51 protein-coding genes and 2 pseudogenes (1 of these 53 running past the window's edge) are annotated in these 55,733 nt (G+C 67.9%); 28 read left to right on the top strand and 25 right to left on the bottom strand.

What is annotated here, in order from left to right; genetic code table 11:
- Positions 1 to 3 precede the first annotated feature (3 nt).
- Genes DBZ45_RS19425 through DBZ45_RS19435 form a run of 3 tightly spaced genes read left to right on the top strand, consistent with a single transcriptional unit; the run spans position 4 to position 2,411 of the window.
- The gene (locus tag DBZ45_RS19425) at positions 4 to 774 is read left to right on the top strand and encodes an SDR family oxidoreductase (protein ID WP_111904666.1); all 771 of its coding nucleotides are present in this window, start codon (positions 4 to 6) and stop codon (positions 772 to 774) included.
- Positions 774 to 1,877: an L-idonate 5-dehydrogenase gene (locus DBZ45_RS19430; protein WP_111905476.1), complete on the top strand. Its 1,104-nt coding sequence runs from the start codon at positions 774 to 776 to the stop codon at positions 1,875 to 1,877. Before DBZ45_RS19425 ends, DBZ45_RS19430 begins: the two co-directional genes overlap by 1 nt.
- 21 nt (positions 1,878 to 1,898) lie before the next feature.
- The gene (locus tag DBZ45_RS19435; RefSeq protein WP_111905477.1) at positions 1,899 to 2,411 is read left to right on the top strand and encodes a gluconokinase; all 513 of its coding nucleotides are present in this window, start codon (positions 1,899 to 1,901) and stop codon (positions 2,409 to 2,411) included.
- A 2-nt stretch (positions 2,412 to 2,413) separates the two neighbouring features.
- On the opposite strand, the gene DBZ45_RS19440 is transcribed toward DBZ45_RS19435, so the two are convergent.
- The 3 genes and pseudogenes from DBZ45_RS19440 to DBZ45_RS19450 all read right to left on the bottom strand — a co-directional run.
- Positions 2,414 to 2,866: a hypothetical protein gene (locus tag DBZ45_RS19440; RefSeq protein WP_111905478.1), complete on the bottom strand. Its 453-nt coding sequence runs from the start codon at positions 2,864 to 2,866 to the stop codon at positions 2,414 to 2,416.
- A 303-nt stretch (positions 2,867 to 3,169) separates the two neighbouring features.
- Positions 3,170 to 3,469 (bottom strand): annotated as a pseudogene (locus DBZ45_RS19445) (DUF3100 domain-containing protein); the annotation flags it as partial.
- Between the two features lie 126 nt (positions 3,470 to 3,595).
- Positions 3,596 to 3,922 (bottom strand): annotated as a pseudogene (locus DBZ45_RS19450) (aldehyde dehydrogenase family protein); the annotation flags it as partial.
- A 104-nt stretch (positions 3,923 to 4,026) separates the two neighbouring features.
- Between DBZ45_RS19450 and DBZ45_RS19455 the strand changes: the two are divergent.
- The 3 genes from DBZ45_RS19455 (at position 4,027) to DBZ45_RS19465 (ending at position 7,967) form a co-directional block, all read left to right on the top strand.
- Positions 4,027 to 4,665 (top strand): GOLPH3/VPS74 family protein, encoded by a 639-nt coding sequence (locus tag DBZ45_RS19455; protein ID WP_111905479.1) that lies wholly within the window; start codon positions 4,027 to 4,029, stop codon positions 4,663 to 4,665.
- 122 nt (positions 4,666 to 4,787) lie between these two features.
- Complete coding sequence (locus DBZ45_RS19460) at positions 4,788 to 7,298, top strand: sensor domain-containing protein (protein WP_111905480.1); 2,511 nt, start codon at positions 4,788 to 4,790, stop codon at positions 7,296 to 7,298.
- 108 nt (positions 7,299 to 7,406) lie between these two features.
- Entirely contained in the window at positions 7,407 to 7,967 is a 561-nt protein-coding gene (locus DBZ45_RS19465) for a DM13 domain-containing protein (RefSeq protein WP_111905481.1), read from the top strand.
- 44 nt (positions 7,968 to 8,011) lie between these two features.
- Here the strand turns inward: DBZ45_RS19465 and DBZ45_RS19470 are convergent, their stop codons facing one another.
- The 13 genes from DBZ45_RS19470 to DBZ45_RS19530 form a co-directional block, all read right to left on the bottom strand.
- A complete protein-coding gene (locus DBZ45_RS19470; protein ID WP_223257174.1) occupies positions 8,012 to 8,974 on the bottom strand; it encodes a sugar kinase in 963 nt (320 codons plus the stop codon).
- Entirely contained in the window at positions 8,971 to 9,657 is a 687-nt protein-coding gene (locus DBZ45_RS19475; protein ID WP_111905482.1) for a bifunctional 4-hydroxy-2-oxoglutarate aldolase/2-dehydro-3-deoxy-phosphogluconate aldolase, read from the bottom strand. The genes DBZ45_RS19470 and DBZ45_RS19475 overlap by 4 nt, the downstream gene beginning before the upstream one ends.
- A 110-nt stretch (positions 9,658 to 9,767) precedes the next feature.
- Positions 9,768 to 11,159, bottom strand: coding sequence for an MFS transporter (locus tag DBZ45_RS19480; RefSeq protein ID WP_111905483.1), 1,392 nt, complete (start codon positions 11,157 to 11,159; stop codon positions 9,768 to 9,770).
- 51 nt (positions 11,160 to 11,210) lie between these two features.
- On the bottom strand, positions 11,211 to 12,263 hold the full coding sequence (locus DBZ45_RS19485; RefSeq protein ID WP_111905484.1) for an alcohol dehydrogenase catalytic domain-containing protein: 1,053 nt from the start codon (positions 12,261 to 12,263) through the stop codon (positions 11,211 to 11,213).
- Positions 12,260 to 13,795, bottom strand: coding sequence for a mannitol dehydrogenase family protein (locus tag DBZ45_RS19490; RefSeq protein ID WP_111905485.1), 1,536 nt, complete (start codon positions 13,793 to 13,795; stop codon positions 12,260 to 12,262). Before DBZ45_RS19490 ends, DBZ45_RS19485 begins: the two co-directional genes overlap by 4 nt.
- Positions 13,796 to 13,797: 2 nt before the next feature.
- Positions 13,798 to 15,015, bottom strand: coding sequence for a D-mannonate dehydratase ManD (gene manD / locus DBZ45_RS19495; protein ID WP_111905486.1), 1,218 nt, complete (start codon positions 15,013 to 15,015; stop codon positions 13,798 to 13,800).
- Positions 15,012 to 15,992: a 2-hydroxyacid dehydrogenase gene (locus tag DBZ45_RS19500; RefSeq protein ID WP_111905487.1), complete on the bottom strand. Its 981-nt coding sequence runs from the start codon at positions 15,990 to 15,992 to the stop codon at positions 15,012 to 15,014. The genes manD and DBZ45_RS19500 overlap by 4 nt, the downstream gene beginning before the upstream one ends.
- 2 nt (positions 15,993 to 15,994) lie before the next feature.
- On the bottom strand, positions 15,995 to 16,984 hold the full coding sequence (locus DBZ45_RS19505) for a LacI family DNA-binding transcriptional regulator (RefSeq protein ID WP_111905488.1): 990 nt from the start codon (positions 16,982 to 16,984) through the stop codon (positions 15,995 to 15,997).
- 227 nt (positions 16,985 to 17,211) lie between these two features.
- Positions 17,212 to 18,861, bottom strand: a complete 1,650-nt coding sequence (locus tag DBZ45_RS19510; RefSeq protein ID WP_223257175.1) for an FAD-dependent oxidoreductase — start codon at positions 18,859 to 18,861, stop codon at positions 17,212 to 17,214.
- Entirely contained in the window at positions 18,858 to 19,943 is a 1,086-nt protein-coding gene (locus tag DBZ45_RS19515) for an alcohol dehydrogenase catalytic domain-containing protein (protein WP_111905489.1), read from the bottom strand. Before DBZ45_RS19515 ends, DBZ45_RS19510 begins: the two co-directional genes overlap by 4 nt.
- A gap of 9 nt (positions 19,944 to 19,952) precedes the next feature.
- Positions 19,953 to 20,261, bottom strand: a complete 309-nt coding sequence (locus DBZ45_RS19520; RefSeq protein WP_111905549.1) for a YciI family protein — start codon at positions 20,259 to 20,261, stop codon at positions 19,953 to 19,955.
- Between the two features lie 179 nt (positions 20,262 to 20,440).
- Positions 20,441 to 21,337, bottom strand: coding sequence for a LysR family transcriptional regulator (locus tag DBZ45_RS19525; RefSeq protein WP_111905490.1), 897 nt, complete (start codon positions 21,335 to 21,337; stop codon positions 20,441 to 20,443).
- Positions 21,338 to 21,444: 107 nt separating this feature from the next.
- Positions 21,445 to 22,773: an MFS transporter gene (locus tag DBZ45_RS19530; RefSeq protein ID WP_111905491.1), complete on the bottom strand. Its 1,329-nt coding sequence runs from the start codon at positions 22,771 to 22,773 to the stop codon at positions 21,445 to 21,447.
- A 207-nt stretch (positions 22,774 to 22,980) separates the two neighbouring features.
- On the opposite strand from DBZ45_RS19530, the gene DBZ45_RS19535 reads away from it, so the two are divergent.
- The 10 genes from DBZ45_RS19535 to DBZ45_RS19580 all read left to right on the top strand — a co-directional run bounded on the left by DBZ45_RS19535 (position 22,981) and on the right by DBZ45_RS19580 (position 33,910).
- Positions 22,981 to 23,766: an IclR family transcriptional regulator domain-containing protein gene (locus DBZ45_RS19535; protein ID WP_111905492.1), complete on the top strand. Its 786-nt coding sequence runs from the start codon at positions 22,981 to 22,983 to the stop codon at positions 23,764 to 23,766.
- Positions 23,766 to 24,563 carry an IclR family transcriptional regulator gene (locus DBZ45_RS19540; protein ID WP_111905493.1) on the top strand — a complete coding sequence of 266 codons (798 nt, stop codon included), beginning with the start codon at positions 23,766 to 23,768 and terminating at the stop codon, positions 24,561 to 24,563. Before DBZ45_RS19535 ends, DBZ45_RS19540 begins: the two co-directional genes overlap by 1 nt.
- 176 nt (positions 24,564 to 24,739) lie before the next feature.
- The gene (locus DBZ45_RS19545) at positions 24,740 to 26,110 is read left to right on the top strand and encodes an MFS transporter (protein ID WP_111905494.1); all 1,371 of its coding nucleotides are present in this window, start codon (positions 24,740 to 24,742) and stop codon (positions 26,108 to 26,110) included.
- A gap of 87 nt (positions 26,111 to 26,197) precedes the next feature.
- A complete protein-coding gene (locus DBZ45_RS19550) occupies positions 26,198 to 27,361 on the top strand; it encodes a Gfo/Idh/MocA family protein (RefSeq protein WP_111905495.1) in 1,164 nt (387 codons plus the stop codon).
- A gap of 2 nt (positions 27,362 to 27,363) precedes the next feature.
- Positions 27,364 to 29,472 (top strand): oxidoreductase, encoded by a 2,109-nt coding sequence (locus tag DBZ45_RS19555; RefSeq protein WP_111905496.1) that lies wholly within the window; start codon positions 27,364 to 27,366, stop codon positions 29,470 to 29,472.
- Positions 29,469 to 30,317: a sugar phosphate isomerase/epimerase family protein gene (locus DBZ45_RS19560; protein ID WP_111905497.1), complete on the top strand. Its 849-nt coding sequence runs from the start codon at positions 29,469 to 29,471 to the stop codon at positions 30,315 to 30,317. Before DBZ45_RS19555 ends, DBZ45_RS19560 begins: the two co-directional genes overlap by 4 nt.
- A complete protein-coding gene (locus tag DBZ45_RS19565) occupies positions 30,314 to 31,153 on the top strand; it encodes an aldo/keto reductase (RefSeq protein WP_111905498.1) in 840 nt (279 codons plus the stop codon). Before DBZ45_RS19560 ends, DBZ45_RS19565 begins: the two co-directional genes overlap by 4 nt.
- A 20-nt stretch (positions 31,154 to 31,173) precedes the next feature.
- Positions 31,174 to 33,021, top strand: coding sequence for an FAD-dependent oxidoreductase (locus DBZ45_RS19570; protein ID WP_223257176.1), 1,848 nt, complete (start codon positions 31,174 to 31,176; stop codon positions 33,019 to 33,021).
- A gap of 45 nt (positions 33,022 to 33,066) precedes the next feature.
- Positions 33,067 to 33,399, top strand: a complete 333-nt coding sequence (locus DBZ45_RS19575) for an ArsR/SmtB family transcription factor (protein ID WP_111905499.1) — start codon at positions 33,067 to 33,069, stop codon at positions 33,397 to 33,399.
- Positions 33,400 to 33,412: 13 nt separating this feature from the next.
- The gene (locus DBZ45_RS19580; protein WP_111905500.1) at positions 33,413 to 33,910 is read left to right on the top strand and encodes an SRPBCC family protein; all 498 of its coding nucleotides are present in this window, start codon (positions 33,413 to 33,415) and stop codon (positions 33,908 to 33,910) included.
- Positions 33,911 to 34,019: 109 nt separating this feature from the next.
- On the opposite strand, the gene DBZ45_RS19585 is transcribed toward DBZ45_RS19580, so the two are convergent.
- Both DBZ45_RS19585 and DBZ45_RS19590 read right to left on the bottom strand, forming a co-directional pair.
- Entirely contained in the window at positions 34,020 to 34,202 is a 183-nt protein-coding gene (locus DBZ45_RS19585; RefSeq protein WP_111905501.1) for a hypothetical protein, read from the bottom strand.
- Positions 34,203 to 34,474: 272 nt separating this feature from the next.
- Positions 34,475 to 35,143: a GntR family transcriptional regulator gene (locus DBZ45_RS19590; protein ID WP_111905550.1), complete on the bottom strand. Its 669-nt coding sequence runs from the start codon at positions 35,141 to 35,143 to the stop codon at positions 34,475 to 34,477.
- Positions 35,144 to 35,222: 79 nt separating this feature from the next.
- Between DBZ45_RS19590 and acnA the strand changes: the two genes are divergently transcribed.
- Entirely contained in the window at positions 35,223 to 37,874 is a 2,652-nt protein-coding gene (gene acnA / locus DBZ45_RS19595; RefSeq protein WP_111905502.1) for an aconitate hydratase AcnA, read from the top strand.
- 86 nt (positions 37,875 to 37,960) lie between these two features.
- On the opposite strand, the gene DBZ45_RS19600 is transcribed toward acnA, so the two are convergent.
- The 3 genes from DBZ45_RS19600 to DBZ45_RS19610 form a co-directional block, all read right to left on the bottom strand.
- Complete coding sequence (locus DBZ45_RS19600; protein ID WP_111905503.1) at positions 37,961 to 39,724, bottom strand: acetyl/propionyl/methylcrotonyl-CoA carboxylase subunit alpha; 1,764 nt, start codon at positions 39,722 to 39,724, stop codon at positions 37,961 to 37,963.
- Positions 39,724 to 41,343, bottom strand: a complete 1,620-nt coding sequence (locus DBZ45_RS19605; RefSeq protein WP_262982876.1) for a 5-oxoprolinase/urea amidolyase family protein — start codon at positions 41,341 to 41,343, stop codon at positions 39,724 to 39,726. Before DBZ45_RS19605 ends, DBZ45_RS19600 begins: the two co-directional genes overlap by 1 nt.
- Before the next feature lie 157 nt (positions 41,344 to 41,500).
- A complete protein-coding gene (locus DBZ45_RS19610) occupies positions 41,501 to 42,259 on the bottom strand; it encodes a LamB/YcsF family protein (protein WP_111905504.1) in 759 nt (252 codons plus the stop codon).
- A 104-nt stretch (positions 42,260 to 42,363) separates the two neighbouring features.
- On the opposite strand from DBZ45_RS19610, the gene DBZ45_RS19615 reads away from it, so the two are divergent.
- The 3 genes from DBZ45_RS19615 to DBZ45_RS19625 all read left to right on the top strand — a co-directional run bounded on the left by DBZ45_RS19615 (position 42,364) and on the right by DBZ45_RS19625 (position 45,545).
- Positions 42,364 to 43,038 (top strand): GntR family transcriptional regulator, encoded by a 675-nt coding sequence (locus tag DBZ45_RS19615; RefSeq protein ID WP_111905505.1) that lies wholly within the window; start codon positions 42,364 to 42,366, stop codon positions 43,036 to 43,038.
- A gap of 333 nt (positions 43,039 to 43,371) precedes the next feature.
- The gene (locus DBZ45_RS19620; RefSeq protein WP_111905506.1) at positions 43,372 to 44,733 is read left to right on the top strand and encodes an MFS transporter; all 1,362 of its coding nucleotides are present in this window, start codon (positions 43,372 to 43,374) and stop codon (positions 44,731 to 44,733) included.
- A 14-nt stretch (positions 44,734 to 44,747) separates the two neighbouring features.
- Entirely contained in the window at positions 44,748 to 45,545 is a 798-nt protein-coding gene (locus DBZ45_RS19625; RefSeq protein WP_111905507.1) for a putative hydro-lyase, read from the top strand.
- 74 nt (positions 45,546 to 45,619) lie between these two features.
- Here the strand turns inward: DBZ45_RS19625 and DBZ45_RS19630 are convergent, their stop codons facing one another.
- Positions 45,620 to 46,414 (bottom strand): carbon-nitrogen hydrolase family protein, encoded by a 795-nt coding sequence (locus DBZ45_RS19630; RefSeq protein ID WP_111905508.1) that lies wholly within the window; start codon positions 46,412 to 46,414, stop codon positions 45,620 to 45,622.
- Between the two features lie 32 nt (positions 46,415 to 46,446).
- Between DBZ45_RS19630 and DBZ45_RS19635 the strand changes: the two genes are divergently transcribed.
- On the top strand, positions 46,447 to 47,103 hold the full coding sequence (locus DBZ45_RS19635; RefSeq protein WP_111905509.1) for a GntR family transcriptional regulator: 657 nt from the start codon (positions 46,447 to 46,449) through the stop codon (positions 47,101 to 47,103).
- Between the two features lie 22 nt (positions 47,104 to 47,125).
- Here the strand turns inward: DBZ45_RS19635 and DBZ45_RS19640 are convergent, their stop codons facing one another.
- Complete coding sequence (locus tag DBZ45_RS19640; protein ID WP_111905552.1) at positions 47,126 to 48,505, bottom strand: MFS transporter; 1,380 nt, start codon at positions 48,503 to 48,505, stop codon at positions 47,126 to 47,128.
- A gap of 148 nt (positions 48,506 to 48,653) precedes the next feature.
- On the opposite strand from DBZ45_RS19640, the gene DBZ45_RS19645 reads away from it, so the two are divergent.
- Positions 48,654 to 49,340, top strand: coding sequence for a DUF2848 domain-containing protein (locus tag DBZ45_RS19645; RefSeq protein WP_111905510.1), 687 nt, complete (start codon positions 48,654 to 48,656; stop codon positions 49,338 to 49,340).
- A 75-nt stretch (positions 49,341 to 49,415) separates the two neighbouring features.
- On the opposite strand, the gene DBZ45_RS19650 is transcribed toward DBZ45_RS19645, so the two are convergent.
- Together DBZ45_RS19650 and DBZ45_RS19655 are read right to left on the bottom strand one after the other, a co-directional pair.
- Positions 49,416 to 50,288, bottom strand: coding sequence for a phosphatase PAP2 family protein (locus tag DBZ45_RS19650; RefSeq protein WP_223257177.1), 873 nt, complete (start codon positions 50,286 to 50,288; stop codon positions 49,416 to 49,418).
- A gap of 206 nt (positions 50,289 to 50,494) precedes the next feature.
- Positions 50,495 to 51,772: a pyridoxal phosphate-dependent aminotransferase gene (locus tag DBZ45_RS19655; protein WP_111905512.1), complete on the bottom strand. Its 1,278-nt coding sequence runs from the start codon at positions 51,770 to 51,772 to the stop codon at positions 50,495 to 50,497.
- Positions 51,773 to 51,903: 131 nt separating this feature from the next.
- On the opposite strand from DBZ45_RS19655, the gene DBZ45_RS19660 reads away from it, so the two are divergent.
- The 6 genes from DBZ45_RS19660 to DBZ45_RS19685 all read left to right on the top strand — a co-directional run.
- Entirely contained in the window at positions 51,904 to 52,371 is a 468-nt protein-coding gene (locus DBZ45_RS19660) for a hypothetical protein (RefSeq protein WP_111905513.1), read from the top strand.
- A complete protein-coding gene (locus DBZ45_RS19665) occupies positions 52,372 to 53,259 on the top strand; it encodes an LssY C-terminal domain-containing protein (protein ID WP_111905514.1) in 888 nt (295 codons plus the stop codon).
- 172 nt (positions 53,260 to 53,431) lie between these two features.
- Positions 53,432 to 53,575 carry a hypothetical protein gene (locus DBZ45_RS23500; protein ID WP_317616970.1) on the top strand — a complete coding sequence of 48 codons (144 nt, stop codon included), beginning with the start codon at positions 53,432 to 53,434 and terminating at the stop codon, positions 53,573 to 53,575.
- Positions 53,576 to 53,899: 324 nt separating this feature from the next.
- A complete protein-coding gene (locus DBZ45_RS19675; RefSeq protein ID WP_111905515.1) occupies positions 53,900 to 54,151 on the top strand; it encodes a hypothetical protein in 252 nt (83 codons plus the stop codon).
- A gap of 189 nt (positions 54,152 to 54,340) precedes the next feature.
- Entirely contained in the window at positions 54,341 to 54,943 is a 603-nt protein-coding gene (locus DBZ45_RS19680) for a J-domain-containing protein (protein WP_111905516.1), read from the top strand.
- A gap of 28 nt (positions 54,944 to 54,971) precedes the next feature.
- Positions 54,972 to 55,733: the 5' portion of an HNH endonuclease gene (locus DBZ45_RS19685; protein WP_111905517.1), read on the top strand. 81 nt of this gene lie beyond the right edge of the window; 762 of the gene's 843 nt are visible here — the first part of the coding sequence; the start codon lies at positions 54,972 to 54,974; its stop codon lies off the right edge, out of view.

Raw genomic sequence — 55,733 nt, forward strand, 5'->3', positions numbered from 1 at the left:
TTCATGACTTCACTTTTTGATTTGACCGGGCGGGTTGCTTTGGTGACTGGTTCGAGCCGGGGGATTGGTAATGCGTTGGCTCGGGCGTTGGCTGATGCGGGTGCGACGGTGGTGTTGAACGGGGTGAATCCGGAGCGGTTGAAGGCTGCGGAGGCGGTGATGGCGGCTGAGTACGCGCCGGGCCGGGTGCACGGTGTGGCGTTTGATGTCACGGACGATTCGGCGGCCGCGGCCGGGGTGGCCTGGGTCGAGGAGCATGTGGGGCCGCTGGAGGTCCTGGTGAACAACGCCGGGATCCAGCACCGGGTGCCGATGCTGGAGCTGGACGTGAAGGACTGGGAGCGGGTGATCTCCACGGACCTGACCAGCGCCTTCCTGGTGGGCCGGGAGGCGGCCCGGCACATGATTCCGAGGGGTCACGGGAAGATCATTAACATCTGTTCGGTGCAGACGGACCTGGCCCGGCCCACGATCGCCCCGTATGTGGCGGCGAAGGGCGGGTTGCGGAACCTGACCCGGGCGATGACCGCGGAGTGGGCTGGTGCGGGGCTGCAGATCAACGGGATCGCGCCGGGGTATATCCATACCGAGATGACGCAGAACCTGGTGGACGATGAGCAGTTCAATGCCTGGATCCTGGGCCGGACCCCGGCGGCGCGGTGGGGCACGGTGCAGGATTTGGCCGGCCCGGCGGTGTGGCTGGCCTCCAGCGGGTCTGATTTCGTGAACGGGCAGACAATCTTTATCGACGGCGGAATGACGGTGGTGGTCTGATGACACACACAACAGAATCTTCAGCAGAAACAACGGCAGCAGCGGCAACGGAACTGCCGGTGTCGGGTCCGGCGGTGGTCGCGCATGCGAAGGGGGATCTGCGGATCGATGATGTCCCGCTGACGGCCCCGGCCCCGGACGAGGCCGTGATCGAGGTGCTGTATGGGGGGATTTGCGGGTCGGACCTGCATTACTGGCTGCACGGCGCGGCGGGGGAGTCGATCCTGAAGGCGCCTTTGGTGCTGGGCCATGAGATCAGCGGCCGGGTGGTCAGGGCTGCCGCGGACGGTTCCGGCCCGGCCGCCGGGACCCCGGTGGCGGTGCACCCGGCCACCCCGGGCCCCGGGACGGGCCCGGACGCGCCAAGGTACCCGGCGGACCGGCCGAACCTGTCACCGGGGTGCACGTACCTGGGCTCTGCGGCGCGGTTCCCGCACACTGACGGGGCGTTCAGCCGGTACGTGAACCTGCCGGTGAGGATGCTCCGGGCCCTGCCCGAAACCCTGGACCTGCGCACCGCGGCCCTGATCGAACCGGCCAGTGTGGCCTGGCACGCGGTCGCACGGGCGGGGGACGTGGCCGGCAAGACCGCGCTCGTGATCGGGTCTGGCCCGATCGGGGCGTTGGTGGTCGCGGTCCTCAAACGTGCCGGCGCTGCCCGGATCGTCGCGGTGGACATGCACGCCAAACCCCTGGAGATCGCCACGGCGGTGGGCGCGGACGAGACCCTGAACGCCGCCGATGGTGAGGCGATCGCCAGGGTGCAGGCCGACGTCGTGATCGAATCCTCCGGGAACCACCACGGCCTGGCCTCCGCGATCCAGGGCGCCGCCCGGGGCGGGACCGTGGTCATGGTCGGGCTGCTGCCCACCGGCCCGCAGCCGGTCCTGATCTCCCTGGCCATCACCCGCGAACTGGACCTCAAAGGCTCCTTCCGGTTCAACGACGAAATCGACGAGGTCATCACCGCCCTCGCCGACGGCACCCTCACCATCGGGCCCGTCATCACCCACGACTACCCCGTCACCGACGCCCTCAACGCCTTCGACATCGCCCGCAACTCCGCCCAATCCGGCAAAGTCCTCCTCAACTTCGCCGGCTAAACCTGGCAAGAAAGTACAACAATGATCACGAACCTGCCGCCCCTGGTTGTCATGGGCGTCTCCGGCTGCGGAAAGTCGACCGTGGGTGCGCTGCTGGGCCAGCGCCTCGGCGTGCCCTTCTTCGACGGGGATGACTTTCACCCGCCGGCCAACAAGGCCAAGATGGCAAGCGGCACGCCGCTAACCGACGAGGACAGGGCACCGTGGCTCGCCGAGATTGGCGCCGCCCTGGCAACGCCCGGCGACGGAGCGGGCAAGCGCATTATCGCCTGCTCGGCGCTGAAGCGGCGCTATCGGGACCTGCTGCGGAGCTACGCACCCGACCTGGTGTTCGTCCACCTTTCCGGCGAGGCCGCCACCATTTCGGGCCGGATCAGCGGCCGGGCGCACGAATACATGCCCAGCAGCCTCCTGGCTTCGCAGCTTGCCACGCTGGAGCCGCTGGGAAACGATGAGGCGCATATTGCCGTGGATATCCTCGGCGATCCGGCATCGCTGGTGGACGGCATCGTCCGCGAGCTGGAACTTTCCTAGCCCTACCTCTGGGGCAGGATCCCGGAGGCCGTGCCCTTGGCGAGTTTCACCTCGGTGTTATGAACCTCTGCGGAGCACTGGAACTGCGCGTTGCAGCTTTGCAGAACGACGGTGGCCGCGGCCGTGCCTTCGTTGAACGCCATCAGGTTGGGAACCACCCGGATGGTGACGGTCTGGGCCTGCCTGGTGCAGCTGAGCTGTGCGTTTCCGAAGCCGGCGGCCAGCCGTCCGTCGCTGACTCGTTGGGTGAGCTGGATGACGGGTACCGCGATGAGCAGGGTGGGATCGGTGTCGCAGACAAAGGTCACCGGAATATCGACGGCGGCGCCGTCGGCGACGAGGATTCCGGGTCCCGCGCTAACGAGCGTCGCGGGGGCGGCGTGGGCGGGGGCGGCGATGCCCATCAGGCCGGCGGCGAGAGCGACGGCGGCGAGGCGGCTTGTGGTGCCTAACATCAGGTTCTCCCTTTAATCGGAAGCGGGGCGTCCTGCGTCGCCCGTGGCCGTGCCACCGCGGTGAGCGGGCGCCTGGAAGTACGGAGCCATGATTGCGCGCGTCATGTCCCCTGACGGCGGCGCCGTTTGGGGCGCCGCGCTGTACTGCCAGACTTCCGGACTGCCGATCATCCGGCGCGGCCGAAAGCCCGGCTGGCCGCACCATACTCACGTACCGGTTGCCCTGACAAGAGCCAAAAACAAAGGAAGCGGACGACGGCGGGAGGGCCCGCCGTCGTCCGCTTCCTTTTAAGCGTTAGGGCGCTAGTGCCACAGCCCGAGGGCGAACTCCGCGATGACTGTGGACAGCAGGAACGACGCGGTGACGGCCACCAGGCCCACGGGGATAATCTTCCAGCCGATGTTTTTCAACAGCGGAATGTCCTTGCCCAGGGACAGGCCGGCGAGGGTCAGCATGACCGTGGCGATGGACAGGAAGTCGACCGACTTGATGGGCCCGGCGAGTGCTGCGGCGCCGAAGAACCACGGGCTTGAGATGTAGGCGCCGATGGTGGTGATGTAGACGATCGCCGAGATCTTCTTGGTGAGCTTGGCCAGGGCAATAGGGCAGGCTTGTTCATGGAACTGACAGAACCAGCACCCGGCCAGCCAAACCTGCGCTCGGCACTTGCCGAGGGAGCAAGCAGGTGGAAACCGCGGGTGCAGGAGTTGGCGCACCAGGTCCACACATTAGGAGAGGGACGGGAAGGGGGCGCCTGCTGCACGGGTGGGCACCCAGATGGCCTTGGTCTGCGTGTACTCGTCCAGGACGCCCAGGCCGGAGGAGCGGCCGTGGCCGGAGTCCCCGAAGCCGCCGAACGGAACAGCGACGTGGATGGTCTTGTAGGAGTTGATCCAGAACGTGCCGGCCTGCCGTGCCACGTGGTGGGCGCGGGACGCATCCGAGGTCCACGCCGCGCCGGCCAGGCCGAAGTTGGTGTTGTTGGCGCGGGCAATCGCCTCGGCCTCCGTGTCGAAGGCATCGGCCCCGACGACGGGCCCGAAGACCTCCACGGTACTCTGCAATGCCGTTTGCGAAAAGGGTCTTTTGGTTTCCCGCCTGTAGATCCCGTTCCACATCGTCCGTTGCAGCGGTGGGGTGACCGCGCCACCATGAAGGTATGACCAGCGAAAATCCGGGCCCAGGGGAGCTGAACCTGCCGCAGGCGTTCCTTCTTCTGGCGACGAATGAGAAGGACGGCGAGCCGGAAGTGCCGCAGAGCGTACTCAAAGCAGGCCTGGCCGGTGCGATCCTGGCCGAGCTGGACCTGCTGGGCGCAATCCAGCTGCAAGGGAAGCACGTGAGAGCCACCGGCGCCCCGCCGGAATCTGACTTCCAGCACCAGTGGGAGCTGATCCACGACAAGTCGCGGCCGCACAGTCCGCGGCGGTGGATCGCCATGCTGGAAAGCCGCGCCGAACTGCACCGTGTCTATGAGGGGATGGCAGCTCTCGGCGTCGTGAACCATGTGGGCGAGAAGCATCTTGGCGTCTTCAGGACCACCCGCTACCCGGAGAAGGACCACGCTCCGGAGGCCGCACTTCTGGCGAGGATCGAAAGCGTACTCAACGGATCGGCGTCGGACGCCAGAACCGTTGCGCTGATTGGACTGCTGCACGCGGCAGGGCTCATGGACAAGCTTTCCCCGGGGGCTGGTCCCGCCCGGCTCAGGGATTTGACCGGAGACCATTGGCCGTCCCGTGCGGTGCGGGATGAGCTTCGCATGATCCGGCTCGCGGAGGCGGAGGCCGCCACGTAGCCCATACCCTTGCGGGAAAGACAGCCTCCTGATTTACTTCCAGCACGGTTCCTAAGCAAACGGGCCCGCCTCTTAGCGTGTCTTAGCGCGCTGCCATCGGGGGAGCACCTGTCGGAGGGGTTATGGCTGGGGAACATCGCGACGACTTGGTGATGCAGTCGTTGCTGCTGGACGAGATCGGCCAGTCGGTGATCGGCATGGACGGCGACTGGCGCATAACGTACTGGAACCGCGCGTCGGAGCGGTTGTACGGTCTGGGCGCGGACAAAGCGCTGGGGCTGAAGATCATGGACTTGGGCATCGTGGACGGTGCCAAGGAGCGGGGCCAAGCTGCCACGGACTTGGAAATCGCGCACAGGGTGGCCCGCGGCGGGGACTGGGCCGGTGAACTGTGGGTGCGCCACAGCACAGGCCGGGAGTTTCCGGTGCACGCGACAGTCAGCCGGATCAGGGGCCGGCACACCGTGCCCGTGGCGGTCGTGGCGATTTCGAAAGACATCACGGACCGCAAGCACACGGAGGCGATCCTGCGCAGGCTCTCGGCCATGGTCGAATCGTCCGGCGATGCCATCATCGGTGCTGACCTTACCGGCAAGATCACCAGCTGGAATGCGGGGGCGGCGAGGATGCTCGGCTGGAGCTCCTGGGAGGCTGTGGGGCAAACTCATGGGCTGGTGACGGCCGACGACGGCGCCTACTTCGGTACGGAAGTCACCTCCCGTTCGGGGAACGGGGCGTTTGTCACCGGTGTGGAGGCCCGCTGGCGCTGCAAGAACGGGTCAGTGATCGACGTCGAACTGACGGTGTCCCCCGTCTACGATCAGGACGGCATCCGGGTGGGGGCGTCCGCCATTGCCAGGGACATCACGGAGATCCAGCGCCTGAAAGCCGCGGCCGAAGCCGAACGCGAGCGGCTGCTGGCTGCCCAGGAGATGGCCCACGTTGGCAGCGTTGAGCACACGGTGGCCACCGGCGAGACGTGGCATTCTGAGGAGTTCGACCGGATCCTGGGAATGCCCGCAGATGGCCCGAGGGACAGGGAAACCATCCTTGCCCGGGCGCACCCCGAGGACCGGGACCGTGTCCGCGAAGTGTGGACACGCCTGGACCACGGACTTGGCTTCGCCGACTTCGAGTACCGGATCGTCCGGCCCACCGGCGAACAGCGGTGGCTTCACTCACGCATCAGGAGCATGAAGAGCGCCGACGGCAAACCGATCCGGTTCCTCGATACCGTCCTGGACATCACAGACCGGAAGAACGCGGAACAGATCCTGGAGTGGCAGGCGCGCCATGATGCCCTGACCGGCCTGCCGAACAGGTACATGGTCACGGAGGTCCTGCAGGGGTTCCTCGACCGAACCGCCCGCCCGGTGGTGATGTTCGTCGACGTCGACCGGTTCAAGCTGATCAATGACGGCATCGGCCACGGCGCCGGCGACACGATTTTGGTGCAGCTGGGGGAGAGGCTGAAGACTGCCGTCCGGAGTAGCGATACGGTGGGCCGGTTCGGCGGCGACGAATTCGTGGTGATTTGCGAGAACCTGCAGATGAGCGGGGCCCAGGCCGTGGCCGAAAGGATCCGCGATGCGACCCGGCAGCCGTTCGATGTGGATGGCCGGCAGATTTACCTTAATGTCAGCGTGGGCATCGCGTTGGCGGACGAGGAGGACACCGCAGAATCGATGCTGCAGGGGGCCGACGCCGCCATGTACCGGGCCAAATCCGCTGGCGGGGATTCATCGGCGATCTACGACGTGCGCATGACCGGACGGGCCACCGGGCGCCTGGACCTCGAGTCCGACCTGCGGCTGGCGCTGGAACGCAATGAGCTTTCACTGAACTACCAGCCGATCATCGACGTTTCCACTGAGGAAGCTGTTGGGTTTGAGGCGTTGCTGCGCTGGCACCACCACGAGCACGGCCCGATCATGCCGGATGCCTTCATCCCCATCGCCGAGGAAACGGGCCTGATCCTGCCAATCGGCGCCTGGGTGCTCCGCGAATCGCTGCGCCAGGTGCAGCAGTGGCGCACGCAGGTTCCCGGGGCGGAGAACTTCACGGCGGCGGTGAACATCTCCGGCCGCCAGCTCGTGGCCGGGGACTTTCCCGATATCGTGGAATCGGCGATCCGCGACACCGGCATTGACCCGGCCGCCGTCCACCTGGAGATCACCGAGACCGTCCTCATGGACCAGCCGGACCTGCCCAAGGAAACTCTGCAGCGGCTGGCCCGCCTTGGGGTGGGCCTGTCCATTGATGACTTCGGCACGGGCTACTCGTCGCTGAGCTACCTCAAGTGGCTCTCGGCCCGCACCCTCAAGATCGACCGCACCTTCGTCGAGGAGCTGGGAACGGATCCGCATGGGGCCACGATCATCGAACTCGTGCTCGGCATGGCGGAGAGCCTGCGGCTTGACGTGGTGGCCGAAGGCGTGGAGACCGCCGTACAGCTGGCCGAACTCCGCCGGCTGGGTGTGCGCCTCGCGCAGGGCTACCTGTGGAGCAAGCCGTTGCCGGCAGAGGGGATCCCGGCCTGGCTGCAGTCCCATCCGGCCAAGCTTCCCGCGGCGATTTCCGCCCCGATGCCGTCCGGGATGTCAGCAGGGGAACGGATGCCCCGCGTCGGGTAGCCTCATTTTCGGTTGCGAGTTTTCGCCCACATATTGGCCTCATAACGCACGTTAGGTGGCGACAAGTGAACGAAAACTCGCCTCCGAGGGCGGGTGTAGATTTGCAGCATGGAGGCCCGCACTCGCAAGCGCCGCTGGTTGATCGCCGCCGCTGTGGGTGTTGCCGTGCTGGCGTTGGGACTCGCCTTGTTCAAGCCGTGGCTTTTGTTTGTCGACGTGCGGGTCGATGAGCAACTGCCCACAGTTGTGGCGTCGCCGGCGGCCCCTTCCGCCACCGCTAAGCCGCCCTCCGAAACCCCCGCCACGGAACCTGCAGGGCCGGTTCAACTTGCCGAAGGCTCGCTCATCAGCCACGAACATGCCACCACAGGAACAGTCCGGATAATTCAGCAGCCCGGCGGGAAGCGCGTGTTGACTTTGGAGAACCTCGATACGTCCAACGGCCCGGATGTGCACGTCTGGCTCAGCGCCGCGGATGTGGTGGAGGGAACAGCGGGCTGGTTCACGGCCGGTTCCGCCGAACACTTCGACTTGGGGGTGATCAAGGGGAACCAGGGCAACCAGGTCTACGCGCTCCCCGACGGGCTTGACCTGGCCAGGTTCAAGTCGGTGGATCTGTGGTGCGTCCAGTTCAGTGTTTCCTTCGGAGCGGCCCAGCTCGCCAAGTGAGCCAGCGCTGCCGATTAAACTTCAGGGGAAGGGGGAGGGGCCCGCTAGCGGGAGACTGGCTCCTTTGCCTCCAGGAGCGCGAGTTCGTGGCGGCGGGGGAAGCCTTCCCAGTCGCCGGGGACCAGGCAGGCAAAGGCGCCGGTTGCCGTGGCGGTGCGGAGGCGTTCCTCGGGGCTGCGGTCTTCCATGAGTTCGGCAAGATAGCCCGCCACGAAGGCGTCGCCGGCGCCGACCGTGTCCACCACTGAAACGGGAACAGCCGCCTGCCGGAACACCTCGCCGTCAATCAGCGCGAGGGCTCCGGCGGCACCGAGCTTGATCACGGCCTGGCTGGGCCCGAAGGCGGCAATTCTTTGGGCGAGCTCCTCCGGTTCACCGGGACCGACGGCGATGGCAGCCTCGTCCTCCCCGGCGAACACGAGGTCCGCGAGCGGGATGAGGTCGCGGTAGACACTGCCGGCGCCCTCTGTGGACCAGAGGTTGCCGCGGAAGTTCAGGTCGAAGGACACGGGAACGTCCGCCGCCCGGGCCACTTCGATGGCGTGCCGGACAGTCGCTGCCGCCTGGGCCGACAGGGCGGGCGTGATGCCGCTGACGTGCAGCAGCCCGGCGCCGGCGATGAGCTCCTGGGAAATGTCCGCCGGCAAAATCCGGGAGCCGGCGCTCCCGGCACGGTAGTAGCTCACGCGCTGCGCGTCAGGAGTCCGGCGTTCCTTGATCATCAGTCCGGTCGGGGCGGAAGGGTCGACGGTGATACGGACGTCCACGCCCTCGGCGCGGATCTCGCGCTCTACAAGCTGGCCAAGGCTGTCCGCACCGACCCGGCCGCACCACACGGACTGCACGCCGAGGCGGCGGAGGCCGATGGCGACGTTGGACTCGGAGCCGCCGGTGCCCAGGCTCATGGTCGAGGCGTGCGCGAGAGGCCCTACCTGGTCGGCGCGCATCAGCGCCATGGTTTCGCCGAACGTGAGGACGTACGGTGCCGGGCTCGTGCGATCGCTCACTTACCGGCCCCCAGCTGCTCGGCGGTCTCGTCGATCAGCTCGCGGACCCGCCTCGCCCTGGCCGTGAGGTCCTGCAGGTCACCGCCCTTGAAGGCATCACCCAGCAGCGGGCCGCCGAGGCTTACGGCAAGCGCGCCGGCCCCGATCCAGGCCGGGACGTCCTCGATGTTGACGCCGCCGGACGGGATCACCTCGATGTCCGGGAACGGGCCGCGCAGCTGCGAAACGTAGCCGGCACCAACCGTGGAGGCCGGGAAGACCTTGACGGCGGTGGCACCTAGTTTCCAGCCGGCGTGCAGCTCCGTGGGGGTCAGGCCGCCCGGGTAGACCGGAACACCGCGGCGAACGCACGCTTCGATGACGCCGGGATCGGTGACAGGTGTGACGATATAGGCCGCACCCAGGTCGAGGGCCGTCTCGGCCTCGTCCGCTTCCGTCACGGTGCCGACACCGATCTCGAGCGAGTCCCCGAACCGCTCCTGCAGGAGGGGCAGTTCGTCCCAGGCGCCGGGCGTGCTGAGTGTGAGTTCGATGCTGAGCACACCGCCCCGCTGCAGCGCCTCGATCACCGGCGCGTAGTCCGAGGCGTGCCGGGCACGGAGGACGGCCACGGCTCGGGTTTCGCGGAGGGTTGCGGAGGGTGCCGGCCGGGACGCAGTGCCGGGATTTTCGAGGCGGAGCATGGGATTCCTTTTGGGGGTGGCGGGCTTGCGGTGGTGAGTGAAGGAGAACTGGAAGTGCACGACGGCGGCGCGTGCCGCCGTCGTGCACTATCAGCTATGGATGGGGTGAGTTACTTGGCGGTGCGGGCGGCGGCCAGGTCAGCCGTCACCATAGGGTTGGCGACCACGCCGCCGTTCGGGCGGGCGTCCTCCGGGTCCGTCAGGTCGCGGTTCACGGTCTCCGGGGAGAGCCGCGTGGCGACGAAGCTGACGAGCATGGTCAGAGACATGTAGATGGCCACCGGGATCCAGGAGTTGCTGAAGAGGCCGAGCAGTCCGGCGCAGACCATCGGTGCGATGCCGCCGCCGATGATCGAGGAGAATTCGCGGCCCAGAGTGACGCCGGCGTAGCGGTAGCGGCTGCCGAAGATCTCCGGGAAGTAGCTCATGTGCACACCCACCACGCCCTGGCAGGCCAGCATGAAGCCCACGATGATTACCAGCACGATGGCCACGGGAGAGCCGGTGGTCAGGAGCATGAACGCCGGTGCCGGGAAGAGGATCAGCGCCCCGGTGATCAGCGAGACAACGCGGCGGCGGCCGATCTTGTCGGACAGGATTCCGAAGGAGACTGCCGCAACACCGCCGCAGAGCGCACCGATGAGAAGTACCGGCGGGATGAACTTGGGATCGGTTCCGACGACGGTGATCAGGTAGGAGGCCATGAACACCTGGATGGTGTAGGACTGCGTGCTGACGCCGAAGTTCATGAGGATGACGCGCAGGACGTTGGCCTTGCCGTGCTTGGCGACCTCCTTGAGCGGTGCGGGCGGTTCGGTGCGGGCCTGCTTGATCTCTTCAAACACGGGGGACTCATCGAGCTTGCGCCGGATGACCAGCGCAGCGATAGTGACGAAGATGCTGGAGAGGAAGACGAGGCGCCAGCCCCAGGTGAGCATGTCGTTGGGAGCCAGGGACTGGGCGGCGATCCACACCAGCGCACCGAGCGCAGTGCCGGCTGCGGCGCCGACCATGATCAGGGAAGCCAGCTTGCCGCGGGTGCCGGGGGCTGCTGATTCGGTGAGCAGCGTGGCGCCGCCGGATTGTTCGGCACCGGCGCCGAAGCCCTGGGCTGCGCGGCACACGCACAGCAGGACCGGGGCGAGAAGGCCGATCTGGTCGAAGGTGGGCAGCAGACCGATGGCCAGGGTGGCGCCGCCCATCAGGAGCAGCGTGACCACGAGGATCCACTTCCGGCCGAGGCGGTCGCCGAAGTGGGAGAAGAAGATGCCGCCGAGCGGACGGAACAGGAAGCCGACGGCGAAGGTGGTGAAGCTGGCAATCAGCGCGGCAGCGGGGGAAACGTTGGGGAAGAACAGTTTGCTGAAAACAAGCGCCGAGGCGGTGCCGTAGATGACGAAGTCATACAGTTCGAGGGTGGTGCCGATGAGGCCGGCGACGGCGGCCTTCCGGACTTTGCTCTGGTCCACTTCCCCTGGGGGAAGGTGTGCTGCTGTGGTCATTTCCAAACTCCTTTGAATGGATGTCCTGGTTTCGACAAGCTCAACCAGCGGTCAGTAGGTGATGAGTACTTTGAGGTTCGTGGGGTCGGCCACCGGGGCTGTGAGGGCGGCCGCGGCGTCGTCGAGCGGGAACGTGCTGGTGATGATGGACGGCAGGTCAACGACGCCGGAGGAGGCGAGTTCGATCGCCGTCGGGAAGGCGTTGGCGTAGCGGAACGCGGTGACGAGGTCGATCTCGTAGCGTTGGAGTAACCCGAGCGGGATGCCGTCCACGGTGGGCTTGGCCTGGCCGACGACGGTGGCGCGGGTGGCCGGCGCCAGAGTCTGGATGCCGTCCGCGAGGGCCTTCGTGTTGCCGGAGCATTCGATCAGGCGGTCCATGTCCGCCAGGTCCAGTGGCGTGGTTGCGGTGTTGATGGTGCGGGTGGCACCGAATTTGGTGGCGACGGCGAGGCGGTCGTCGTTCACGTCCGTCACCACGATTTCGGCGGCGCCCCGGGCGGCGGCTACCTGGGCGACCAGCAGGCCGATGGGCCCGGCGCCGGTGATCAGCACGCGGTGGCCTTTCTCGACCTGCGCCCGTTCGACGGCCCAGACAGCGACGGCGAGCGGTTCGATCGCCGCTCCGATGTCGGCCGGGATGGTGTCCGGCAGCCGGTGGACGGCGGCTTCGGGCACCACCACGTGGCGGGCGAACAGCCCGTCGGTGGGAGGGGAGCCGAAGCAGCTTCCGGCCGGGCAGAGATTGTAGCGTCCCGACAGGCAGGTGGGGCATTCGCGGCAGGGCAGGGCCGGTTCAATGACGACGGCGGTGCCCGCAGCGACGGTGGCCTGCGGTCCGGCGGCGATGACGACGCCGGCGCCCTCGTGGCCCAGGACGGTGGGCTGGCGCAGCACGTTGGTGCCGTTGCGGCCGTCGGCGAAGTAGTGCATGTCCGAGCCGCAGATCCCGCCGGACCTCATTTCGACCAGCAGGTCCTGCGGTCCGAGGGCGGGCAGGGGTTTATGCTCGATCCGCAGGTCGCGGGCGCCGTGCAGCACGGCGGCCTGCGTGCCGGTGGGAAGCCCGGCTTTGGCGGTTGACGGGATGGCGTGGGTGGTCATGGCGTGCTCCGTGTGGTTTGGAGGGACGGGGCGGGAGTGAGGGAAGCGGCAGTGCGGGCTTCGGCGAGGGCGCTCAGCGGCCCCGCCGAGTGGATGATGTCGATGAACTCGCCGGTGCGCAGGATGAAGTCGTCACGTTCGGCCAGTTCCTCGCCAAGGAGATGGTGGTCGCCAAGGACCTTGCTTGCGAGGTCCCCGCCCGAGCGGGACCCTGATGCCAGTCCTGCCAGCAGCCCGCGGGCCGGGTCCTCCACGGCGTGCGCCTGGGGCCCCGGGTCGAACCCGGGCAGCGGGGCGATGCATGCGAGATACGCGGCGGTGGTGAGGGCCAACAGCTGCGGCATCCGGCCGTCGCCGAGCATTTGCAGCGCCGGCAGCGGGATCCGCTGGCGGAGTTTGACGGACCCGTCGGAGCCTACCTGGCTGGTGCGGTGGCCCAGTGCCGTGTTCCGCCAGCGGGAGAAGAGCTGTTCCTCGTAGGCGTCCACGTCCACGCCGGACGGTACCGAGACGCTGGGCAGGTACTCGTTGCGCAGCACGGACCGGGCGGCCAGTTCGATGGCCGGGTGCGAGACGGATTCGGGGATGGTGACGGCGCCGGTGAGGGCTCCGAGGTAGGCGATGAGGGAGTGGGTGCCATTAAGCAGGCGGACTTTCAGTTGCTCGTAGCCGCCCACTTCGCTGGAGAACACCGCTCCGCCGGCTTCCCACGTGGGGCGTCCGGCGATGAAGTTGTCTTCCACGATCCACATGGTGAACGGCTCGGCCGGGACCGGAATCCGGTCCTTGTAGCCGCGCTGCGAGGCGACCAGGCGGCGATAGTGCTCCGTGGTGGCTGGCACGATCCGGTCCACCATGGAGGAGGGGAAGCTGGTGAGCGTGTCGACGAAGGCCAGGGCCTCGGCGGCTTCGGCGGGCGGCAACAGGGAGGCGAATTCCCGGACCAGCCGCTTCGTGTGGTGGCCGTTCTCCGCAAGGTTGTCGCAGCTGAGGACGGTCACCGGTTCGGCGTGGGTCCGGGAACGGTGCTGCAGGCCGCGAACGATCTGCCCGATCGGCGTCTGCGGTGACCCCGGGTGGGCGAGATCGTGCCGGATGGCAGGGTCCTGCAGGTTCAGCGAGCCGGTGGCGGGAGTGTAGTTGTAGCCGTTCTCCGTGACGGTAAGGGACACGATCCGGGTGCCCGCGTTCCCGATGGCCTTGACCACGCGTACAGGGTCAGCGGCGGCGGTGAAGGCGTCGGTGTGGACCCGCGGAACGGAGAATTGCGAGCCTTCAGGCGAAATTTCCACCACGGTGTAGAGCATGTCCTGGGCGTGCATGGCGTCCGGGATGGCGGAGGAGCGGCTGGCAACCCCGATGATGCCCCAGTCTCCGCCGTGGGCGGCGATGGCGGCGTCGGTGTAGACGGCCTGGTGGGCCCGGTGGAAGTTTCCCAAGCCCAGGTGCACGATGCCGGCAGCCGGTGCAGCCGGCCGCCGCAGAATTCCGGGAGTGGCCGCGGACAGCGGGGGAATGGACGCGGAGGTCATGGTTACCAGTCCTTCATGGAGCCGTCGAGCTCACGGGCGATGGGCAGGTACGCCTGCTTGTAGGGGAAGCGGGCGGCCGCGTCCTCGTCCACGTGCACGCCGAGGCCGGGCTCGTCGCCGGGGTGGAGGTAGCCGTCCTCGAAGCGGAAGCTGGACTGGAACACCTCGGACACCAGGGGGTCGTAGCCCATGTATTCCTGGATGGCGAAGTTGCTGGTGGCCAGACCCAGGTGCAGTGAGGCCGAGAGGTTGATCGGCGAGACGTCGGAGGGGCCGTGCGGGGCACCCTTGATTTGGTAGACCTCCGCCAGGGCGAGGATCTTGCGGACGTGGGAGATGCCTCCGGCGTGGACGACGGCGGTGCGGATGAAGTCGATGAGGCGTTCGGTGATGAGGTGCTCGCAGTCCCAGATGGTGTTGAAGACCTCGCCGATGGCCAGCGGGATGGTGGTCTGCTGGCGCAGCGTGCGGAGGAGCCGCTGGTTTTCCGCTGGCGTGACGTCCTCGAGCCAGAACAGGTCCACGTCTTCCAAGGACCTGGCCAGCCGGGCGGCTTCGGTGGGATTGAGCCGGTGGTGGACGTCGTGCAGGAGCTTGAGGTCCGGGCCGACATGCTCGCGGACCGCTGCCAGGACCTTCGGGGCATGGCGGAGGTAGGCCGAGGTATCCCAGTCCTCTTCCACCGGTCCGGCGCCGCGGCCGGCGGGCTCGTAGCTGGCAGCGCCCTTAGTTACGCCATAGACCTTGTCCAGCCCGGGTACGCCCGACTGGGCGCGGACGGCGCGGAAGCCCTGTTCCCGGCGGCGGTCCACGGAGTCGAGGAGCTCGGGCACATCCCAGCCCGTCGCGTGGGTGTAGGTGAGGATTTTGTCCCGGGCGGCGCCGCCCAGCAGCTGGTAGACCGGGACGTCCAGGGCCTTGCCCTTGATGTCCCACAGTGCCAGGTCAATGGCGCCGATGGCGGCCATGGTCACCGGTCCGCGCCGCCAGTAGGCGCCACGGTAGAAGTACTGCCAGGTGTCTTCGATGCGGTCGGCGTCCCGGCCGAGCAGGGCGGGGGCGAGGTGGTCACGGAGGTAGCTGGCGACGGACAGTTCACGGCCGTTGAGGGTGGCGTCGCCCCAGCCGATCAACCCGTCGTCGGTGGTGATCTTCAGGGTGACGAAGTTGCGGCTGGGGCTGGTGACGAGGACGTCGACGTCGACGATTTTTCGGGTCATCGGGAAATCACTACATTCTTCAGTGGCTGGTTTGCGGACAGACGGGTGATGTTTTCGGCGATCTCGCGGGCGCGGCCGCGGAAGGTTTCGGCGGTGACACCGGAGGAGTGCGGGGTCATGACGACGTTGTCGAGCCGGCCGAACGGCAGGGCGGAGGGTTCGCCGCGGCCGTCGGAGCCCGGGTACTGGTACCAGACGTCGATGGCGGCGCCGGCGATCCGGCGGTCCTTCAGGGCCTCGTACAGCGCGGTTTCGTCGACGACGGGCCCGCGGGCGACGTTGACGATCTGCCCGTCGGGGCCGAGGTCGTCCAGTTCGGCCGCGCCGATCAGGGAGGTGGTTCCGGCGTCGAGCGGGATGCTGACCACCAGCACATCGGATTCGCTGAGGGCCTCGCCCAGGCGGTCCGTGGCGCCGGTCCAGCGCAGCGAGTTTTCCTCCGCGTCGACGGATCCGCTGCGGGTGATGGCAATGCCTTCCGCGCCGAACGCCTGCAGCAGTTTCCAGGCGGCGCTGCCGATGTGGCCGAAGCCGAGGAAGGTCACCACGGCGCCGCGCAGCGTTTCCGGCTGGCGGATGTCGGGGGAGTAGACCGAGGAGGACCAGACGCCGGTGCGCAGGGCGGCGTCCTGCCCCAGCAGGTTGCGGCGGAGGGCGACGAGCACGGTAGCGATGTGCTCGGCGATGGAGCCTTCGTGGTGGAAGGTGTTGGCGCAGACAGATCCGGCGGGGAGGGCATCAGCGTCGATGCCGTCGTAGCCGGCTCCGGCCACGTGCACCAGCCGGAGGTTCCGTGCTTCGGCGCCCATGGCGGCGGTGAACTTGGGTCCCACATAGACGTCGGCGTCCTTGAGGTCCGTCAGGACGGAGTGTTCGTTCCAGCTGTCGTGCCAGGAGGTGACGGTGCCTTCCGGCAGTGCCGCCTCGAAGGTGGCGCGCTGGGGCATCAGGTTGGAGTCTGCGATGACGATTCTCATGGTTACTTTCCCTGGAGGGTTTGGTCGGCGGTGCGTGCGGCGAACGTGGAGCCGCGCACGATGAGCTGCGAGTTGAGGTGGACCGCCTCGGTGGCGGTGGGCTTGCCGGCGATCTGTTCCAGGAGGAGTTCGAGGGCGAGGGCGCCGCTGCGATTGATGGGGACGCGGACGGAGGTGAGTCCGGGTTCGGCGGCCGCGGCGATGTCGAGGTCGTCGATGCCCACCACGCTGATGTCCTCGGGGCAGTGGTAGCCGAGCGTCCGGGCGCCGGCGAGCATGCCGATGGCGACGAGGTCGTTGTAGGCGATGACGGCGGTGGCGCCGCTGGCGACGACCGAAGCGGCGGCGGCCAGGCCGCCGTCGACCGTGGCGTTCTGGTTGCCCACGGTGACCAGTTCGATGCCCCATTCCCCGCAGAGGCGGGTGATGGCCGCGAGCCGCTGGCCGTTGGCCCAGGAGGATGCCGGGCCGGGAATGTAGGCAAGCTTGCGGTGGCCGAGGGCGTAAAGGTGCTCGACGGCCTGCCGGATCCCTTCGCCGGCCTCCATCAGTACGCGGGCGGCCTGGTCAGCCTCGCCGTTGATCACGACGAGCGGTGCGTTGCCGGCCAGGTTATGGATCTGTTCCGACGGGAGGCGCGGGGAACAGAGGATGATGCCGTCCACTCCGGTGGCGAATGCCGCGAGGTGGTCGCGCTCGCGGGCGGAGGATTCGCCGGTGTCGGCCAGGACCATGCGGTGCCGGCCGTGCCAGGCCTGGTCCTGGATGGCCTTGATCAGTGCCGCGAACACGGCGTTTGAGATGTCCGGAACGACGACGCCGAACGTGCGGCTGCCGTTCAGCCCGGGGACGTCGTACCCAAGCTGGGCGGCCGCGTCCATGACCTTCTGCCGGGTTTCAGCGGCCAAGCGGCCGGGGTCGCCGAACGCCCGTGACGCCGTGGCGAGCGAGACGCCCGCGAGCTTTGCGACGTCCGTGAGTTTTGCCGCCATCGGTCCTCCAGTTGCTTCGTTGAAACCCTTCCCATCAAGTATGGAAAGAGTTGTACAAGCTTGTCAAGACTTTTCCATGAGTTGCATCACAGGAGTTAACGGAAGAAGGACGACGGCGGGAGGTCCCGCCGTCGTCCTTCATTGCTTTGGAGTTTTTGTGCAGAAGTTGGCCGCTAAGCGCCCTTGAAGTCGCGACGAATGGACAAAAACACCATCAGTCGGCGCGGTTAGAGGTTGGCGGCCAGGTGCTCGCCTACCGCGAAGGCACGGGTGATGGCCGAGCCCAGGGTGGCTCCGCCGCCGGGGTAGTTGTTGCGGAACACGCCCGCGGAGACGTTGCCTGCCGCATAGAGTCCGGGGATCGGCTGCCGGCGCCGGTCGAGGACGCGGCCGTTGAAGTCGGTGTCCAGGCCGCCGGAGGTTCCCAGCACTCCGGCGGAAATTCGGACGGCGTAGAACGGGGCCGTCGTCAACGGGGCCAGGCACGGGTTGGGCGTGTTGGCGGCGTCGCCCAGGAAGCGGTCCTGCGGTGTGGCGCCGCGGTGGAACTCCGTGTCCACTCCCTTCGAGGCGTCGGCGTTGAAGCGGGCCACCGTGGCAGCCAGGCCGGAAGGATCCATCCCGACCTTGCTGGCCAGCTCCTCCAGCGAGTCCGCGGCCGTCATCCAATCGGCCGGGGAACCGGCGGGCGAACCTGCCACCGGGTACTTCGCCAGGTACGCCGCGTCGAACACGAGCCACGCCGGGTTGTTCTGCTGGCGGCCGGTCAGCGGGTCAACGGAGGCGAAGACACGGCTGGCGTCGTGGTAGTTCAGCGCCTCATTCACGAACCGATTTCCGGCGGCGTTCACGGTGATCGAGCCCGGGAGGGTCATTTCCACGTTCCCCATCCGGCCGGACCGCACGCCGTCGTACTCGTGGGCGGACTCGGAAATCACCGGCACGCCCCAGATTGCGGTCATGTCCGCCACGGCGGCGCCGGCCTTCAGCCCCAGCTCCAGGCCGTCGCCCTCGTTGGACGGCGCGCTGATGGGCGTCACCGGAAACGGCAGGAACGCCTGGCGGAGCCGCGGGTTCCATTCGAAGCCGCCGGAAGCGAGCACGACGGCGGCCGCTGAGGTGGTCTTGCCCGCTGCCGCGCCGCCGAGGGTGACGGTCCACCTGTCCTCATCGCGGGCCAGATCCTCGACGGGGGCGGAGACCGTAACCACCACGCCGCGGTCCAACGCGCTCGCCAGCAGCGACCCCACCAGGGCTCCGCCCATGGTCCGCACGCCTGTGGCGGCACGCCGGGCCAGCAGCTCCGGATCCGCCGCCCGGCCGTTCAACTGGTCGCGCTCGGTCATGGTCAGCAGCGGAAAATACGACGACGGCCGGATCGCCTCCGCGAGGCCCGGGTACCCCGACGGGTCGAAAGCGCCGTTGTCCAGGCCGCGTCCGCCGTCGGCCGCACCGCGCCATTCCATGTGGTAATCCGGGCGGGCGATCGGTGTCAGGGACAGCCGGGTTTCGCCGTCGAGATAGGCGACGGCGCGCGGTGCTGTCCTGACGTACCACTCCACTTCCTCGCGGGTCAGCACGTGCCCGGCGGCCTCGGTGAGGTACGCGACCCCGTCCTCGTGGCTGTCCCGGTAACCGGCCTGGAGGGCGAGGTGGTTGTTCGGTGCCCACATCACGCCGCCTCCGGCCGCTGTGGTGCCGCCCAGCAACTGCGCCTTCTCGGCCACCAGCACCATCAGGCCGGCGTCGGCCGCCCGGATCGCGGCGACCAGGCCGGCCGCGCCGCTGCCCGCGACCACCACGTCGTAGGTGCCCGAGATGTTCCCGGCGGGGGTGAGCAAAGGGGCCGCACCGTCCGAGCCTCCGCTCCCGCTCACGCCTGAGCCTCCGTGAGGGCAGTGGTCCCCGCCCCGTGGGCCGCCTGCGCGACCGGCATGTCCACCACGATCTTGCCTACCGGCTCGGTGCGGCTGCGCATCAATTCGAAGGCCTGCTGCAGGTCCTCGAAGCGGAAGCGGTGCGTCAACAGGGCACGGGCCTGGTCCCGGTGCCCGGCCAGCAGCTCCAGCCCTGCCGGGATGAGGTTCAGGCTGTTCCGGCTGCCCAGCAGGTCGATCTCCTTGAAGGGGATGGCGTTCATGGGAACGGACGCGGTCCGCGCCGAAATCCCCACCTGCACGATCCGTCCCGCGCTGGCCACGAGGCGGATGGCGTTCTCCAATGAGGACGGAACACCTGTGGCCTCGATGACCAGCTCCGGGCCAGACGAGTCCGTGAGCGCATCCAGCCGGGCGGCCTGGTCGGCAGCGGGAAAACCGGCGCGGGGATTCACCAGCAGTGTGTCCACAGCGCCAAACGCAGCGGCCAGCTCCAGCCGGTCCGGCTCCGTGTCGGCGCAGACCACGGCGACGCCCAGGTCCGTCAGGTACAGCGTGGCAAGCAATCCGATCGGTCCGCTGCCCAGCACCAGGGCCGTTTCCCCGGACGACGGCCGCCCCCGGCTAACCGCCTGCATGGCGATGGAGGCGGGTTCGGCCATGGCCGCGAGATCGAGTTCCAGGCCGTCCGGCACGGGGCACAGTTTCTCCACCGGCACGCTGAGCAGCTCCACGAGGGCGCCGTCCGAATAGCAGCCGATGCAGCCGATGTTCTCGCAGACGTTGAACCGGCCAAGGCGGCACGGCCGGCACTGCCCGCAGTAGACCATCGGGCTGACGGCAACGCGGTCACCGGCGCGGATGCCGGCGTCGTTGTCTTCGATGGCCTCGACGATGCCAGCGAATTCATGGCCCTGGATGACGGGCAGCCCGGCCGGGTAGTCGTCCTCCCAGATGTGCAGGTCGGTGCCGCAGAGGGTGACGTTGTGGACGCGGACCACGGCATGACCCGGCTCGATTGCAGGCTCCGGAACGTCCTCGTACCGGATGGTCTCCTTGGCGACGGTGCGCGCGATCAGCATGACGCGCTCCTAGTTCCGCGCGGTATCGGCGCCGGTGTTGGCACCGAAGACCACGTGCCACTGCCGGATGCTGCGCTTCTCCACGAGGCCGTTGCGGTAGAACGGGTCCTGGTCCATCAGCGCTTCGACGTCGGCCTTCGAAGCCGCCTCGATGATCAGCAGCGCGCCCGGGTCCTCCTCGGGCCCGAACGGACCGCTCTTCACCAGCCTGCCGTCGTCGAACTGCTTCTGCAGGAACTCCACGTGGCGCGGGCGGTGTTCGTCCCGTCCCGCGGTGGAGGCGGCAGAGTAGGCGTAGGTGACAGCAAATGTTCCCATGGGTGTGTCCTCATCGTTGAGCGGGTGGATGTTCCCCTCCATCGTGGCCACCGCGATTGTGCCGCGTCCAACACTTATTTGGTCAATGAGCATGTGCGGAAAACACATAATGCACGACGGCGGGAGGCCGGGTTGGGTGCCTCAGCCGGCCGCGTTGCCCGCGGGGTGAGGACCGTGCCTCAGCCTGCCGGCGTCGGGAGGACTTCCTCGGCGACGGCCAGGGCCAGCGCCAGGGCGGGGGAGATGCCGGCAGGGTTCCACGCGAGGCCCGACTCCAGCAGCGGCGCGGTGCCGGTCAGCGGGATAAACACGGTCCCGCCGGGCATGATGCTGGCGACGGAGGCGGGCATCAGGCTCACCCCGACGCCGCCGGCCACCAGCGACAGTGCGGTGTACGGATCAGTGACCTCCTGTGCCACCCTGGGTCGGAACCCCGCGGCCCCGCAGGCAGCAAAGATGCCCTCGCGGAGCGTGGATCCCTGCGCGGCACGCATGGTGACGAACCCGTCGTCGGACAGTTCGGCGAGCCCGATGGCCGGCCGTTCGGCCAGCGGATGGTCCACCGGCACGGTGGCGCCCAGCTGTTCGAGGGCGATGGGGCGGGTGGCTAGCGCGCCCGCATCCAGCGGCAACCCGACGAAGGCCAGGTCCAGGGAACCGTTCCGGAGCTGCTGCAGGGCGTCCTGGGTCAGAAGGCCGCCGGTGAGGGTCAGGTCCAGGGACGGGTAGCGGTTGCGGAGGGCCCGGGTCAGCGGGGGCAGAGTCCGGTGGTTCAGTGCCCCGGAAAAGCCGATGCTGAGCCGGCCGTAGAACGTGCCGGGTTCGGTGACAGCGGACCGGCGGGCGAGATCAAGTTCGTCGATGATCCGGCGGGCATGGGGAAGAAAGGCGACTCCCGCCGTCGTCAGGGCCACCGAGCGGGTATTGCGCTCAAACAGATCTGAGCCGAGCTCCTTCTCGAGCTTCCGGATGGTCTGGCTCAGCGGCGACTGGGCCATGCGGAGGCGCTGCGCTGCCCGGCCGAAGTGCAGTTCCTCCGCCACGGCAAGGAAAGCCTCGATCTGCCGAAGCTCCATGCAGTTCCTCCTGTGCAGTTCCCCCGACGTCCCGAAACGGCGGATGCCGAACTCGCAGATAATGCCCTCAAACTAGCAATCTGAGGGCACTATCTGCTCGTTCGCGTTTACCGGACCGGGTTGCCCAGTTCCCGCAGCGGGGTCTTGTGGGTTTCGCGGGCCCAGTATGCGCCGGCCACGGCCAGCAGGGACGACGCCGCGACGATCCAGGCGGCGGGGCCCCAGTTGGCCTTGTCGGCCCCGACCAGCGCGGTGCCCAGCAGCGGGGTGAAGCCGGCGCAGAGGATGCCGACCTGCAGGCCGATGGCCATGCCCGAGTAGCGGACCTTGACGTTGAACAGCTCGGAGAACCAGGCCGGGTAGATCGCGTTGGACATGGAGTACGTGCCGGCGGTGATCACCGTGCTGGCGAGGAAGATCATCGGGATGTTGCCGGTGGAGATGACGGAGAAGTAGACGAAGATCATCAGTCCGGATCCCAGGACGCCGGCGATGAACACCGGACGCCGGCCGAAGCGGTCCGAGAGCCGGGCCAGCAGCGGCTGGCTGAACATGGCGATGACGTTGCCCACGATGCTCACCCACAGCATGGTCGATGCCGGTACGCCGACGGAAACGGCGTAAGCCAGGCCGAAGGACTGCATGAACGTGTTGGTCACGGTTTCGAAGGACATCAGGGCAACCTGGAAGAACTGCACCGGGTGCGTCTTGAACATCTTGGCGAACGGGAGCTTCACCAGTTCGCCGTGGTCGTGCTTTTCCTCGAAGACCTCGGGCTCCTCGAGGGAGCGCCGGACCAGGTAGGCGACCACCAGCACCACCAGGGACAGCCAGAACGGGATGCGCCAGCCCCAGGAGAGCCGGTCGGCTTCGCTCATGGCGGCCACGGGAAGGAAGGCAAGGGAGGCAAGGACGATGCCGGCGGAAATGCCGCTCATAGCGAAGCTCGCAAAGAAGCCGCGGTGTCCTTCAGGTGCTTCCTCGGTGGACAGGGCAGAAGCGCCGGCGGTTTCCGCGCCGGCGGACAATCCCTGCATGAGGCGCAGCACCACGAGCAGTGCCGGTGCCCAGTAGCCGGCGGAGTTGAAGTCGGGCAGTACGCCGATCAGGAAAGTGGCCGATCCCATCAGCACGAGGGTCAGGACGAGGGTGTTCTTGCGGCCGATCTTGTCCCCCAGGTGGCCGAAGACGACGGCGCCGAAGGGCCGTGCCACGTAGGCCACGCCGAAGGTGGCAAAGGAGGCGATGAGGGCGACAGTGGGGTCGCCGGACGGGAAGAAGATCTTGGAGAAGACCAGTGACGCCGCTGTGGCGTAGATGAAGAAGTCGTAGTACTCCAGCGCGCCGCCCAGGAAGGCTGCGAGGGCGGCCTTCTTGGCGCGCTTCAACTGGTACTGCTTCGCCGCAGCGGTGGCAGTGGGGGCGAGATCGGTCATTGCAGGGGGTCCTTCCGCACTGAAAGACGGTGTCCGGATTTTTGGATTTGTGCGTATCGCGAACAGACGTGCGATATGCGACTAGAAAAAGGATAGCGCAGAGTGAAGTGACTCACAATCCGTTGTTTGTCCCCTGCGCCCTGCCGGATACCGGCCCGTATTCTTGGTAGGTCAGGAACAGCGCGCAGCTTGAGGTGCAGGGAGCTCATGGACGAACAGCCGGCCTACTTCGTGAAATCGGTCGAGAAGGCGTTCGACGTGCTGCGGGCCTTCACCCCGAACAAGCCCCGGCTGACCGTCTCCCAGGTGGCCGCGGCCGCCTACACCACCAGGGCTTCCGCCCGGCGGTTCCTCCTGACCCTGGCAGACCTCGGCTACCTGCGGGCGGACGGGGCGCATTTCGAACTGACTGCCCGTTCGCTGGAGATCGGCCGGTCCTTCCTGGCCAACCTCGAGCTGCCCGCCATCGCGGACCGGCATCTGAAATCCCTCGCTGCAGAGCTGAACGAAACCACGTCCCTCTGCATTCTCGACGGCGCCGACGTCGTGTATGTCGCCTGCGTGCCCTCGCCCCGGCTCCTCAGCGTGACCATCACCGTGGGAACCAGGTTCCCGGCCTGGGCCACCTCCATGGGGCGCGTGCTGCTGGGGGCGCTGACTGAGGCAGAGCTCCAGACCTACTTCGACACCGTCCGGCTGCAGAAACTGACCGAGCACTCCGTTGGCAGCCCCGAGCAGCTGCGGGCGGAGATTGACCGCGCCCGGTCCAGGGGGTGGGCCATGGTGTCGCAGGAACTGGAGGAGGGGCTGCGCGGGGTGGCGGTGCCGGTGTGCCGCGGCCATGACGTGGTGGCGGCCGTCAACGTTTCCCTGCAGACGCACCAGTCGTCTGCCGAGGACATCGAAAAGTCCGTGGTGCCGCGCCTGCAGGAGGTCGCCCGGCAGATCGGCCTGGACTACGGCGGGGACGCGTCCGGGCTGCGGCGGGCCTGATGGCCAACTCGCCCTCCGGCGAATCCGTCATCCAGCGCGTGGTGAAAATCCTCGACGCCTTTTCGAAGGGCCGGCCGCGGATGTCGTTGAGCGAACTGGTCCGGGCCACCGGCATGTCCAGCAGTACGGCGCACCGGCTGGCCAACGACCTGGTGGACAGCGGGCTGCTGAACCGCAGCGAGGCCGGTGACTACGGCGTTGGCATGAAGATGTGGGAGCTGGCGTCCCGTAGCAATCCGCTCGAGGAGTTCCGACGCCGGGGCCTTCCGTTCCTCGAAGGAGTCCACGCCGCCGTCCGGGAACAGGTCTCGCTCTCCATTCCCGACGTCGGTTCCGGCACCGTGCTGTACCTGGAGCAGCTGGACCGGCACGGCACCGCCACCAATCTTGCCGCCGTGGCCGGCCGGCTCTTGATCCACAACACCTCGTCCGGGATGGCCATGATGGCCCACATGCCGCGCGACGTGCAGGAGCGGTTCCTGGCTGGGCCGCTGGAGAAGACCACTGCCGCCACGGAGACCGACCCGGCGCGGCTGCGCGCCCAGCTCGCCCTGACCCGGGAACGCGGCTACGTCCGCATGGCCGGCGTCCTGGTGCAGGAAAACACCGCCTATGCCGTCCCCGTCTTTGGTGAGGGCAACAGCGTGATCGGCGCGATCGCCGTCGTGATTCCGACGGCGGACGAGGACCCCAAGGTGGTTCTTCCCGTCCTGGTGGCCGCAGGGCGCGGCCTTTCCCGGACCATGGGCGCAGAGCGCCGCCCCTACGGCACAAGGCCCTGGCTCCAAGGGTCCTGACCAACGGCTATCTCCTCTCGAAACGCGTCCCGTTGAACGGGAAGTTCCCCCGGGCCGTCTCTCCCTGCTCCTAGTGTTTTTCCCCAGAGCGACAGCCACCCGGACAGGGTGCACGCCCAACTCTTCGGCCCCGCCAGCAGGTGGCGGCCGCCCTGGAAACTCAACGAGGAGAACCTATGGGACACGTCCAGCCCCCCACCCCCGCCGCGGAGGCCGCCGTCCTGGAACGCGCGGAAGGCCTTCCGGCGAAGACCCCAAAGAAGGCCGCACTGGCTTCCTTCCTTGGCTCCACATTGGAGTATTACGACTTCTTCATCTACGGCACCGCAGCAGCGCTGGTGTTCCCCAAGATCTTCTTCCCAGGCGGAGACCCGGTGGTTGCCCTGCTCGGCGCGATGGCCACGTTCGGCGTCGGCTACCTGGCCCGGCCGCTGGGCGGCGTCATCATGAGCCACTTCGGGGACAGGATCGGCCGCAAGCAGGCGCTGATGATCACGCTGGTGATCATGGGGGTTGCCTCCATCGGCATCGGCTTCCTGCCCACCTATGACCAGATTGGTTACTGGGCCACGGCGCTGCTGCTGGCAGGCCGGCTGGCGCAGGGATTCTCCGCCGGCGCCGAGGCCGCGGGCGCGTCCACACTGACCATGGAACACTCCCCGGAGGGACGCCGCGGCTTCTTCACCAGCTTCGTGATGACCGGCTACGCGTCCGGCATGGTGCTCTCCACGGTGGTGTTCATCCCGCTCGCCGCCCTCCCCGAGGAACAGTTGCTGGGCTGGGGCTGGCGCGTCCCGTTCTGGCTGTCCGCCGTGGTGCTGCTGGTCGCCTACTGGATCCGCACCCGGCTGGACGAGCCGCCCGTCTTCGAAGAGACCGTGGAAACGAAGAAGCCCAAGGGCATTCCGGCGGCCGAGGTGCTGAAAACGCAGTGGCGCGACGTCCTGCGAGTGGCCCTCGTGATGCTGTTCTCCGTCATGCAGACCACCTTCACCGTTTATGCCCTGGCCTACGCCACCGGCAAGGGCATCGGCCTGGACCGGACCCTCATGCTTACGGTCAATGCGCTCACCATCGGCCTGTCCATGTTCACCATCCCGCTGGCCGGAATCATCTCCGACCGGTTCGGCCGCAAGAAGGTGCTCCTGGTGGGCTCCCTCGGCTGCGCCGTCACCTCGTTCGGCTACTTCTGGGCCATCAGCGAGCACAACATCGCCATGATCTTCGTCTTCGGGTTCCTGAACATGTCCGTCTTCTACTCCTGCTGGAACGGTGTCTGGACGGTCTTCTTCCCTGAGATGTTCCCGGCACCGGTCCGCTACTCCGGCATGGCCATCGGCAGCCAGGTGGGCCTGATTCTCACCGGCTTCGCACCCGCCATCGCCACCGTCCTGGCCCAGCCGGGACCCGGCGGCTGGATCCCGGTGGCAGTCTTCACGGTGGCCTGCCTGGCGGTCTCCGCGATCGCCATCGCCACGGCCCGCGAAACCCACAAGACCCCGCTCGAGGAGCTGGGCCTGCCGCGGGAGCGCCGGACGTCCGTCTGAGACCCTACGGCCGGCTACCCGTCCCCGCCACTCACCCGCCCGCCACTCACCAGCGGCCCCGACCACACAGAAAAGAAAGTTGGAACCATGACCCCGCCAGCAACCGCCCCCCGCACGTACCGAGCCGCAATCGTGGGCTGCGGCGCCATCTCCCGCAACCACCTCGAGGCCTTCGGCGCCCTGGACAATGTGCAGGTAGTCGGGGTGTGCGACATCGACCTGGACCGGGCACGCGCCACCGCCCGGAACTGGGACGTGCCGAACGCGGTGAACACCGTGGAGGAGCTCCTGGCGCTGGGCGTGGACATCGTTTCGGTCTGCACGCCACACCCGACCCATGAGGAGGTGGTGCTCAAGGCAGCGGCGGCCGGCGTGCATGTGCTGTGCGAAAAGCCGATTGCCACCCGGCTGGACTCGGCCGAGCGGATGGTTGCGGCGTGCGAGGAGGCCGGTGTGCAGTTCGGGGCGCTGTTCCAGCGCCGCTTCTGGCCTGCAGCCCAGAAAATCCGGAATGCGATCGACGACGGAACGCTGGGCCGGCCGCTCATGGCCCAGTGTTCCGTGATGCTGCACCGCGCGCCGGAATACTACAACCGGGACGCGTGGCGCGGCACCTGGGAGAACGACGGCGGCGGCGTGCTCATGACGCAGGCCATCCACCAGATCGACCTCCTGCAGTGGTACCTCGGCGACGTGGCGGAGGTCTACGGGAAGGTCAACACGTACCGGCACGGCGACTACATCGAGGTGGAGGACTCCGCCACGGCGGTCATCACGTTCACCTCCGGCGCCATGGCAACGCTGGAAGCGTCAACGGCGGTGTCGCCCAACCTGGGCATCCAGCTCCGGATCACGGGCGAAACGGGCGCCTCGGCATCGCTCACGGAGTTCCCCGAGGGCAGCGACGGCCGGCTGGACCTGTGGGCCGTGGGGGAAAAGATCACTGTGGAACCCGTCCATCCAGAGGGCGTGGAACCGAATATCGACCTTTCCACTATCAACGGCCAGCTGATTCCGCACCACACCAGCCAGGTCCGCGATTTCGTGCAGGCCCTGGACGCCGGCACCGAGCCCGCCATCACCGGCAAGGACGCCCTGAAATCGCTCCGCATCCTGCTGGCGGTCTACGAATCCGCGCGCACCGGACGCCCCGTCTGCTTCGCTGACGTTGAGGCTTCGGGCCGCGTCCAGGTGCCGGCCGACGTCGAGGTCTCAGCCGGAACCCGTGTTCCTGCGGAAGCGGCAGGCTAGCCATGACCCAACACGAAACCCGCCATGCCGCCCGCCCGCTCACCTTGGGCCGGAACGGCCGCACGCCGCGGACCCTCCGCAACCGGCTCGTCTCCGCTCCGATGGAACGCAACTACGGCACCACCGACGGGCACATCACCGAGCAGTACATCGACTACCTCGTCACCCGCGCCCGGGCAGGCCTGGGACTGGTCACTACCGAAGCCACGTACGTCCGGGCAGACGGCAAGGGCCGCACCCACCAGCTGGGCCTGCACACGGACGGGATGATTCCCGGGCTGCGTCGGCTCACCGACGCGCTGCACGCTGAAGGTGCGCTGGCCGCCGTCGAACTTAACCACGGCGGCCGGACTGCGCAGACAGCGGTTTCCGGGCACAAGAACGTGGCGCCGTCGCCGGTGCCGTGTGCGGTGGCCGGCGGGGAGATTCCGCGGGAACTCACGGCCGGGGAATGCCACGACCTCGTGCAGTCCTACGCCGCGGCGGCCCGCCGGGCCATGGCAGCGGGCTTCGACGTGATCAACATCCACGGCGCCCACGGCTACCTGATCCACCAGTTCATGTCCCCCATCTCCAACCACCGCACGGATGAGTTCGCCGCGCCGGAGCACTTCCTGAACCTGGTCATCGACGCCGTCCGCGGGGCCGCACCGGACGCCATCCTCGGGGTGCGGGTGTCCGTCGTCGAGGGCCCGGCGGACGGTATCAGCGCCGAACGCCAGGTGGCCATCATGGCCAACGCACACCTGGACCAGCTTGACTTCCTCGACTTGTCCGCCGGCAGCTACGACGCCGGCGAATGGATCGTGCAGCCCGGCGAGTGGAAGCCCGGACTGCTCCGCGACTACGCCACGGCGTACCGGCAGTTCGGCCTTCCGCTGGGCATGGCCGGGCGGCTGAACTCGCCGGCCGTCATCGAAGAGGTCCTCGCCGGCGGTGCCTGTGATTTCGTCAGCCTGGCCCGCGCCATCCACGCTGACCCCGCCTTCGTGGGCGGCGTGCTCCGCGGCGAGGCTTACCGTCCCTGCATCGCGTGCAACGTCTGCATCGACACCCTCGGCCAGGGGCAGGTCACGTGCACGGTCAACCCCGCGGTGGGGCGCTCGCGGGTTCCCGTTCCGACGCCGGCCGTCCGGCCTGGCACCCGGGTGGCCGTCGTGGGCGCCGGACCGGCGGGCCTTACGGCCGCCCGGGAACTGGCGCAGTCGGGTGCGCAGGTGACCGTGTTCGACGGCGGTGTCCGGCTGGGTGGGCAGTTCGCCCTCGCGGAACGGATGAAGTCGACACCGGATTTCCACCGGTTCACCGACTGGTCCGCAGAGGAGAACGACAGGTTGGGTGTTGACGTCCGCCTGGGCGGGCGGGCGGACCTTGCCGATCTCGGCGGGCTGGTCCGGGAAACCGGGGCCGACGCCGTCGTGCTGGCCACCGGCGGGACCCGGCCGGGGGCAGGTTTCCTTGGCGCGGACCGTCCCGGCGTAGTGGACGTCCGGGACTGGCTCGCCGCCCACCCCGGGGTGCTCGGCTCCGACGGGCCGGCGGACGGTGTCGTCCCGGAAGCCGTGACCATCTGGGGTGCGGACTCCGTGGCGATGAGCCTGGCCGACACCCTCGCGGGCCGCGGCGCCGCCGTGCTGCTGGTGGGGCCGCAGGAGGTCCTCGCGCCGGAATCCGGGCGGCGGGCAAAGATCCTTGCCGTGCCGCGGCTCGAACAGAATCCGCGGGTCCGGATCCGGCTGGGTGCCACGATCGAGGAATACGACGGCGGCCGCGTCCGTATTGCCGGCCCGTTCCCGGACGGGGCCGAGGACGGGTCCGGCCCGGAATGGCTGGATGCTCCGGGCCCGCTGCTGGTTTCGCGCTCGGTGCTGCCGCTGGACGGTTCCGTTTCCGCGGCGGACCGCGAGGCGGACCTGGCCCGAGCGGCCGGTGTGCCGGTGGCGTTGGCCGGAACGGTTGTGGACCGGACCCCCGCCATCGCCTCCAACGCAGTGAAAAGCGGGTACGACGCCGCGCAGCGCATCGCCGCTGCTCTTGCGGCCGAACCCTTCGCACCAGCCGCCGAATCGGCCCGTCCCGTAGAACTCAGCATGAACGGAGCAGCATCATGAGCGCACCGCGCCGCCCGCTGGGCCTGGCCCAGCTGTCCCTCCTTGACACCGCCCCGCCGCAGCTGGTGGCCATCGCCGCCGAAGCCCGCTTCGACTTCATCGGCGCCCGCGTCCGGCCGGTCACACCCACTGAGCGGCCCTATGACCTGCAGCCCGGGTCGCCGATGCTGAAGGAGACCCTGGCCCGGATGGCCGACACCGGCGTCGCGGTCCGCGACATCGAGTTTCTGCTGCTGGACGGCACTGACCAGCGCGATGCCTGGCTTGCCATGATGGAGGCCGGGCAGGCCCTCGGCGCCGCATCCCTGACAGTGGCCGCGTCCGACCCCGACACCGGACGCCTTGCCGACACACTGGCCCGCATAACCGAGGACGGCCGCAGCTACGGCATCGTCCCCACCTTAGAGCCCATCTCCTACCAGGCGGTGAACTCCATTCCCGCCGCGGCGGCTCTGGCCCGGTCCTCGGGCTGCAACGTCGTGGTGGACGCGCTCCATCTGAACCGCTTCGGGGCGGTCACGGGGTCCGCGCAGTGGCAGGACCTCGAGGCGAACCTCGACCTGGTGCCGCTGCTGCAGCTGTGCGACGGGCCGGCACAACGTCCGGCCGACCGCGCGCAGCTGGTGGCGGAGTCGCGCTCGGAACGCGGCGTTCCGGGCGAGGGGGGGTTTGACCTTGCCGCCCTGGTCAACCTCTTTCCCGCTGATCATGCCGTGAGCGTCGAGGTGCCGTCGGACAGCACGGTGGCCCGCCTGGGAGAGCTGGGCTGGGCACGGAAGCTCAAGGAAGCTGCCGACACGGTGCTGCAGGTGGCAGGCAACCTCCAGAAAGCAGGAATCAAGTGAGCCAAAAAACAGAGGAAAACCCGACGGCGGAACTGGCACCCGGCGTCGTAATTCCCCTCATCGGGCTGGGCACCTGGCCGATGACCGGCGAGGAAGCCGCCGATGCCGTGGCCCGGGCGATCGGCAACGGGTACCGGCATATCGATACGGCGGAAAATTACTGCAACGAGGAGGCCGTGGGGGAGGGGATCCGCCGCAGCGGCATTGCCCGCAGGGAGCTGTTCCTCACCACCAAGTTCAATAAGCAGTGGCACGGCACGACGGGCGTGCGCGAGGCCTTCGGCGCGGCAACCCGCCGGCTCGGCACCGAGTACCTGGACCTCTTCCTGATTCACTGGCCGAACCCTGCCCATGACCGGTTTGTCGAGGCAGCCGAGGGGCTCACCCGGCTGGCCGAGGAGGGGCTGATCAGGTGCTGGGGTGTTTCCAACTTCAAGCCGGCCCACCTGCGGGAGCTGCAGTCGGCAGGCCTGGAAGCCCCGGTCAACCAGGTGCAGATCGATCCCGAACACCAGCAGCTCGACCAGCTGGCCTTCCACCGGGAACACAACATCGCCACCGCTGCCTACAGCCCGCTGGGCCGCAACGGCGGCTTCCTCTCCGCCCCTGCCGTCACCGCTCCCGCTGCGCAATACGGCAAGACGCCGGCGCAGGTGGTGCTCCGCTGGCGGGTCCAGTCCGGCCGGGTGGCCATCCCCAAGTCCGCCGACGACCGGCGGCAGCGCGAAAACCTCGACGTCTTCGACTTTGCCCTCACCGAGGCGGAGATGGCCGGGATCGATGCCCTGGACACGGGCGCACCGCCGCGGCTCGACTCTGACGAATTCGGACACTGAAAGAACAACTGGAGCAAGAGATGACTTTCCCGACTGATGCAACAATCCACTCCGCTGCCGGAGACAACCTGCGCACCCTGGACTGCGACGTCCTGGTGGTGGGCTCCGGCGCGGGCGGCCTGGCCGCAGCCGTGACGGCCGCATACCACGGGCTGAAGGTTGTGGTGGTGGAAAAGGCGGACGTCTGCGGCGGTGCCACGGCCTGGTCCGGCGGCTGGGCCTGGGCGCCCGGCAATCCGCTGGCCCGGGCCGCCGGCGTCAGCGAGGACAAGGAGACCTTCCGAACCTACCTGCGCAGAGTCCTGGGGGCCGACTACCAGGCGGACAGGGTGGACGCGTTCCTGGAGGCCGTGCCCCACATGGTGGGCTTCTTCCACCAGAAGACGTCGCTGCAGTTCGTCCCGGGTGCCAAAATCAACGACGTCTATGGGGGGCTTCCCGGTGCCGGGACCGGGCACCGCTCAGTTGGGCCCAAGCCCATGAACGCCCGCCGGATCCGTCCGGAGCTGCGCGCCAAATTACGGCACCAGCTGTATGAAACCTCGTTCCTGGGCATGGGCATCATGGCCGGACCGGACCTCACCAGATTCCTCTCGGCGTCGCGGGGCAATCCGCGCGGACTCCTCCATGCAGGCTGGCGATTCGGCCTGCACCTCCTGGATCTGCTGACGCACCGGCGCAACATGCAGCTGGTCAACGGGACGGCAATGACCGGCCGGCTGCTGCAGTCCGCAGACCGCTTCGGCGTCGACGTCCGCGTCTCCACGCCGGCCCGCCGGCTGCTGGCCGACGGCGCCGGCAAGGTGACGGGCGCCGTCGTCGGAACCCCCGAAGGGGAACTGCGGATCAACGCCGCACGCGGAGTGGTCCTGGCGGCCGGCGGCTTCCCGCAGGACGTGCAGCGCCGGAAGGAACTGTTCCCGCACACCCCAACCGGCCGCGAACACTGGACGCTGGCGCCTGCGGAGGCCAGCGGCGACGGCATCAGCCTGGGCCAGTCGGTGGGCGCCCGTTTCAGGACCGGCGTGGAATCCGCAGCCGCATGGTGTCCGGTGTCGCTGGTGCCGTACCGCAGCGGCCGGACAGGCACGTTCCCGCACATCATGGACCGTGCCAAGCCCGGCAGCATCGGCGTCCTGCGCAGCGGGAAGCGGTTCGTCAACGAGGCCAACGGGTATTACGACTACGTGGCGGCGATGCTGGCGGCCACGCCGGCGGGGGAGCAGCCGGAGGCCTGGCAGATCGCCGATTCCCGCTTCGTGCGGCGCTTCACGCTGGGCATGGCCAAACCGCTGCCCGTGCCGCTCTTCCCCTACCTGCGCTCCGGCTACCTGACGAAGGGCCGGACGCTGGAGGAACTCGCCGTCAAATGCGGGATCGATCCGGCCGGGCTGAAGGACACGGTGGAGCGCTTCAACCGCCATGCGGCGAGCGGCACGGACCCGGACTTCGGCCGCGGCTCCACGCCCTTCAACCGCTACGGCGGTGACGCGGCGGTGACGCCGAACCCGTCGCTGGGCCCCATCGAGAAGGGCCCGTTCTACGCCGTGCGCGTGCTACCGGGGAGCTTCGGCACGTTCGCCGGCCTGGACGTGGACGGTCGCTCCCGCGCCCTTGATGACGGCGGCCGGCCCATCGCGGGCCTGTACGTCGCCGGCAACGACCAGGCCAGTGTGATGGGCGGGCACTACCCGGCCGGCGGCATCAACCTCGGCCCGGCTCTGGCGTTCGGATACGTCGCCGGCCGCGATCTGGCCGGGGCGGTGGAGTACGAGGACGACGGGACAGTGCCCGCAAATGCAGTGCCCGCGAAAGCCGTGCCCTCGGAGTCCGGAGCCGCTGTGGGAGCTGAACGGGCTGCAGGCTAAACCGGATATTGACACCCACCCGGGGTCGGAATATTCTACAACCAAATGGTTGTAGATCAGCTTAGCGATGCCGAACTGGACCGCCTCTTCCAGGCGTTCGCGGACACCACCCGGCGGGACATCATGCGCCGGGTAGCGGTGGGGGAGTACTCGGTGACCGGCCTGGCGGCCCTCTACGCCATGAGCTTTGCCGCCGTCCAGAAGCACGTGGCGGTGTTGGAGCGCGCCTCCCTGGTCACCAAGGAGAAGCGCGGAAGGGAGCAGATCGTGCGGGGCAATCATGACGGCCTGAAGGAAGCCCGCCGGCTGCTTGACGAGTACGAGGCGATCTGGCGGCAGCGCGTCGCCCGGATCGCAGACATCCTGGCTGAAGAATAGGAAGGGTCCGGCAATGACGGTTATCAGTTCCACCAAGAACCCAGAGGCGCTCAGCTTCACCCTCGTGGCAGAATTCGACGCCGACGTGAAACGCGTCTGGCAGATCTGGGAAGACCCGCGGCAGCTCGAGCGCTGGTGGGGACCGCCCACCTATCCGGCGACCTTCAGCCAGTACGAATTCACCCCCGGCGGCGAGGCTTCCTATTACATGACGGGCCCGGACGGCGAGAAGCCCCGCGGCTGGTGGCGCATCACCGACATCCAGGCGCCGAACCACCTCGAGTTCGACGACGGGTTCGCCGACGACGACGGCGCTCCGGTCGAGGCCATGGGCGCCGCGCACGCAACCGTCACGCTGGAGGACGTCGGCGGCCGGACCCGGATGACCGTCCAGTCCGTCTTCCAGTCCGAAGAGCAGATGAACCAGATGATGGAGATGGGCATGGAGGAGGGAATGAAGGAGGCCGCCGGACAGATCGACGCCCTCCTGGCCGAGCCCGCCCGTGCCTGACGGGCTGCCCGGATAGTCGGTAAACTGCCCGGTTTATCCGGCGCAACGCAAGAGGACGACGGCGGGAATGTCCCGCCGTCGTCCTCTTACGTTCTGTCCGGGGTGCTGCCTAGAGGGCAGCGGTGTTCAGGCTGAGCGTGAAGGTGTTCGGGCCGCTAAGGGTGACGGCGACGTCGCTCTTCTTTGCGTTGGCCCGGCTCGAGAAATCGTGCACCAGCGTCTCCAGCGTGTGGTTCACTGCAGAACGGTCCCAGATCTTGATCGTCATTGATTCGGCGGTCTCAAAGGTCATTTTTCAGTGCTTTCGTGTCTGGGCATGGCGCCAATGCGATGCCGCGGAACAGGGCAGCCCAGGAACGCTCGGAGGCCTCAGGCAGCTCGACGAGCTCACCGGTTTGGCCTCATTGCGTCCACCAGGATTTTGTTGTGTTTGAACTTCTGAACCACTTGCAGAAAAGCGTATTCCTTCGTGGTTCCATTCCATGATGCACAGGCGCGGGAGGGCTTTTCAAACGGTTTGGCCCGAAACGGCGGGTGAGGTTTGCCACATACAGGGTTACAGTGCTACCCCTCGGTGAGGACGGCGATGGCGCGGCGGCCCAGGCTCCCCACCACGTGACGCTGCATGATTTCGCGGGCGCGGACGGCGTCGCCGGCCACCACCGCATCGGCGATCGCGATGTGTTCCTCGCGGACGCGCTTGCGGTCCTTCTCGGAGTCCTTCTGGCTCTGCAGGCCGATCTGGCGGTACCGGTCGGCCTTGTCCCATAGGCCCTCAAGGATTCCGATGAGCAGGGGGTTGTGCGAGGCCCGGTACACAGCCCGGTGGAATTCGCGGTGCGCCGTCATGGCGTCCAGGTCTGCGGCGTCGTGCAGCGGCGTCAGCTGCTTCAGCGCGGCCTGGATGTCCTCGATATCGGCAGGTGTCCGGCTCTCGGCCGCCAGCCCTGCGGCCAGCGGGTCCAGGTTCTCGCGGAGGACGTACAGGTCGCGGGCCTCGTCCGCGGTGAGGGACGCCACCCGGGCATCCCGGTGCGACTCCAGCTGCACCAGCCCCTCTGCGGCCAGCCGGCGCAGCGCCTCACGCAGGGGCGTGGTGCTGACGCCGATCTCGTGGGCGAGCTGCCCCTGGCTGAGCACGGAACCGTGGCCGATCTCCCCGGTCAGGATCCGGCGGCGCAGTTCCTCGTAGGCGTACGCGCTCTTGGTCAGTGCTACGGGCGGTTGGGCCACCACTTGCTCCCTTCGGTTTGTCACAGTTGTTATAAGTTATAACCTATAACAGCCACCTGCTCCTTGAGAAAGCAGAACCATGAGTATCGACCCTGCTCCCAGCTTTAGCCCCGGCATCAGGAGCCTCTCCGTCAACGGCGAAGTTCTGCAGTCAGTGGACATCGAGGGTGCCTTCGGCTCCGGGTATTCCCGGCTGCCCGTGGTGCTGCGGCTGCTGGCGGAGAACGTGCAGCGGAACATGGCCGGCCAGGAGCGCGAGCAGGCAATGGATGCCTTGCGGAACTGGCTGGCCACGGGCACCAGCACGGCTGAAATCGAGTTCCTGCCCACCCGGGTGCTGATGCACGACACCACCAGCACGCCAGCCTTGGTGGACATCGCGGCCATGAGGGATACGCTCGCCGAGTCCGGGGCCGACCCCATGGCCCTGAACCCGCTGCTGCGCGTGGACGTGTCCATCGACCACTCGTTGGCGGTGGAGGAGTACGGGCGCGCCGACGCTGCCGCCCGGAACATCAAGCACGAGATCCGCCGGAACCGGGAGCGGTACCAGTTCCTGAAGTGGGCGTCCAAGGCTATGAACGGTGTGCACATCAACCCGCCGGGCACGGGCATCATGCACACGATCAACCTCGAGCAGCTGGCCACCGTGGTGACCACCATCGAGCGGGACGGCGTCCGGTGGGCGGTGCCGGACATGATGGTGGGCACCGACAGCCACACCCCGATGATCAACGGCCTCGGTGTCCTGGGCTGGGGCGTCGGCGGGCTGGAAGCGCAGACGGTGATGTTCGGGATGCCTGCCACGCTGCGCATCCCCGACGTCGTCGGCGTGCGCCTGACCGGTGAACTGGCGGCGGGTACCCTGGCCACCGACCTCGCGCTGGCCGTCACCCAGCGGCTGCGCCAGGTGGGCGTAACGGGGGAGTTCGTCGAGTTCTTCGGCCCCGGAGTCTCGACGCTGACCGTCGGTGAGCGCGCCGTCGTCGCCAACATGGCGCCTGAATACGGTGCCACCACCGGCTACTTCCCGATCGACGCGCACGTCCTCGATTACCTTGCGAGCACCGGCCGCAGCTCGGAACAGACGCGGCTGGTCGAGGCGTATGCCCGGCAGACGTGCCTGTGGTTCGACCCCGAAGCAACGCCGGTCTACACGAGAATCGTCGACGTCGACCTGTCCGCCGTCGTCATGCACGCCGCCGGCCCGCGGCGTCCCCAGGACCTCCTGCCCTACGGCGGCATCCGCAAGGCACTGGAAAAGGAGGCCGGCCCGGCCCGCGCCGGCGAGGCAACTGCTGCTGTAGGCGATGACGGCGGACTGCCGGACTTTCCAGTCGCTCTCGCCGCCATCACCAGCTGCACCAACACCTCGGACCCGCGCCTGCTCATCGCGGCCGGGCTGCTCGCCCGCAATGCCCGCCGCCGCGGCCTGACCGTGCCGGACTGGGTCAAGACCTCGCTGGCGCCGGGCTCACCAGCGGCGGCCAGCTACCTCAAGCGTGCCGGGCTCGCCGACCACCTGGCCTCCGTGGGGTTCGACATTGTCGGGTTCGGCTGCACCACCTGCATCGGCAACCCGGGCCCGCTGACGCCGGTGATCGCCAAGGCCCAGGCCGACGGCGTGAGAGAACCGGTGGCGATCCTGTCCGGCAACCGCAATTTCCCGGGCCGGGTCCACCCGGACGTGGAACTCAGCTTCATCATGTCGCCCCCGCTGGTGGTGGCCTTCGCGCTTGCCGGCGACGCCAAGCGGGACCTCAGCGAGGAGCCCGTGCAGCACGCCGCCGACGGCGCTCCGGTCTACCTCAGGGACCTGTGGCCGTCGCGCGACGAGATCGACGACTTCGTGGCCAAAGCCAACGACCCCGCCGACTTCCGGCGGGACTTCGCCATCGCCAGCCGCGATCCCCAGTGGAAGCGGGTGGAAGCACCGGACGGGTCGCAGTACCCGTGGGATGACGGGTCCACCATCCTCCGCCGCCCCCCGTTCGCAGCCATGTCAGAAGGCAGCCTCCTCGGGAAGTTCAGCGCGCATCCGCTCCTGGTGCTCGGCGACGACATCACCACCGACCACATTTCACCGGCCAGTGCCATCCCGCCCGCCAGCGGCGTCGCAGACTTCCTGGTGGACAGGGGCGAGGACCGGGGTGACCTCAACGTCTTCGCCTCCCGCCGTGGCAACTGGGAGGTCATGGTCCGCGGCGCCTTCCACAACAAATCCGTCCGGAACCTTTTGCAGCCCGACGCGCCGGTGGCACACACCATCCACTCGCCGTCGAACGAAACCCTGCCCATCTGGGATGCCGCCCAACGGTACCGGGACGCCGGCGACTCCGTGGTCATGGTGGCCGGCGAGCGCTACGGCATGGGTTCGTCCCGGGACTGGGCCGCGAAGGCCCAGCGGCTGCTGGGTGTCCGCGCGGTCATCGCCGCCAGCTTTGAACGGATCCACCGCTCCAACCTCATTGGCATGGGCATCCTCCCGCTGGTCATGCCGGCGGACATGAGGGAGAAGCTCCTCAGCCTCGCACCGGGCGACACGATTGAGCTCGACGCCCCCGCGGAGCGCCTCCGTCCCCGCTCCGGGATCGCCGCGGCAATTGTCCGCGCGGACGGCACCAGGGAGCCGTTCACGGCCACCACCGCCGTGGAGACGGGGCTGGAATGCGAGCTCCTCGGCGTCGGCGGCGTCATCCCCATGATCCTGCGGCGGACCTTGGCGGCCTAAGCCCAAAAGCAAGAGGACGACGGCGGGTGGTCCCGCCGTCGTCCTTCCTTTGCCTTCGCCGTTAAGCGGGCGAGGCGCGGAGCCGGTTAGCCGATGAGCGCCAGGACCGAGCCGGCGGTGACCACCTGGCCGGGGCCGGCGGCGACGCCGGAGACGACGCCTCCGCGGTGGGCGGGAACGCTGGTCTCCATCTTCATCGCCTCCAGCACCACCACGGGATCACCCGCTGCCACATCGGCACCCGGCTCCACGAGCCACTTCACCACGGTGCCGCTCATGGCGGCGCGGAGTTCGGCCGGGTCGGAGGTGCCAGACCCGCCGTCGGGAGAGCCAGCGGCCGAAGAGGTGGCCAGGCCGCCCGGAAGTGCCTGGCCCGACCGGGCCCAGCCGTCCAGCAGATCCGCCGGAAGCCCGACGGCAAGCCGTCGGCCGTCCACGTCCACCGTGATGGTGCGCCGCCGGCCTTCGGGAGCGGTGGGGCTGAAGTCGGGATCTGCCGGAATCTGGCCGGCGAAGTCCGTCTCAATCCAGCGGGTGTGGACGTCCAGGCCGGTCCCGGACGTGAAGTCCGCGGCCTCCACCACGGCGCGGTGGAACGGCAGAACGGTGGCCACACCGGTGATGCTGATCTCGGCCAGCGCGCGGCGGGCACGCCGCAGCGCCTGCTGGCGGTCGGCTCCGGTGACGATCAGCTTCGCCAGCAGCGAGTCGAACTGCGGTGCCACGAAGGAGCCGGAGCGGACGCCGGTGTCCAGCCGGATGCCGGGGCCGGTGGGTGCGGTGAATTCGGTGACGGTGCCGGGGGAGGGCAGGAAGCCGCGCCCCACGTCCTCGGCGTTGATCCTGAATTCAAAGGCGTGGCCGAGGGGAGCCGGGTCGTCTGTATGGGACAGCCGTTCCCCGGCGGCGATCCGGAACTGCTCCTGGACCAGGTCGATCCCGGTGGTTTCCTCGGTGATGGGGTGTTCCACCTGCAGCCGTGTGTTCACCTCGAGGAAGGCGACGGTGCCATCGGCGGCGACCAGGAACTCCACCGTCCCCGCACCCGAGTAGCCGGCTTCCCGGCAAACTGCCTTGGCCGCGTCGTAAATCTGGGCCCGCTGCCCGTCGCTGAGGAACGGCGCCGGGGCCTCCTCCACCAGCTTCTGGTGGCGGCGCTGGAGGGAGCAATCCCGGGTTCCGACGACGATGACGTTGCCGTGAGTATCGGCCAGCACCTGCGCTTCCACGTGCCGCGGCCGGTCCAGGTAGCGCTCGACGAAACATTCGCCGCGGCCGAACGCAGCCACCGCCTCTCGAACGGCGGAGTCGAAGGCCTCCTCGACCTCGTCCATGTTCCGGACCACCTTAAGGCCGCGGCCGCCGCCGCCGAAGGCTGCCTTGATGGCGATGGGGAGCCCGTGCTCCTCCGCGAAGGCGCGGGCCTCGGCGGCGGATTCCACCGGCCCGTCGCTGCCTGCCACGAGCGGGGCGCCGGCCCGGACCGCGATCTCCCGGGCCGTGATCTTGTTGCCGAGCTGGCGGATGGCCTCCGGCGACGGGCCGATCCACGCGAGTCCGGCGTCGAGCACCGCCTGCGCAAAATCCGCGTTCTCGGACAGGAAGCCGTACCCGGGGTGGACCGCGTCCGCCCCCGCAGCGGCTGCCGCGCCGAGGAGCTTCTCGATGTTCAGGTAGGTGTCCGCGGGGGAGTTGCCGCCGAGGCTGAAGGCCTCGTCCGCGGCGGCGACGTGCATGGCGTCAGCGTCGATGTCCGCGTACACAGCCACGGAGGCCAGCTGTGCGTCGTCGCAGGCCCGGGCGATCCGGACGGCGATTTCGCCGCGGTTGGCAATGAGGACCTTGTGCATCAGTTGCTCGCTTTTCTTTGTGGAGTCTGTTCGGTGGCGATGCGGAAGCGGATGCTCCCGCCGATCGGGACCTGGGCGGCCAGGTCGAGCTGGTGGTCCACCACCACGCCGATCACCGGGTAGCCGCCCGTGATGGGATGGTCGGCCAGGAAGAGCACGGGCAGGCCTTCGGGCGGCATCTGGATGGCCCCCGCCACTGTTCCTTCGCTGGGCAGTTCACCGGTGCGGCTGCGCTCCAGGGGTGTTCCCTGCAGCCTCATGCCCACGCGGTTGGACTCCGGCTTGACCGTCCAGTCCTGGGCGCAGAGGGAGTCGATCGCGGCCTGGTCGAACCAGTCAGCGCGCGGTCCGAGGATGATGTCCAGCACGGTGACGCCCTCGCCGGGGTAATCGGGTTGGATTTCGGGGCTGCCCACGACGCCGGATTCGGCGGCGCTGCCGGCTGGCAGCAGCTGGTTCGCTGCCAGCGGCTGGGGACCGATTCCGGACATCGTGTCCGTGGAGCGGCTGCCCAGGACCGGCGGTGCGTCCACGCCGCCGCGGACAGCGACGTAGCTGCGGAAGCCGGCGTCGGGAACACCGATGGTGAGGATTTCGCCGTCGAGCAGGGCGAAGGGCGCGGCCGCCGGGACGGTGCGCTGCCGCTCGGGGACTGCCGGCTCAGCGCCGTCGGGGGAGGCCGACGGCGTCACAACGGTGAGTGCCGACGGCGCCCCCGCCACGGCCAGGACCTGGTCCCCAACGGCCTGGAGCCTCAGCCCGCCGGAGACGGTTTCGATGGCGGCGGCCGACGGCGCGTTCCCGACAAGGCGGTTGGCCCGGCGGAGCGAGGCCCGGTCCAGCGCACCGGCGGCTGAGACGCCAAGGGCCGAATGCCCCTGCCGGCCTAGGTCCTGGATGAGGCTGTGGATCCCGGGTGACAGGACGCGGAGGCCGGAGGTGGTTTCAGGGACCGCCTGCTGGCTCCCTGTCTGTTGGCTGTCCGCTTCTGCTGCGCCTGACACTTCCGGTGCCAGCTGGATCACGTCGCGGACGGCACGGAACTGGACGCGGTGCCCGGGGCTGGCAAGCGCTGGTTCGGGGCGGTCGAGGTCCCACATCTTGGCTCCGGTCCGGCCAATAAGCTGCCAGCCACCCGGTGACTTGCGCGGGTAGACAGCCGAGTAGTTGCCGGCCAACGCCACCGATCCCGCCGGGACCCCAGTGCGCGGGGAACTCCGGCGCGGAACTTCCAGGGCCTGGTTCTCGCCCACCATGTAGCCAAAGCCGGGCGCGAAACCAGCGAAGGCAACGGTCCAGACCTGGCCGGTGTGGGCTGCGATCACGCCGTCGGCGCCGAGGCCGGTCAGCTGCCCCACCTCGGCGAGATCTTCGCCGTCGTACACGGTGTCGATGACCACCAAGCCGCCGGCCTGCTCCGCCGGTGCCATGAGGTCCAGCTCCAGGAGGGCCTGCCCGATCCGCCGTGCGGCTGCGGGGGATTCGGCCCTGACCATGACGGTCTCCGCGGCGGCCAAGACATCCTGTTGGCCCGGAAACGGGGCCTCAAGGAGGGCGGCCTGCAGGGCGAGGACATCCTGCGTTCCGGAGACCACGGCGAGGATCGTGCGTGTTCCCACCGGCCGCACCGCCCGCACCCGGCCCGGGCGGGCGACGCTCGAAGGCGGAGTGTTTGGGGGCAGAGTGTTTGGGATTGCCTCCGGCGCGGGCTGGCCTGACGCGGAGGGCACGTCAATGTTGGGGGTTGCCATCGGGTCCTGAATCCGTCGCTTCATGCTAAACGAAGGCCTTGATGGTGATGCCGGCGGCGTCGAGCGCCTTCTTCACGGCGACAGCCATGGCCACTGCGCCGGGGGAATCCCCGTGGACGCAGACCGATTCCGCATTGATCGTCAGCCCGGAGCCGTCGATCGCCGTGATGGCCTCCCCGGTGGTCATCTGCAGGACCCGGGCGGCAACCGCCTCGGGGTCCTCCAGGACGGAACCGGGCTGGGAGCGCGACGTCAGCGTGCCGTCCGGGTTGTAGGCACGGTCAGCGAACGCCTCGGAGACTGCGCGGAGCCCGGCTTCCTCCGCGAGCCGCAGCACCTCGGATCCGGGCAGGCCAAGGATAGGGAGGCCGGGATCCACCGACTTCACTGCGTCCACCACGGCGCGTGCCTGCGCCGTGTTGTGGACTATCGCGTTGTACAGGCCGCCGTGCGGCTTGACGTAGCGGACCCGGGTGCCGGCCGTCGCGGCCAGTGCCTGCAGCGCGCCGATCTGGTACACCACGTCGTCGGCCAGTTCGCGCGGGTCGACGTCCATGTACCGGCGGCCGAATCCGGCCAGATCGCGGTAGCCGACATGCGCCCCGACCACCACGCCGGACTTGGCGGCGGCCTCGCAGGTTGCCCGGATGACGCTGGGGTCCCCGGCGTGGAATCCGCAGGCCACGTTGGCGCTGGACACGGAAGCCATCATGGCCGCATCGTCGCCCAGGCTCCATCGCCCGAAGGATTCACCGACGTCACTGTTCAAATCAATTGCGTGCATTGTGACCCTCATCTCAACTCGTCCTTACACAAGGATGCACCCTCCCGCGAAAATGTTCAACAATTCAACAATCCAATTGTGGTTGGTTCGTGTAAATTCGGTGTATGGCCACAGTCAATCCGAGTTCAGGCGTATCCCGGTTGCGCGTCGCGGTGCCCGCGGTGGCCACCCGCGTTGCGAGTGAGCTGCGGCTCCAAATTGCCGAAGGTGCGCTTCTTCCCGGGGCGAAGCTGAAGGAAGAGGCACTCTCCGAGGAGCTCGGGGTTTCACGCAACACTGTGCGCGAGGCGTTTGCCGAGCTCGCCAGCGAGCGCCTGGTGGTCCGCCAGCCGAACCGCGGCGTCTTCGTCGCCAGCCTCGAGGTCAGTGACATCCATGACGTCTACGCCGTCCGGCGCGCCATCGAAGTCAGCGCCGTCCGCGGCGGCGGGAGTGCCGAAAGCATCGCGGCCGTGCGCGCAGCCGTGGAGGAGGGGAAGCGCGCTGCCGCGGCCGGCGACAGCGAGGGGCTGGGCAGTGCGAACGCGCATTTCCACGGCGCCCTCGTGGCGATGGCCGGCAGTGAACGCCTGAATGTCATCATGTCGCAGGTGCTGGCTGAAATGCGGCTGTTCTTCCATAAGGCCTCCATAGACGGTGGCTTCTATCAGGACTACCTGGCTGACAACGACCAGATCTGCAGCGCCCTCGAAGCGGGGGACAATGACCTCGCGGCTGAGCGCCTCCTGTCTTACCTCGCCAGGTCCGAAGAGCATCAGGCCGCAGTCCACACGTCATAGCTGATCCTCTCCGCAGCGCCCATACAGCGCGAGCGGACACTTGTGGCCCCTGAGAAACGCTTCCCAGTGGCCACAAGTGTCCGTTCGCGCTTAACGGTGCAGCCCTTTGTGCCCCTTGACGGTGTGACGCAGGTCGCGTACATTGTTCAACAAGTTCAGATTGTTCTACATTTCCACAATCCAACAGAACGCTCCGCATTCGGTGGCTCTCCCGGGGAAGCCGCCAACCAGCCTCAGTGCCCGCGCCTTGTCAACGTCGCAGGCCCGGGCGGGCTGTACACCAGCGCATCCGCAGCACGACGGATGGCATCCACACTCTTCATGGAGGAACAAATGGCCAATCAATCCGCAATGGCCTCCGCAGGTTCGAGGCCCGCTGTCGGGCGCAAGGACATGTACAAAGCGTTCGCGGCCAGCCTCACCGGTACCGCGCTGGAGTTCTACGACTTCGCGGTCTACTCCGCCGCGGCCGCAATTGTTTTCCCGCTGATCTTCTTCCCGGCCTCGGACCCGGTGACGGGCACCCTGCTGGCGTTCTCGACCTACGCGGTGGGCTATATTTCCCGGCCCGTCGGCGGCATCATTTTCGGCCGGCTGGGCGACGAGATCGGCCGCAAGAAGATCCTGGTCATCACGCTGATGCTGATCGGCGTCGCCACCTTCCTCATCGGCCTGCTGCCTACCTATGGCAGCATCGGCATCCTGGCCCCGGCCATCCTCGTCTTCCTGCGGTTCGCGCAGGGCGTGGGCGTGGGCGGCGAGTGGGGCGGCGCTGTCCTGCTGTCCAGCGAATTCGGGGAACCCAGCAGGCGCGGCTTCTGGGCCTCCGCGGCGCAGATCGGCCCGCCCGCAGGCAACCTGCTGGCCAACGGCGCACTCGCCGTCCTCACGCTGGCCCTCTCCGAGGAGGCCTTCCTGGACTATGGCTGGCGCATAGCGTTCCTGATCTCGGCCGTGCTGGTGGCGTTCGGGCTGTGGATCCGCCTCAAGCTCGAGGACACCCCCATTTTCAAGGCCATGGAAGCCCGCGGCGACCAGCCCAAGGCCCCGATCAGGGAAGTCCTCACCACGCAGCGCCGTCCGCTCCTTGCTGCCATGCTCAGCCGCATCGGCCCGGACGTCACCTACGCATTGTGCACCGTCTTCACCCTGACGTACGGCATCCAGGAACTGGGCTTCGACCGTGGCCAGGTCCTCGTGGCGGTGCTGGTCGGTTCAGGCCTCCAGCTGTTCACGATGCCGCTTGCGGGTGCCATCTCCGACCGGATCAACCGGCGCCTTGTTTACGGCATCGCGGCAGTGGCTGCCGCTGTCTGGGCCTACCTGTTCTTCATCGTGCTTGAAGGCCGTTCCCCGGTGATGCTCGTGGTGGGAACCGTACTCGGCCTGCTCTGCCATTCCTTCATGTACGGCCCGCAGGCCGCGTTCGTCGTCGAGCAGTTCACGCCGCGGCTCCGCTCCACCGGAAGCTCGCTGGCCTACACCTTCGCGGGCATCATCGGCGGCGCCATCGCACCGTTCATGTTCACCCTGCTGCAGAGCACCTTCCACAGCTGGGTCCCGGTGGCCATCTACCTCAGCGTCGCCTGCCTGCTGACCATCGTGGGCCTGGCCATCGGCCGGGACTCCAATGTGGCGGAGGACGAGGAGTACCTGAACGGATCCACCGGAATAGTAGAGAGCGGCACACGATGAGCCAGGAAAACGCCATGAGCCAGTCGAACAAACTCGTCCCGCCGACCGAAGCCCGCCGGCAGTTCCGCAGCGGCCTGGTCACCCCCACCTCCGGCTGGAGCGATGGCTACACGCAGGCGAACCTGATAGCTGTGACGGCCGACTACGCCGAGGAATTCCTCGAATTCTGCCGGCTCAACCCCAAGGCCTGCCCTGTCATCGACGTCATTCCTGCCGGGACGTTCGAAAGTTCCCTCGCCACAGGTTCGGACATCCGCACCGACATCCCCGCCTACCGGGTGTGGGAGGACGGCGTCCTATCTGCCGAGGTCCCCGACGCCACCCCGCTCTGGCGGGATGACATGGTGGGCGTGCTGATCGGCTGCAGCTTCACCTTTGAAGCCGCACTGGCCAGCGCGGGCATCCCGCTTCGCCACACCGAAATGGGCCGCAACGTGCCCATGTACCGCACCAGCATCGAGTGCACCCCGGCAGGGCGGATCCACGGCCCCATGGTGGTCTCGATGCGTCCGATGCCGGCCGAGCTGGTGGAAACGGCAATCAGCGTGACCGCGGAGGTGCCGAAGGTCCACGGCGCACCGGTCCACGTCGGATCACCTGAGGACCTGGGCATTGCGGACATCTCCCGCCCCGACTTCGGCGATGCCGTGGACATCCGGCCCGGGGAAGTACCGGTCTTCTGGGCCTGCGGCGTCACACCGCAGAGCGCCGTGATGGCGTCCCGGCCGGCGTTCGCGATCAGCCACGCCCCGGGGCACATGTTCATCACGGACATCCCGGAAAGCACGTACCGCGTGCCCGCAGGGAACTAGTCCAAGCGAAAGGCGGGGCGTGGACACCATTGGTGGCCGCGCCCCGCCGTCGTACTTCCCGGAAACGGTCCGGACTAGAAACTCCGGGCGTTCGCCAGCACGGGCAGCTTTCTGCGCACATCCGCGATGACGGCCGGATCGATGTCCACCACAGCCAGTTCAGGCTCGCCGCCCAGCGCCATCAGCGGAGAACCCAGCGGGGAAACCACCGCGCTGTGGCCGATCCCGGTAGGAGCGGCGCCGGCGGACGGAAGCCCGAGGCTGGCCGGATCGCCCTGCCCGCAGGCCACCACAAACGTGGTGCTGTCCACGGCCCGGGCGCGGACGAGCAGGTTCCACTGCTCGGCTTTTCCTTCCCCGGCGCCCCAGGACGCGCAGACGATGTTGATGGCGGCCCCGGCCCTCGCGTTGGCCGTGAACAGCGCCGGGAAGCGCACGTCGTAGCAGGTGGCCAGGCCGATGGCGGTGCCGTTGAGCTCGAAGATCACCGGCGATGTCCCGGCGTCCACGGAATCGGATTCGGCAAAGCCGAACGCGTCGAAGAGGTGGATCTTGTCGTACGACGTGTCGATGCCCGGGCCGGTCACCAGCAGGGTGTTCCGCACCCTTCCGCCCTCCCCGGGCGTGAACATGCCAACGACGACGGCGATATCCAGTTCCCTGGCGATGGCCCGCACCGCCGTGGCCCACGGCCCGTCCAGCGGTTCGGCGATATCTGCCAGCGGATTGCCGAAGGCACACATGGAGGCCTCGGGGAACACCACCAGTTCGGCGCCTGCCGCTTTTGCCCGGCTGGCGTAGTCTCGCACGAGCCCCAGATTGGCCGTGAGGTCGGCGCTGCTGACGATCTGGGCGACTGCTAAACGCATGAATTTGCTCTTCTCTGTTGTATACCTGATGTATGCGAAAAAGTTCGGGGACAGCGGCGTCCGGCCGGGAGAAGGCGTACGAGTACCTGCGCGAGAATATCCTGACCGACCCGGAGATGCAGGGGCGCTTCCTCAACGAGCAGGAGCTGGCCGCCCAAATCGGCGTCTCGCGTACCCCGGTCCGGGAGGCCCTCCTCCTGCTGGTTTCCGACGGGCTGGTGGAGCTGATTCCGCAGCGCGGTGCTTATGTTCCGCCGGTCACCGGCCGCGAAATCGCGGAACTGATGGAGCTGCGCGGCGTCCTGGAAAGCCACGCCGCCCGCCTTGTCATTGAGCACCGGAGCGTGCCGGCCGCCAAGATGCGGGACACCCTCGACCAGCAGGCCAAACTGCCGGAAGACCAGGGGGCCGAGGCTGCGCAGGAGTTCATCCGCCTCGACACGCTCTTCCACCAGCAGCTCATTGACGCGGCGGGCAACGAGCTGATTTCCCGGACCTACAGCAAGCTGCACGTCCGGCAGATCGTCGTCGGGGTTTCCGCCCTGTTCCGGACCGGCGGCCGGCGCGAGCAGGTGTGCTCCGAACACCAGGACATCCTCGATGCCCTGGTGTCCGGAGATGCCGCGAAGGCGCAGGAGGCCATCGACCATCACCTGGCCGTCACCCGCGAAATCCTGCTCCGCACCTGATGGAGTTTTAGACCGCGCCGGACTACTGGCGCGCCGAGGCCGAGCCTTCCAGGAGCAGCCGGTAGTCCAGGTCCTCGATGGTGTCGTTGTCGCGGCCGAGTGCCAGTCCCACCAGCGTCACGACTGCTGCCACCGCCACGTAGATGGCCACCGGAATCCAGGTTCCGAACTCGGCGAGCAGCAGGGTGAACAGCAAGGGCGCGACAGCTCCGCCAATGACGCCGGCGAAGGTGTACGCCAGCGAGCTGCCCGTGGACCGGAGCCGCGGGGAGAACTGCTCCACAATGAAGGCCGCCTGCGGGCCGTACATGAAGGAGTGCGCCATGAGGCCGAGGACGATGCCGATGACGAGCATCGGCTGGTTGTTGCCGCCGAGGACGCCGAAGAAGATGAACGTCCAGACCGCGCCCACGACAGCGCCGACACCGTAGACGAGGCGGCGGTTGAAGCGGTCGGAGACGTAGCCGGCCAGCGGGATCATGAACAGCTGGAACGCGGAACCGATCAGGACGGCGGTGAGCACCTGGTTGCGCTCGTAGCCCAGGACCTGGATGCCGTAGGTGAGCGTGAAGACCGTGAACAAGGCGTACAGCACGTCCGGGCCCACGCGGCAGAGAATGGCGGCGATGAGCGGGCGGAGCTCCTTGCTGAAGACCTCACGGACGGGCGCGTTGGGCTGCTCGCCGTGGGCCGCGATGGCCTTGAAAATCGGGGTGTCCTCCAGCCGCAGCCGGATCCAGAGGCCAAAGCCAACCAGCACTGCGGAGACCAGGAACGCGATGCGCCAGCCGAAGCTCAGGAACTGTTCCTCGGTGAGCGAAACAGTCAGGACGGCGAGGGCGCCGTTGGCCAGCAGGTTGCCGGCGGGAGGTCCCACCTGGGCGGCGGAAGCCCAGAATCCGCGGCGGTGCGGATCGCCGTACTCGCTGGAGAGCAGGACGGCGCCGCCCCATTCGCCGCCCACACCCACGCCCTGCGCGAACCGCAGCAGGACCAGGAGGATTCCTGCGGTGGCGCCGATGTTTGCGTAGCCGGGCAGCACGCCGATCAGCACCGTCGCCACGCCGATGATCATCAGCGTGGTCACCAGGACCTTCTTGCGGCCGATGCGGTCCCCGAGCCGGCCGAAAATAATTCCGCCGACCGGGCGGGACACGTAGCCGACGGCGTACGTGGAGAAGGCGAGGACGGTTCCGGTCAGTGGATCGGTCGCCGGGAAAAAGACGACAGGAAATACAACCGCGGCTGCGGCCGAGTAGACGGCGAAGTCGTACCACTCGAGTGCTGTGCCGGTGAGGCTGGCGGCAAAGGCCTTGTACAGGCCCTTCGGGTGCACCGTGGGGTGCGGGGTGGCGTGTGGGTGCGGCGCTGTGCCGGGATCCGGAACTGGAGCGTTGGCCATGGTGTTGTCCTCCACGAGGTTTTTATAGTGACGCCTGTCACGCTGGCGTTAAATGTATACATTACGCATACTGGATGTACATTGGCGACCGTTTCCGGTTTCCGATCTGTAAATTTCCGCAGCAGCACATGCAAAGGATGGATCCACGATGACGACTCTGAGCTTTGAACTACCCGATGGCCGCACGCAGGACGTGGAGGTCAAGCACCTCCTGAATGCCGGCTACGCGGGGCGTGAGCAGGATGAGGTCCAGGCCCACATTGCTGAGCTGGCTGAACTCGGTGTTCCGGGTCCCACCACCACTCCCGCCCTGTATCCAGTGTCCCCCTATCTGGCCCAGCAGGTATCGGAAGTTCGGGTCCAGCATGGACGGACTTCCGGCGAGGCGGAATGGGCATTGGTCATCACCGAGGACGGTGTGCTGCTCACCGTCGCCTGCGACCATACGGACCGGGCGCTGGAGGTGCACGGCGTGGCCTGGAGCAAGAACGCCAGCCCGGACGTGCTGGGGCGCAGGGCATGGAAGCTGGACGACGTGCGGGAGCACCTGGACCAGATCACGCTCAAGGCCTGGGTGGGGGAGGGGGATACCCCCGACACCCTCATCCAGGACAGCTCCCTCGAGGCCCTGCTGACCCCGGACTACTGGCTGGACGTCCTCACCGAACGCGGCCTGAATGCACCCGGGACCGTCCTCATCTCCGGCACCGTGGCCATGACCGGCGGCGTGGACCAGTTTGCCCGCAGCTGGAAGGTGGAAATGTCCGATCCCGCGACCGGAAACTCCGTCGACGTCCAGTATGTTGTGGAACAGATGGCGGAACCGATCGGCTAACGCTTCCTCAGCAAGAGACGAACGACGACGGCGGGAGCCTCCCGCCGTCGTCGTTCTGCTTGTGGTTTGGGGTACTTAGGCGTGCTCGGCCTTAGGAGCACCTGCCCCGGGCGCCGTTCCCGCCGGAGCCTCACCGCGTGCCCGCCGCTTCCGCACTGTCAGGTAGAGGCGGTGGGCGGTGATCACGAGGGCCAGCCAGGCCGCGCCGAGTGCCCACGCGGCGAGGACGTCGGTGAGCCAGTGGTGGCCGAGGTACACCCTGCTCAACCCCATGGCCGCGGCGAAGACCGCCGCGGCCGCCCCGGCGAGAACGCGGCTGCGCGCCGTCTTCAGCCGCAGGATGATCAGGTAGGCGACGATTCCCGCGATCACCACCGCATTCAGGGAATGGCCGCTGGGGAACGAGGCCGAGTGTTCGTAGGGCGGAACGGCATCGCTCAGATCGGGGCGGGTGCGGCCGATCAGCCGCTTGCCCGCGATGGTCATCAGCAGGGAGCCCAGGCCCGCGGTCACAATGAGGATGACGGGGGTCCAGGACCGCCGCCGGTAGGCCAGGACGCCCATGACCGCCAGGGCCAGGATGGGCATGCCGACGGTACCGCCCACATCGGTGAAGGCCGTGATGGCGACGTCCAGGCCGGGGGAGCGCAGGCTCTTGCCTGCCGCCAGCACCGGATGGTCGAGGCCCGCCACCCCGTCGGCTTCAACTACTGACTCGTACACCTCGGCAAAGGCTGCGGTGAGGGCCGCGGCGATGGCCGCCCCCAGCATCAGCGTCAGGACCAGGGCGCCGTGCGGGCCCAGGAACTGGCTGATGCGCTGGACGGCGCCGACCAAAAGGCGGCCGAAGCGGCTATGCCAGCGGGTGAGGTCCTTGCCGCCCACCGTGGTGTCCTGGCGGAGTTCGCCGCGCACGCCCGTCTGTGGCGTTCCCTGTCGATCGGTCAAGGGGCTGCCTGCCAAGGGTTTGTCCGTCAACGGCTTGTCAGTCAGCGGTTCGATGGGTAACGGTTTGTCAGGCAAGGGGCGGGTCCTGTCTCTCGTCGATGGCAGCGCGCGCAGCCAGGGCATTTAGTAAGCAACCTTACTGGTTGCCGCCCAGGCAGTCCACGAGAACAGTCGTCCGCTTTCCTGGGCCGCTGTGGCGGCGGTGCTCAGGCGCTCAGTTCGTCCGTACCGTGGTGGGCGTTGCCGGACATGGCGCGGGCACGGCCCGCTTTGGCCCGGTACGAGGACAGGAAGGTGGCGATGCGCCGTACGGCCTCGCGGATGTCGTCCACGGCGGGCAGGATGACGAACCTGAAGTGGTCCGTGGCGTGCCAGTGGAACGCTGTCCCGTGCGAGACGAGAATTTTCTGGTCCTGCAGGAGGTCCAGGACGAATTGCTCGTCGTCCACGAAGGGGTACATCTCCGGATCCAGCTTCGGGAACAGGTACATCGCGCCCGCCGCCGGCACGCAGCTAACGCCGGGAATCTCGTTGAGCAACCGGCAGGCGAGGTCGCGCTGCTCCCGCAGCCGGCCGCCGGGCCGGATCAGGTCCGTGATGCTCTGGTAGCCGCCCAGCGACGTCTGGATCGCATGCTGCGCGGGAACATTGGGGCAGAGCCGCAGCGAGGCCAGCAGCTCCAGCGACTCGCGGTAGGCGGCGGTGGCCCATCGCGGCCCGCTCACGGCCACCCAGCCGGCCCGGTACCCGGGCATCCGGTACGCCTTGGACAGGCCGGAGAACGTCAGCACCGGGATGTCCCGGGCCACGGAAGCCGTGTGGATGTGGACTTTGTCCTCGAACAGGATCTTCTCGTAGATCTCATCGGAAAACAGCACCAGGTCATGGCGCCGGGCAAGATCGGCGAACCCCTCCAGGATGTGCCGGGGATAGACGGCCCCGGTCGGGTTATTGGGGTTGATGAGCACGATGGCACGCGTGCGGTCGGTGATCTTTGCCTCGACGTCGGCCATGTCCGGCCACCAGTTGTTCTCCTCATCGCACATGTAGTGCACGGCGCTGCCGCCGCAGAGCACGGTGGCTGCCGTCCACAGCGGGTAGTCCGGTGACGGGATGAGGACCTCGTCGCCGTCTTCCAGGAAGGCCTGCAGCGTCATGGAAATGAGCTCGCTGACCCCGTTGCCGATGAAGATGTCCTCGACGCCGATCTCCATCAGGCCCTTGGTCTGGTAGTACTGCGAGATGGCGGTCCGGGCGGAGAAGATGCCCTTCGAGTCGCTGTAGCCCTGGGCCTCGCGCAGGTGGTGGATCATGTCCACCACGATGGACTCGGGCGCATGCAGGCCGAACGGCGCCGGATCCCCGAGGTTCATGCGCAGAATGCTGTGGCCTTCCGCCTCCATCTTCTTCGCCGCGTGCTGCACCGGACCCCTGAGGTCGTACCGGACATCTTGCAATCGGCTGGAATTCTGCATGGCGCGCATGAGGCATGTTTTCACAGCCGCGCTGCTCCGGACAACGTGAAGCTCTGAAGGCCGGCGTTGCCGCGATCAGGGGGCACCACGTAAGTTTCAGCATAGGAGTGCCCAGCACACGGCCAGAAGGAGAGTTGAGGATGTCCCTGTTCAAAGGACTCGTGAACGGAGCGCTCGCCGGCGCGGCAGGAACCACGGCGCTGAACGCCGTCAGCTACCTGGACATGGTGTGGCGGGGCCGGGCGGCGAGCACGACGCCCAGCGACTCAGTGGAGCGGCTGGCGGAACGGGCGGGCGTGACGATCCCGGGATCCGAACCCCAGCGCGGGAACCGGGTGGAAGCCCTTGGCCCGCTGCTCGGGATCGCCACCGGCATGGGCCTCGGCGCTGTGCTGGGGGTGGCCGGGTCACTGGGGGTGCGCACCGGGCCAGTCCGGTCGGTGGCTGTGGCCTCGGTGGCCGCCCTGCTCGTCTCGAACGTTCCCATGACCGCCCTGGGCGTGACTGATCCGCGGACCTGGAGTGCCGCGGACTGGGTCAGCGACATAGTGCCGCACGTCGCGTATGGAGCGGTCACGGGGCACCTGCTGGAGCACCTGCCCAAGTAGGTGGCCAGCCAAACGATTCAGGAGCCGGAGCACTCCCGGCCGGACAGCCGGAAGGCGCGCTGGGGCACCCGCTGGGCCACCGTCGTCGCCGTCCTCCAGCGCCTGCTGTACGTGGCCATCACCGGCGCCGTGGGCTGGGCCGTCTATGTCTTCCTGCTCGCCCGGCTGGCCAGGGGGCCGGAGCAGGTGTGGGTGTTCCTCCCCGTCTGGCTCATTGCCGCGTACGCCTTCCTGCCCCGAGTCCACAAGATCCTCAGCAGCCTGTACCTCCCGAACTACTTCATCGGACGTGCCCGCACCGGCGACGGCGTGCTGGGCGACCCGGTCAACCTCGCAGTCATCGGCCCGGCGGACGAGCTCCGCACCGCGATGCTCACGGCTGGGTGGATTGAGGCCGACCCCGTCACCCCGGCCACCGCCTGGCGCACCCTCACCGCGACGCTTCTGGGCCGGAGCTATCCGCAGTCGCCGGTCAGTGCCCTGTTCGTCTTCGGCAACAAGCAGGACATGGCGTTCCAGCGGGAGATTGAGGGCAACCCGCGCAAGCGGCACCATGTACGGTTCTGGAAATGCCCGGACGGCTGGATGCTTCCCGGCGGGTTCGCCGTCGACTGGGTGGGCGCCGGAACATACGACAAAAGCGTTGGCCTCTCGCTCTTCACGTTCCAGATCACACACAAGATCGCCGACGGGACCGACGAGGAGCGCGACTTCATCATCGGCACGCTGCAAGCGGCACATGCTGTGGAATCCGTCCACGTGATCCGGCATTTCTCCTCCGGGTACCACCACCGCAACGGCGGCGGAGACAGCATCCGCACGGACGGGCACCTTCCGATCATCGACCTCCGGCCGCCCGGGCAGACGGACAGACCGCTGCCATTTTGACCGCGTGCCGGCGCCTGTTTCCGGACCGCCGGCCCTGACTACACTGTGGAGCGCTTCGGGGATTCCGCGGCCCTGGCCGATGAGTTGCTGCGGGCAGTGACGGACGGGCCCAAGCGGGCCACCTCCGAACTCGCGGATGTATTCTTCGCGGCCGGGGACAGCCTGCCCCGCATTGCTAGCAAACTGGCAGGCGGAGCACCGTAAGTACTGGACCCCGCGCCGCGCCCGCCGGGGCCTGGAATGGACGGCATCCGACGAGATTGTTTTCGAGCGGTTCCGGGTGGTCTGGCCGGCTGAACTGGCGGACCCCGACTAGGGGCCGCTGGCCGGCGAGTGCCCAAGTAGCGGCTGCCGCGTAAATTCGAGTACCTGCTACCGGTGCCGTTCCGCGTGCCAGCCCATAGGGTTGGAGTATTGGGTGGTGGAAAGTGTGCCGGTACAACCAAAATCGCCGGCACACTCTGGGCTGGGACGGCCGCCACGGTTGTTGTCGGACCGGCCGGTCCTCCCGGCTGATTCGGCACGTCAGTGATCGCCGCACATTTAGCCAAGGGCCCGGAAAGCCCCGGCTGAGGGCCGGCAATCACGGTTGCGTACCCGATCCGGCCTAAAGTTGCCGCCTCACCTGCGAGGGCCCACCATGAAGATTCCGAGGTCTGAACTTCCCGTCATCACGGCGGCTGCGAACACGGCACCTGTGAAGGCGGTCCCCGACCAACCATCCGGGCCGGCCGCGGCGGCCGGTCCCCGCAGCACTGCGACAATTCCGGCCCCGCCTGTGCAAGGGTCGGCTGCCGCCGCCTCCATCGGTGCCGGCGGGCGGGACCAAGGCGACGAGGTCGCCGCCGTTCCGGCGCGTGCGAATATCGGCAACTGGCCCGATCCCATGTGAGCCGGGTCGGGGCATGCACTGCACGCGCACGACGGCGGGGGGTCCCGCCGTCGTTGTTCTGGCCGGTGCCAGCCCGTAGTGCTGCCGGTCCGGAAGCGGCATCCCTGGACGCATCGCTCCGTTGAAGAGTCCGGCACGGGCCGGAATACTGGAAACGGGACAACGTCCGGCGGCAGAGGCGGTGAAAAGGTGACGAGTTCAGCAGCAGGCGGCGGCTTCAGGCGGAAGGTGGAGCGCGCTGCCGAACTCCGCGCCCTCCGGTCCTCCGGCGGGACAGCCGAGGAGGACGCGGAACTGTCCGCCGCAGAGGCGGAACTGCGCGACAAGCGCCGGAAGGTCGGTAATGCCGCCCGGGCCGATTACCTGATTCGGGACGCGATGGCGCAGGGAAAGTTCGACAACCTGAAATACTCCGGCAAACCGATTCCGGGGCTGGGGGAGGGCTACGACCCCGACTGGTGGGTCAAGGGCCTCATTGAGCGCGAGCACCTTAGCGGCCTGGGACCCGCTGCGATCCTGCTGCGCACCGAGGACGCGGAGCTCGATGCCAGGCTGGACGCCCAGTTCACGGAAAAGCAGGTGCGTGACATGGTGGAGGACTTCAACGCCCGCGTCATCAACGCCCGCCGGCAGCTGCAGGGAGGGCCGCCCGTTGTCACCAAGACACGCGACGCCGACGCCGAAGTGCAGCGGTGGCGCGAGCGCCGGGCGGTGGCGGCCGCGGCAGAACCGGAGCCTGCCACGGAACCCAAATCCCCGTGGTGGCGGCGCCTGCGCAACCGCTCCTCCTAAAAGCCATATCGGGTGGCACGATAAGGGAATGGTGGCTGTATTGCTGGGCTGGAACCCGGGTGTAGGCGATACCTGGCCGGGCTATTCGCGGGTGGTGGATGAGCTGGGCGCATCCGGCGTGCACCGCCGGGTGTGGCCCGTTGTAATCGGTGCCGAGCCGGCTCCGGGAGCGGACGCGTGGCTCTTTTTGCATGGAAAGACAGGCAGCGGGCTCATTGGCCACGGCGTTGTCGCCTCCGCACCGTATCCTGCTGGGGCCGCAACCAGCGTTGACGTGGACTTCGACGTGCTGCTGCCGCTCGGAGACCAGATTCCGGTGGACACCCTGGCCGACCGTGCGCCGCTGACGGATTGGTCCGCTGCCGCGACGGACGCGTGCCAACCGGTTCCGGAGGAGCAGGCACGCGCCATTCGGGAGCTCTGGGCAGAGTGCCGGCCGGCCGACGAGATCGATCCGGTTCTCCCCGTGCCCGGCACGCTGCCGCAGGACGCCCTGGCCCGGGTATGCGTGAACCGGTACGAACGTAACCCGCACGCGCGGCGCATCTGCCTGGCGCACTACGGAACCTCATGTGCCGTTTGCGGGTTTTCCTTCGAGGCCGCGTACGGCCCGGAGGGCGAGGGCTTCATCCATGTCCATCACCTGGTGCCGGCGGTGCAGCTGGGGCCGGGCTACGAGCTGGATCCTGTGGGGGACCTGGTTCCGCTGTGCCCCAACTGCCATGCCATGGCGCACCGGCGCCGGATCCCCTACACCGTAGCGGAACTCCGGGCCATGCGGTCCCGCGCG

The sequence above is a fragment of the Arthrobacter globiformis genome (genome assembly GCF_003261175.1).
Classification (GTDB): domain Bacteria; phylum Actinomycetota; class Actinomycetes; order Actinomycetales; family Micrococcaceae; genus Arthrobacter; species Arthrobacter globiformis_A.

Coding starts and splice junctions, on each gene's coding strand:
- DBZ45_RS19635 (WP_111905509.1), top strand. CDS start 46,447: ATGCGAAAAAGTTCGGGGACAGCGGCGTCCGGCCGGGAGAAGGCGTAC.
- DBZ45_RS19535 (WP_111905492.1), top strand. CDS start 22,981: ATGGACGAACAGCCGGCCTACTTCGTGAAATCGGTCGAGAAGGCGTTC.
- DBZ45_RS19435 (WP_111905477.1), top strand. CDS start 1,899: ATGATCACGAACCTGCCGCCCCTGGTTGTCATGGGCGTCTCCGGCTGC.
- DBZ45_RS19505 (WP_111905488.1), bottom strand. CDS start 16,984: ATGGCGGCAAAACTCACGGACGTCGCAAAGCTCGCGGGCGTCTCGCTC.
- DBZ45_RS19620 (WP_111905506.1), top strand. CDS start 43,372: ATGGCCAATCAATCCGCAATGGCCTCCGCAGGTTCGAGGCCCGCTGTC.
- DBZ45_RS19550 (WP_111905495.1), top strand. CDS start 26,198: ATGACCCCGCCAGCAACCGCCCCCCGCACGTACCGAGCCGCAATCGTG.
- DBZ45_RS19515 (WP_111905489.1), bottom strand. CDS start 19,943: ATGCTGATCGCGCGCACCGTCGCCAAGGAGACCATCCGGTACGAGGAC.
- DBZ45_RS19500 (WP_111905487.1), bottom strand. CDS start 15,992: ATGAGAATCGTCATCGCAGACTCCAACCTGATGCCCCAGCGCGCCACC.
- DBZ45_RS19555 (WP_111905496.1), top strand. CDS start 27,364: ATGACCCAACACGAAACCCGCCATGCCGCCCGCCCGCTCACCTTGGGC.
- DBZ45_RS19625 (WP_111905507.1), top strand. CDS start 44,748: ATGAGCCAGTCGAACAAACTCGTCCCGCCGACCGAAGCCCGCCGGCAG.
- acnA (WP_111905502.1), top strand. CDS start 35,223: ATGAGTATCGACCCTGCTCCCAGCTTTAGCCCCGGCATCAGGAGCCTC.
- DBZ45_RS19485 (WP_111905484.1), bottom strand. CDS start 12,263: ATGACCACCCACGCCATCCCGTCAACCGCCAAAGCCGGGCTTCCCACC.
- DBZ45_RS19490 (WP_111905485.1), bottom strand. CDS start 13,795: ATGACCTCCGCGTCCATTCCCCCGCTGTCCGCGGCCACTCCCGGAATT.
- DBZ45_RS19600 (WP_111905503.1), bottom strand. CDS start 39,724: ATGCACAAGGTCCTCATTGCCAACCGCGGCGAAATCGCCGTCCGGATC.
- DBZ45_RS19675 (WP_111905515.1), top strand. CDS start 53,900: ATGAAGATTCCGAGGTCTGAACTTCCCGTCATCACGGCGGCTGCGAAC.
- DBZ45_RS19585 (WP_111905501.1), bottom strand. CDS start 34,202: ATGACCTTTGAGACCGCCGAATCAATGACGATCAAGATCTGGGACCGT.
- DBZ45_RS19465 (WP_111905481.1), top strand. CDS start 7,407: ATGGAGGCCCGCACTCGCAAGCGCCGCTGGTTGATCGCCGCCGCTGTG.
- DBZ45_RS19615 (WP_111905505.1), top strand. CDS start 42,364: ATGGCCACAGTCAATCCGAGTTCAGGCGTATCCCGGTTGCGCGTCGCG.
- DBZ45_RS19440 (WP_111905478.1), bottom strand. CDS start 2,866: ATGTTAGGCACCACAAGCCGCCTCGCCGCCGTCGCTCTCGCCGCCGGC.
- DBZ45_RS19545 (WP_111905494.1), top strand. CDS start 24,740: ATGGGACACGTCCAGCCCCCCACCCCCGCCGCGGAGGCCGCCGTCCTG.
- DBZ45_RS19525 (WP_111905490.1), bottom strand. CDS start 21,337: ATGGAGCTTCGGCAGATCGAGGCTTTCCTTGCCGTGGCGGAGGAACTG.
- manD (WP_111905486.1), bottom strand. CDS start 15,015: ATGACCCGAAAAATCGTCGACGTCGACGTCCTCGTCACCAGCCCCAGC.
- DBZ45_RS19610 (WP_111905504.1), bottom strand. CDS start 42,259: ATGCACGCAATTGATTTGAACAGTGACGTCGGTGAATCCTTCGGGCGA.
- DBZ45_RS19520 (WP_111905549.1), bottom strand. CDS start 20,261: ATGGGAACATTTGCTGTCACCTACGCCTACTCTGCCGCCTCCACCGCG.
- DBZ45_RS19660 (WP_111905513.1), top strand. CDS start 51,904: ATGTCCCTGTTCAAAGGACTCGTGAACGGAGCGCTCGCCGGCGCGGCA.
- DBZ45_RS19530 (WP_111905491.1), bottom strand. CDS start 22,773: ATGACCGATCTCGCCCCCACTGCCACCGCTGCGGCGAAGCAGTACCAG.
- DBZ45_RS19475 (WP_111905482.1), bottom strand. CDS start 9,657: ATGCTCCGCCTCGAAAATCCCGGCACTGCGTCCCGGCCGGCACCCTCC.
- DBZ45_RS19640 (WP_111905552.1), bottom strand. CDS start 48,505: ATGGCCAACGCTCCAGTTCCGGATCCCGGCACAGCGCCGCACCCACAC.
- DBZ45_RS19560 (WP_111905497.1), top strand. CDS start 29,469: ATGAGCGCACCGCGCCGCCCGCTGGGCCTGGCCCAGCTGTCCCTCCTT.
- DBZ45_RS19425 (WP_111904666.1), top strand. CDS start 4: ATGACTTCACTTTTTGATTTGACCGGGCGGGTTGCTTTGGTGACTGGT.
- DBZ45_RS19430 (WP_111905476.1), top strand. CDS start 774: ATGACACACACAACAGAATCTTCAGCAGAAACAACGGCAGCAGCGGCA.
- DBZ45_RS19580 (WP_111905500.1), top strand. CDS start 33,413: ATGACGGTTATCAGTTCCACCAAGAACCCAGAGGCGCTCAGCTTCACC.
- DBZ45_RS19570 (WP_223257176.1), top strand. CDS start 31,174: ATGACTTTCCCGACTGATGCAACAATCCACTCCGCTGCCGGAGACAAC.
- DBZ45_RS19455 (WP_111905479.1), top strand. CDS start 4,027: ATGACCAGCGAAAATCCGGGCCCAGGGGAGCTGAACCTGCCGCAGGCG.
- DBZ45_RS19630 (WP_111905508.1), bottom strand. CDS start 46,414: ATGCGTTTAGCAGTCGCCCAGATCGTCAGCAGCGCCGACCTCACGGCC.
- DBZ45_RS19655 (WP_111905512.1), bottom strand. CDS start 51,772: ATGCGCGCCATGCAGAATTCCAGCCGATTGCAAGATGTCCGGTACGAC.
- DBZ45_RS19480 (WP_111905483.1), bottom strand. CDS start 11,159: ATGACCACAGCAGCACACCTTCCCCCAGGGGAAGTGGACCAGAGCAAA.
- DBZ45_RS19645 (WP_111905510.1), top strand. CDS start 48,654: ATGACGACTCTGAGCTTTGAACTACCCGATGGCCGCACGCAGGACGTG.
- DBZ45_RS19540 (WP_111905493.1), top strand. CDS start 23,766: ATGGCCAACTCGCCCTCCGGCGAATCCGTCATCCAGCGCGTGGTGAAA.
- DBZ45_RS19575 (WP_111905499.1), top strand. CDS start 33,067: ATGGTTGTAGATCAGCTTAGCGATGCCGAACTGGACCGCCTCTTCCAG.
- DBZ45_RS19460 (WP_111905480.1), top strand. CDS start 4,788: ATGGCTGGGGAACATCGCGACGACTTGGTGATGCAGTCGTTGCTGCTG.